This window comes from Pseudomonas sp. REP124, assembly GCF_020164475.1.
In the GTDB taxonomy this organism is placed as follows: Bacteria; Pseudomonadota; Gammaproteobacteria; order Pseudomonadales; family Pseudomonadaceae; genus Aquipseudomonas.
The window spans coordinates 1-41,705 of record NZ_JAIQWX010000044.1 but is presented as its reverse complement, the minus strand read 5'-3'; the positions used below and the strand labels follow the sequence as shown (position 1 = coordinate 41,705).

At 61.3% G+C, this 41,705-nt stretch carries 41 protein-coding genes; 24 read left to right on the top strand and 17 right to left on the bottom strand.

Going from position 1 to position 41,705, the window contains the following annotated elements:
- Window positions 1-109: 109 nt before the first annotated feature.
- Window positions 110-1,288, bottom strand: a complete 1,179-nt coding sequence (locus tag K9857_RS13370; protein ID WP_224536439.1) for a hypothetical protein — start codon at window positions 1,286-1,288, stop codon at window positions 110-112.
- 160 nt (window positions 1,289-1,448) lie between these two features.
- Here K9857_RS13370 and K9857_RS13365 point away from each other — a divergent pair, with 160 nt between their 5' ends.
- The 7 genes from K9857_RS13365 (at window position 1,449) to K9857_RS13335 (ending at window position 9,803) form a co-directional block, all read left to right on the top strand.
- Entirely contained in the window at window positions 1,449-2,381 is a 933-nt protein-coding gene (locus tag K9857_RS13365) for a LysR substrate-binding domain-containing protein (RefSeq protein ID WP_224536437.1), read from the top strand.
- A 216-nt stretch (window positions 2,382-2,597) separates the two neighbouring features.
- Window positions 2,598-4,022, top strand: coding sequence for an aldehyde dehydrogenase (aldA, locus tag K9857_RS13360; protein WP_224536434.1), 1,425 nt, complete (start codon window positions 2,598-2,600; stop codon window positions 4,020-4,022).
- Between the two features lie 81 nt (window positions 4,023-4,103).
- Window positions 4,104-5,423 carry an MFS transporter gene (locus K9857_RS13355; RefSeq protein ID WP_224536432.1) on the top strand — a complete coding sequence of 440 codons (1,320 nt, stop codon included), beginning with the start codon at window positions 4,104-4,106 and terminating at the stop codon, window positions 5,421-5,423.
- Between the two features lies 1 nt (window position 5,424).
- Window positions 5,425-6,642 carry a mandelate racemase/muconate lactonizing enzyme family protein gene (locus tag K9857_RS13350; protein WP_224536430.1) on the top strand — a complete coding sequence of 406 codons (1,218 nt, stop codon included), beginning with the start codon at window positions 5,425-5,427 and terminating at the stop codon, window positions 6,640-6,642.
- Between the two features lie 206 nt (window positions 6,643-6,848).
- Window positions 6,849-8,459 (top strand): GMC family oxidoreductase, encoded by a 1,611-nt coding sequence (locus K9857_RS13345; RefSeq protein WP_224536428.1) that lies wholly within the window; start codon window positions 6,849-6,851, stop codon window positions 8,457-8,459.
- Between the two features lie 113 nt (window positions 8,460-8,572).
- Window positions 8,573-8,983 (top strand): response regulator, encoded by a 411-nt coding sequence (locus K9857_RS13340; protein WP_224536425.1) that lies wholly within the window; start codon window positions 8,573-8,575, stop codon window positions 8,981-8,983.
- A gap of 148 nt (window positions 8,984-9,131) precedes the next feature.
- Window positions 9,132-9,803, top strand: a complete 672-nt coding sequence (locus K9857_RS13335; protein ID WP_411961566.1) for an HAD-IA family hydrolase — start codon at window positions 9,132-9,134, stop codon at window positions 9,801-9,803.
- 90 nt (window positions 9,804-9,893) lie between these two features.
- On the opposite strand, the gene K9857_RS13330 is transcribed toward K9857_RS13335, so the two are convergent.
- Complete coding sequence (locus tag K9857_RS13330) at window positions 9,894-10,841, bottom strand: GlxA family transcriptional regulator (RefSeq protein WP_224536423.1); 948 nt, start codon at window positions 10,839-10,841, stop codon at window positions 9,894-9,896.
- Between the two features lie 122 nt (window positions 10,842-10,963).
- Here K9857_RS13330 and K9857_RS13325 point away from each other — a divergent pair, with 122 nt between their 5' ends.
- Together K9857_RS13325 and K9857_RS13320 are read left to right on the top strand one after the other, a co-directional pair.
- The gene (locus tag K9857_RS13325; RefSeq protein WP_224536422.1) at window positions 10,964-11,755 is read left to right on the top strand and encodes an SDR family NAD(P)-dependent oxidoreductase; all 792 of its coding nucleotides are present in this window, start codon (window positions 10,964-10,966) and stop codon (window positions 11,753-11,755) included.
- Between the two features lie 332 nt (window positions 11,756-12,087).
- Entirely contained in the window at window positions 12,088-12,996 is a 909-nt protein-coding gene (locus K9857_RS13320) for a pyridoxal-phosphate dependent enzyme (RefSeq protein ID WP_224536420.1), read from the top strand.
- 119 nt (window positions 12,997-13,115) lie between these two features.
- On the opposite strand, the gene K9857_RS13315 is transcribed toward K9857_RS13320, so the two are convergent.
- On the bottom strand, window positions 13,116-13,436 hold the full coding sequence (locus K9857_RS13315) for a DUF2388 domain-containing protein (protein WP_224536419.1): 321 nt from the start codon (window positions 13,434-13,436) through the stop codon (window positions 13,116-13,118).
- 273 nt (window positions 13,437-13,709) lie between these two features.
- Entirely contained in the window at window positions 13,710-14,741 is a 1,032-nt protein-coding gene (locus K9857_RS13310) for a GlxA family transcriptional regulator (protein WP_224536418.1), read from the bottom strand.
- 234 nt (window positions 14,742-14,975) lie between these two features.
- On the opposite strand from K9857_RS13310, the gene K9857_RS13305 reads away from it, so the two are divergent.
- Window positions 14,976-15,914: a cyclase family protein gene (locus K9857_RS13305; protein ID WP_224536416.1), complete on the top strand. Its 939-nt coding sequence runs from the start codon at window positions 14,976-14,978 to the stop codon at window positions 15,912-15,914.
- A gap of 277 nt (window positions 15,915-16,191) precedes the next feature.
- Window positions 16,192-17,121 (top strand): LysR family transcriptional regulator, encoded by a 930-nt coding sequence (locus K9857_RS13300; protein WP_224536443.1) that lies wholly within the window; start codon window positions 16,192-16,194, stop codon window positions 17,119-17,121.
- On the opposite strand, the gene K9857_RS13295 is transcribed toward K9857_RS13300, so the two are convergent.
- The 3 genes from K9857_RS13295 to K9857_RS13285 all read right to left on the bottom strand — a co-directional run bounded on the left by K9857_RS13295 (window position 17,114) and on the right by K9857_RS13285 (window position 19,751).
- Window positions 17,114-18,094, bottom strand: coding sequence for a cyclase family protein (locus K9857_RS13295; RefSeq protein ID WP_224536415.1), 981 nt, complete (start codon window positions 18,092-18,094; stop codon window positions 17,114-17,116). The genes K9857_RS13300 and K9857_RS13295 overlap by 8 nt on opposite strands.
- 156 nt (window positions 18,095-18,250) lie before the next feature.
- Window positions 18,251-18,565: an NIPSNAP family protein gene (locus tag K9857_RS13290; protein WP_224536413.1), complete on the bottom strand. Its 315-nt coding sequence runs from the start codon at window positions 18,563-18,565 to the stop codon at window positions 18,251-18,253.
- A gap of 22 nt (window positions 18,566-18,587) precedes the next feature.
- Window positions 18,588-19,751, bottom strand: a complete 1,164-nt coding sequence (locus tag K9857_RS13285; protein ID WP_224536412.1) for an iron-containing alcohol dehydrogenase — start codon at window positions 19,749-19,751, stop codon at window positions 18,588-18,590.
- Between the two features lie 161 nt (window positions 19,752-19,912).
- On the opposite strand from K9857_RS13285, the gene K9857_RS13280 reads away from it, so the two are divergent.
- The 4 genes from K9857_RS13280 (at window position 19,913) to K9857_RS13265 (ending at window position 24,167) form a co-directional block, all read left to right on the top strand.
- Window positions 19,913-20,701, top strand: coding sequence for an SDR family oxidoreductase (locus K9857_RS13280; protein ID WP_224536410.1), 789 nt, complete (start codon window positions 19,913-19,915; stop codon window positions 20,699-20,701).
- Window positions 20,702-20,949: 248 nt separating this feature from the next.
- A complete protein-coding gene (locus K9857_RS13275) occupies window positions 20,950-22,263 on the top strand; it encodes an MFS transporter (protein WP_224536409.1) in 1,314 nt (437 codons plus the stop codon).
- On the top strand, window positions 22,263-23,378 hold the full coding sequence (locus tag K9857_RS13270; protein WP_224536408.1) for an NAD(P)/FAD-dependent oxidoreductase: 1,116 nt from the start codon (window positions 22,263-22,265) through the stop codon (window positions 23,376-23,378). The genes K9857_RS13275 and K9857_RS13270 overlap by 1 nt, the downstream gene beginning before the upstream one ends.
- Window positions 23,379-23,573: 195 nt before the next feature.
- A complete protein-coding gene (locus tag K9857_RS13265) occupies window positions 23,574-24,167 on the top strand; it encodes a DinB family protein (RefSeq protein WP_224536406.1) in 594 nt (197 codons plus the stop codon).
- Here the strand turns inward: K9857_RS13265 and K9857_RS13260 are convergent.
- The 5 genes from K9857_RS13260 to K9857_RS13240 form a co-directional block, all read right to left on the bottom strand.
- Complete coding sequence (locus tag K9857_RS13260) at window positions 24,079-25,008, bottom strand: LysR substrate-binding domain-containing protein (protein ID WP_224536404.1); 930 nt, start codon at window positions 25,006-25,008, stop codon at window positions 24,079-24,081. The genes K9857_RS13265 and K9857_RS13260 overlap by 89 nt on opposite strands.
- Window positions 25,009-25,194: 186 nt before the next feature.
- Complete coding sequence (locus K9857_RS13255) at window positions 25,195-25,485, bottom strand: DUF6124 family protein (RefSeq protein WP_224536403.1); 291 nt, start codon at window positions 25,483-25,485, stop codon at window positions 25,195-25,197.
- A 545-nt stretch (window positions 25,486-26,030) separates the two neighbouring features.
- Entirely contained in the window at window positions 26,031-27,353 is a 1,323-nt protein-coding gene (locus K9857_RS13250) for an MFS transporter (protein WP_224536402.1), read from the bottom strand.
- Window positions 27,354-27,397: 44 nt separating this feature from the next.
- On the bottom strand, window positions 27,398-28,336 hold the full coding sequence (locus K9857_RS13245; protein ID WP_224536400.1) for a LysR substrate-binding domain-containing protein: 939 nt from the start codon (window positions 28,334-28,336) through the stop codon (window positions 27,398-27,400).
- Between the two features lie 43 nt (window positions 28,337-28,379).
- Window positions 28,380-29,798, bottom strand: coding sequence for an FAD-binding oxidoreductase (locus K9857_RS13240; protein WP_224536399.1), 1,419 nt, complete (start codon window positions 29,796-29,798; stop codon window positions 28,380-28,382).
- 453 nt (window positions 29,799-30,251) lie between these two features.
- Between K9857_RS13240 and K9857_RS13235 the strand changes: the two genes are divergently transcribed.
- Both K9857_RS13235 and K9857_RS13230 read left to right on the top strand, forming a co-directional pair.
- The gene (locus tag K9857_RS13235) at window positions 30,252-31,049 is read left to right on the top strand and encodes an SDR family NAD(P)-dependent oxidoreductase (protein WP_224536397.1); all 798 of its coding nucleotides are present in this window, start codon (window positions 30,252-30,254) and stop codon (window positions 31,047-31,049) included.
- Window positions 31,050-31,077: 28 nt separating this feature from the next.
- Window positions 31,078-31,488 carry an SRPBCC family protein gene (locus K9857_RS13230; protein ID WP_224536396.1) on the top strand — a complete coding sequence of 137 codons (411 nt, stop codon included), beginning with the start codon at window positions 31,078-31,080 and terminating at the stop codon, window positions 31,486-31,488.
- A 162-nt stretch (window positions 31,489-31,650) separates the two neighbouring features.
- Here K9857_RS13230 and K9857_RS13225 read toward each other — a convergent pair whose 3' ends face one another.
- Together K9857_RS13225 and K9857_RS13220 are read right to left on the bottom strand one after the other, a co-directional pair.
- Window positions 31,651-33,045 (bottom strand): sensor histidine kinase, encoded by a 1,395-nt coding sequence (locus tag K9857_RS13225; protein WP_224536394.1) that lies wholly within the window; start codon window positions 33,043-33,045, stop codon window positions 31,651-31,653.
- A complete protein-coding gene (locus tag K9857_RS13220) occupies window positions 33,023-33,706 on the bottom strand; it encodes a response regulator transcription factor (RefSeq protein ID WP_224536393.1) in 684 nt (227 codons plus the stop codon). Before K9857_RS13220 ends, K9857_RS13225 begins: the two co-directional genes overlap by 23 nt.
- Window positions 33,707-33,989: 283 nt before the next feature.
- On the opposite strand from K9857_RS13220, the gene K9857_RS13215 reads away from it, so the two are divergent.
- On the top strand, window positions 33,990-34,922 hold the full coding sequence (locus tag K9857_RS13215; RefSeq protein ID WP_224536391.1) for a hypothetical protein: 933 nt from the start codon (window positions 33,990-33,992) through the stop codon (window positions 34,920-34,922).
- A 235-nt stretch (window positions 34,923-35,157) separates the two neighbouring features.
- On the opposite strand, the gene K9857_RS13210 is transcribed toward K9857_RS13215, so the two are convergent.
- On the bottom strand, window positions 35,158-35,769 hold the full coding sequence (locus tag K9857_RS13210) for a glutathione S-transferase (protein ID WP_224536390.1): 612 nt from the start codon (window positions 35,767-35,769) through the stop codon (window positions 35,158-35,160).
- Window positions 35,770-36,132: 363 nt separating this feature from the next.
- Here K9857_RS13210 and K9857_RS13205 point away from each other — a divergent pair, with 363 nt between their 5' ends.
- From K9857_RS13205 to K9857_RS13195, 3 genes are all read left to right on the top strand, one after another.
- A complete protein-coding gene (locus K9857_RS13205) occupies window positions 36,133-36,537 on the top strand; it encodes a TraR/DksA family transcriptional regulator (RefSeq protein ID WP_224536388.1) in 405 nt (134 codons plus the stop codon).
- Window positions 36,538-36,748: 211 nt separating this feature from the next.
- Window positions 36,749-38,380 carry a methyl-accepting chemotaxis protein gene (locus K9857_RS13200; RefSeq protein WP_411961565.1) on the top strand — a complete coding sequence of 544 codons (1,632 nt, stop codon included), beginning with the start codon at window positions 36,749-36,751 and terminating at the stop codon, window positions 38,378-38,380.
- Window positions 38,381-38,607: 227 nt separating this feature from the next.
- Entirely contained in the window at window positions 38,608-38,811 is a 204-nt protein-coding gene (locus K9857_RS13195) for a hypothetical protein (RefSeq protein WP_224536385.1), read from the top strand.
- Between the two features lie 2 nt (window positions 38,812-38,813).
- Here K9857_RS13195 and K9857_RS13190 read toward each other — a convergent pair whose 3' ends face one another.
- A complete protein-coding gene (locus tag K9857_RS13190; protein ID WP_175378983.1) occupies window positions 38,814-39,053 on the bottom strand; it encodes a DUF2789 domain-containing protein in 240 nt (79 codons plus the stop codon).
- Window positions 39,054-39,199: 146 nt separating this feature from the next.
- The gene (locus K9857_RS13185) at window positions 39,200-39,436 is read right to left on the bottom strand and encodes a hypothetical protein (RefSeq protein WP_224536383.1); all 237 of its coding nucleotides are present in this window, start codon (window positions 39,434-39,436) and stop codon (window positions 39,200-39,202) included.
- Window positions 39,437-39,868: 432 nt separating this feature from the next.
- On the opposite strand from K9857_RS13185, the gene K9857_RS13180 reads away from it, so the two are divergent.
- The 3 genes from K9857_RS13180 (at window position 39,869) to K9857_RS13170 (ending at window position 41,656) form a co-directional block, all read left to right on the top strand.
- On the top strand, window positions 39,869-40,318 hold the full coding sequence (locus K9857_RS13180) for a hypothetical protein (RefSeq protein ID WP_224536441.1): 450 nt from the start codon (window positions 39,869-39,871) through the stop codon (window positions 40,316-40,318).
- Window positions 40,318-40,521, top strand: coding sequence for a hypothetical protein (locus K9857_RS13175; protein WP_224536382.1), 204 nt, complete (start codon window positions 40,318-40,320; stop codon window positions 40,519-40,521). Before K9857_RS13180 ends, K9857_RS13175 begins: the two co-directional genes overlap by 1 nt.
- 118 nt (window positions 40,522-40,639) lie before the next feature.
- Window positions 40,640-41,656: an ABC transporter substrate-binding protein gene (locus tag K9857_RS13170; RefSeq protein ID WP_224536380.1), complete on the top strand. Its 1,017-nt coding sequence runs from the start codon at window positions 40,640-40,642 to the stop codon at window positions 41,654-41,656.
- The last annotated feature ends 49 nt before the right edge of the window (window positions 41,657-41,705 follow it).

Genomic DNA, 41,705 nt, shown 5'->3' with positions numbered 1-41,705 from the left:
CGAAGACGTCCTCAAAAACACCGCTGACCTGTAGGAACTGCTAAGGCTATGTTGTCTTTAAAAGATCGCAGCCTCGTTGCACTCGACAGCTCCTACAGGGGAGTGTCGGTTAGAAGTAGTACCCGAGGTTCACATACACCTGACTCTCCCAGTGATCCGTCCCGCCAGCCGCCAGGCTCTGGGTGTAGCTGCTGCCGCCAATGTACGGATCGTTCCTGCCGATCAGCCATTCGGTGGCCACCCACAGTTTGCTCAGAGCGAACGACGAACCGAGGATCAATCGTTCAGAGGTCTCAGAGCCCTTGGCCGATTTGTCGAATGCGCTGTAGTTGGCGTACAGCTTCGCTCCGCTGATCTGGTCGAACAGGTATTTACCGGCCAAGTCATAACTCAGGTCCGCGACGTACAGGTTACCGCGACTGGCGACGTTGTAGGTGCCGTCATAACCGCCGAAGGTCACCACTTCGTCGGTGCCGGGGTTGCGCGGTGACATTTGCTGGCGCGCTGCCTGCAACTGCACGCCCCACGGTCCGTTCTTGCCCAAGTAGTGCACGCCCACCACATTGCGTCGGCCGTCGTCGTTGGTATCGCGGTTTTCCAGGGTCGAGGTCAGGGCGGACACGCCGACTTCGGATTTCCATGGCCCCAGGTCCAGCGCTTTGGCGACGCGCAGGGCCAGGGTGTTGCGTTCCTGGTTATCGCTACCGTCGGTCACATAGCTGTCGGCTTCCGACACCACACTGGAAAAGGTCACGCCGTTGCTGGTGCCCTTGCCTTGCCAGGCCGGGCGCAGGTAATAGCCGGCTTGAATGTTCCAGTCGCCACTTTGCTGGATGTACTTGGCGCCGACCTGTTGCACATCTTCAAGGCCAATGACGTTGCCCAGAGTTTCGTAAAAGGTGCTGCCGAAGTACGGCTGCAGACCGAATGGCACGTTGTTCAGGCCCACTTGTACCTGCTGGTCGGGGTTGAACTTGTAACCCAGCCACGCCAGCTTTGCGAACTGGATGTCGCCGTAATTTTTCGTGTAGCGATAGGGATAGGAGCGACCGTAAAAACGGTACTGGGCTTCACCGATCCAGGTGTCGGAGTTGTATTTGGCGCTGAGGTACACGGTGTCCAGGCCAAAGTTCTGAATGTCGCGATCCGGGTCGTAATCCCAGCGTGCGCGAATGGCACCACCCAGATCGAGGTTGTCGGTGACCTGGACGGCCATGGCCGGGGCGGCAAAGGTGCAGAGTAGAGCGAGATACAAAGGGCATAGACGCAGTGGAGCAGGGAAGGACATGTGGCAGCTCTCGGTTATTTTTATGTGAGATGCCCGTAAGTCTTGCGATCCGCGCTGCGATGAACAAACGATTAAAAATCCGGGGAAACCTTCCTCGGATGCATGTTACTGAGAAAATCCAGTACGCTTGGCAACTGTCATCGGTCTTCGAGAGTTTTCCATGAAACGCAAAATGCCCGGCCTGAACGCGCTCAAAGCCTTTGAAGTGGCCGGTAGCACGGGCAGTTTCACCCGCGCGGCGGAGTTGTTGAACGTGACCCAGAGCGCGGTCAGCCGGCAGGTACGGCAGTTGGAGGAGCAACTGGACGAGAGCCTGTTGGTGCGCCGCCATCATCACCTGGAACTGACCGCCGCCGGCCGGGTGTTGCTGCGGGCGCTGCATCAGTCCTTCGACAAGATCGAACTGACGGTGCGCAGCATCCAGCAGAAAAGCCATGCCAACCGCCTGCACGTCAATGCACCGCCGACCTTTACCAGTCGCTGGCTGATGCCACGCCTGGGGCGTCTGCGAGAGCAACATCCGGACCTGGAGCTGAGCATCACCACGCGCCTGCAGGACAGCCTGGCGGAAACCGGTACCCTGGATTGCGCGATCCGTTTCGGGAACGGCGAATGGGATGGCCTGGACAGTTCCCTACTGTTTCAGGAACGGCACATCGCGGCGTGCGCGCCGTCGCTGTATGCGCGGGAGTGGAACGAGGAGGGCATCGACCTCAATCGCCTGACGCTGCTGCATGTGCTGGCCCGGGAAGACCAGCGCTACCTGACCTGGAAACACTGGCTGGACGCGGCACGCATCAGTGGCGTCGATACCCAGGGCGGTTATGAATTCGACCTGCTGGACCTGGCGATCCAGGCGGCCATCGACGGGCTGGGCATCACCATCGCCGACTGGCACATGGTCGCCCCGGATCTGGCCAGCGGACAGCTGACCCAGGTGCTCAACGTGCATGTCGACGGGCATCAGTCCTACTGGCTGGTGACCCGGCCGGAGCAGACCGAGATGCCGCAGTTGCAGGTGTTCAGCCAGTGGTTGCAAGAGGAGATCTGGTTGGCGCAGCGCCAGCTCGAGCCTTCAACCGCAGCCTCGTAACCCCACCCTGTAGGAGCGAGGCTTGCCCGCGAATGCGGAGGGTCAGGCAATACATTTTTTGTAGACAGACCGCCTTCGCGGGCAAGCCTCGCTCCTACAGGAAATACCGGTAACCTGCGTTTTTCGAATGTTACATCGCTCAATAAATCGTTTGTTCAATCCAGCCCGAATGCCAAGACTGCCCCGACTGGACAAAAACAACGATGGGCGATTCACATGCGACTCGAGCGAAACTTTGTTAACGGGCAATTTATCGAGCCGGCCAGCGCCGCGCTGATTGCCGTCTACAACCCGGCCACCGAGGCGCTGCTGGGCCAGGTCTCCGCCGCCACCGCCGATGAAGCCACCGCGGCGGTCGAAGCCGCCGCGAAGGCGCAGAAAACCTGGGGCAAGCTCACCAGCATCGAACGCGCCGAACACCTGCGCGCTTTCGCCGATGCCCTGGAAGCTCGCGCCGAAGACATCGGCCAAGCCCTAGCCGCCGAGTCGGGCAAGAGCGTCAGCGATGCCAGCAATGAAGCCCGTTATGCGGCGCAGATCACCCGTTATCACGCCGAATGGGCACGCCGTATCGAAGGCGAAATCATCCCGAGCGATTCGCCGAACGAAAACCTGTTCCTGCACCGCGAGCCGATCGGCGTGGTCGCCTGCCTGATTCCGTTCAACTACCCGGTCTACACCCTGCTGCGCAAAATCGCCCCGGCGCTGATTGCCGGCAACACCGTGGTGGTTCGCCCAAGCAACAACACCCCGACCTCGGCCTTCGAAATCGCCAAGGCCGTGCAGCAGTCCGGTTTGCCAGCCGGCGTGGTGAACATCCTGACCATGGATCACGCCACGGCCGCTGCCGTCTGCACCCACAAGGCCGTCGGCCTGATCACCCTGACCGGTAGCGTCAACGCCGGGCGCATCGTGCTCTACTACTGCAAGGCCAACATCGCCAAGCCATCCCTGGAACTGGGCGGCAAGACTCCGGCAATCATCGAGGCCGATGCTGACCTCGAAGCCGCCGCCACGGCCATCGTCGGTTCCAAGACCACTCATTGCGGCCAGCTGTGCACGGCGGTGGAGCGGGTCTATGTGCAGGAAAGCGTCTACGAAAAATTCCTCGGCCTGCTGAAAGCGAAAATCGGCGCCGTGAAATTCGGCGACCGCGCCACCGACGCCAGCCTGATGGGCCCGTTGGTCAACGCCAGCTCGCAAAAGAACATCCATGCCATGGTCGAGCGCGCCATCGCCGACGGTGCTGTACTGGAAACAGGTGGTTTCATCCCTGAAGGCAACGGCCATTTCTACCCGCCGACCCTGCTCAGCGGCTGCCGCCAGGACATGGAAATCATCCAGGAAGAAATCTTCGGCCCGGTGCTGCCGGTACTCAAATACCGCGACATCGATGAAGCCCTGGCCATGGCCAACGACCACCAGTTCGGCCTGTCGTCGGTGCTCTACACCGAGAACTACCGCACCGCGCAGAAAGTCGCCAACGCCATCGAAGCCGGCGAGCTGTACGTCAACCGCACACCGGCCGACCCGTACCAGGGCTATCACGCCGGCTGGAAACGCTCGGGCCTGGGCGGCGATGACGGCAAGCACGGCATGCTCGAATTCACCCAGACCCGTCTGGTGGTCATGAAGTACTGAGTCACCGCAACAGGCTTCACGCTGCACTTATAAAAACAATTATCAGAGCGCCCGGCACACCGGGCGCCAGAGGTCTACTCAATGTCCAAGCAAGCAACTTCTGCTGCCGCTGTTCAGGGTTCCAACGCCGGTTCACAAAGCCAGAGTGACAAGGGCAGTCGCTATTTCCAGCTGATGTTGCTGGTACTGGCCGCCGGTGCGATCTACCCGATTCTCTATTTGCGTCAGGTCTACCAGACCACCATGCTCGAAGTGTTCCAGATCAACCACAGCGAGCTGGGTTACCTGTACTCGATGCTGGGCACCATCTTCCTGTTGTCTTACCTGCCGAGCGGCTGGCTGGCCGACCGTATCGCCCCGCGTTTCCTGATTTTCTTCTCGTTGGTAGCCACCGGCGTCCTGGGCCTGTGGTACTCCACCGCGCCGTCGATGACCAGCCTGATGATCATCTTCGGCTGCTGGGGACTGACCACCGGCCTGACCTTCTGGGCCTCGGTGCTCAAGCGGGTGAAGATGATCGCCCATCACTCCGAGCAGGGCCGGTTCTTCGGCATCCTCGACGGTGGTCGCGGTCTGGTTGAAGCGCTGTTGGCCACCGTCGCTCTGGCGCTGTTTGCCTACGCCACCGAAACCCGTGGCGAATCGACTGCTGAAGGCTTCAAGCATGTGGTGTACATGTACGCCTTCACCTGTATCGCCATCGGCTGCGTGCTGGTGCTGATCAAGGATCCGAAGTCGATGGACGCCACCGCGCAGGTGGAGAAGGGCAAGTTCAACCTGCTGGCCGACCTCGCCATCCTGGTGAAGATCCCCGAGCTGTGGCTGGTCACTGCCATCGTGTTCTGCGGCTATCACATCTTCTGGGCCACCTACAGCTTCTCCGATTACCTGCAGGGCGGCGGCATGACCGCGGTCATGGCCGGCACCATCACCACCATCAAGCTGTGGATGCGTCCTATCGGCGGCATTGGCGGCGGCTGGCTGGGTGACAAGTTCTCGAACATTTCGGTGCTGGTGGTCGCGCTGTTTCTCGCGACCCTGGCAATGGTCGGCCTGATCGTGTTCCCGGCGCTGGGCAGCATGGGCCTGCTGATCGCCACGGTGATCTTCATCGGCCTGATGACCTACGCGATTCGCGGCCTGTACTGGGCGATCCTCGATACCTGCGACATTCCGCTGCGCATCACGGGCCTGGCCATCGGCATCGTCTCGGTGGTGGGTTACCTGCCGGACACCTTTATCCCGCTGATCAATGGCTACCTCACCGAACAGTACCCCGGTGCCGTCGGTTACAAACTCTACTTCGGCTACATCGCCAGCGTCGGTCTGATCGGGACCTTCGCGGCCCTGGCCCTGCGCGCTCGCGTCAATCGCAAATCTTTGAACAAGACTGGTGTTTGAGATGAAAATCGTCGCCCTTGAAACCCATATCGTTGCCGTTCCGCCACCGCACATCGGCGGCATGTACTGGCTGTTCGTCAAGCTCAAGACCGATTGCGGCATCGAAGGCGTGGGCGAAATCTACGCCGCGACCTTCGGCCCCAAAGCCATGCTGCCGATCATCGAAGACGTGTTCGAACGCTACCTGCTCAACCAGGATCCGCACCACATCGAGCGCTTCTTCCGCCAGGCCTATTCGAGCGGTTTCACCCAGCGCCCGGACCTGACCATGATGGGTGTGGTCAGCGGCCTGGAAATGGCCTGCTGGGACATCATCGGCAAGGCCGCGAACAAGCCGGTCTACGAGTTGCTCGGCGGCAAGGTCAACGAGCGCCTGCGTTCCTACACCTACCTGTACCCGGTCAACAGCAAGGGCGAGTACGACTACGACGACCCGGACCTGGCCGCCGAGTGCGCCATCGAGAACATGAACAAGGGCTTCACTGCGGTGAAGTTCGACCCGGCGGGTCCGTACACCGCGTACTCCGGGCATCAGATTTCGCTGGAAGTGCTGGAGCGCTGCGAAACCTTCTGCCGCAAGATCCGCGAAGCGGTGGGCGACAAGTGCGACCTGCTGTTCGGCACCCACGGGCAAATGGTGCCGTCCTCGGCGATCCGCCTGGCCAAGCGCCTGGAGAAGTACGACCCGCTGTGGTTCGAAGAGCCGGTACCGCCAGGCCAGGAAGACGCCATGGCGCAGGTTGCGGCCAAGACCAGCATCCCGATTGCCACCGGCGAGCGCCTGACCACCAAGTACGAATTCTTCAAGCTGCTGCAGGCCGGCGGTGCGTCGATCCTGCAAATGAATGTCGCCCGCTGCGGCGGCCTGCTGGAAGCCAAGAAGATCGCGAGTATGGCCGAGGCCTACTACGCGCAGATCGCCCCGCATCTGTACAACGGGCCGATCGGCGCCGCCGCCAGCTTCCAATTGGCGACCTGCACGCCGAACTTCCTGATCCAGGAAAGCATCATGACCTGGGGCGGTTTCCATGCCGAAGTCCTGACCAAACCGTTGCAGTGGGAAGACGGCTACATCATCCCGTCCACCGAACCGGGCCTGGGCGTGGAGCTGAACATGGACGTGGTGCGCAAGCATTCGCCGTACACCGGCGAGCGCCTGCACCTGCAAATGGCCCCGACCCCGGCGGACGTCAAGGACACATCGCCGGCCAAGGGCTGAGGCGAGTTTTTCACCGGAGAACGGGCAGCAACACAAAACCCCTGTAGGAGCGAGCTTGCTCGCGATGGCGGAATTTCAGCAACGAATGTGTCGACTGGCACTCCGCAATCGCGAGCAAGCCCGCTCCCACAAGGATTGTGTTCCCACATCGACTTGTGTGGGCCCATCCCGGTTTTTCAGTACAACGACTTACGCGGTAACCGTGCATGACATACGACTACATCATCGCTGGCGCTGGCGCCGCAGGCTGCGTCCTGGCCAATCGCCTGTCGGCATCCGGCAAATACACGGTGCTGCTGCTGGAAGCGGGCGGCAAGGACAGTTCGCCGTGGTTCAAGATCCCGGTCGGCTTCGCCAAAATGTATTACAACCCGACCTTCAACTGGATGTACTACAGCCAGCCACAGAAGCAGCTGGGCAACCGTGAAATCTACGCCCCGCGCGGCAAGGTGCAGGGTGGTTCGGGCTCGATCAACGCGATGATCTACGTGCGCGGCCAGGCCCATGACTTCGACGACTGGGCAGCCAACGGCAACGACGGCTGGGGTTTCAAGGACGTGCTGCCGTACTTCCGCAAACTGGAAAACCATCCGCTGGGCGAGAGCGAATACCACGGTGGCAGCGGCCCGATCAGCATCACCCCGATGAAGGGCCAGACTCACCCGATCTGCGATGTGTTCCTCAAGGGCTGCGACGAGTTGGGTTACCCGCTGAGCGAAGACTTCAACGGCCGCAACTTCGAAGGCGCCGGCATTTACGACGTCAACACCCGTAACGGTCAACGCTCTTCCAGCAGCTTTGCGCATCTGCATCCGGCGCTGAGCCGGCCGAACCTGAGCATCGAACATTACGCCCTGGTCGATCGCGTGCTGTTCGATGACCAGCAACGCGCCACCGGCGTGTCCATCACCCAACACGGCGTGGTCCGCACCTTCACCGCGAACAAGGAAGTGATCCTCTGCGCCGGCGCCGTGGATACACCGAAGATCCTGCAATTGTCCGGCGTCGCCGATCAGGCGCTGCTGGCCAAACACAACATCCCGCTGGTCAAACACCTGCCGGCGGTGGGGCAGAACCTGCAGGACCACCTGTGCGCCAGTTACTACTACAAGGCCAACATCCCGACGCTCAACGATGAGCTGAGTTCGCTGTTCGGCCAGTTCAAGCTGGGCCTAAAGTACCTGTTCACCCGCAAGGGCGCGCTGGCCATGAGCGTCAACCAGGCCGGCGGTTTCTTCCGTGGCGACGAGCAGCAGAGCAACCCGAACCTGCAGCTGTACTTCAACCCGCTGTCGTACCAGATCCCGAAAAACAACAAGGCCAGCCTCAAGCCCGAGCCGTACTCAGGCTTCCTGCTGTGCTTCAACCCGTGCCGGCCGACCAGCCGCGGGCACATCGAGATCGCCTCGAAAAACCCACGGGACGCGGCGCTGATCGACCCGAACTACCTGAGCACCCAGAAAGACATCGACGAGGTGATCCAGGGCAGCCGGCTGATGCGCAAGATCATGGGCGCACCGGCGCTCAAGGGCATCACCGTCGACGAAGTGCTGCCGGGGCCGGCGATTGAAACCGACGAGCAGATGCTGCAGTACTTCCGCGAGAACTGCGGTTCGATCTATCACCTGTGCGGCTCCTGCGCCATGGGCTCGGACGAGCAGAAATCGGTGGTGGACAAGCGCCTCAAGGTCCACGGCATGCACGGTTTGCGCATCGTCGACGCGTCGATTTTCCCCAACGTGACCTCCGGCAATACCCACGCCGCAGTGCTGATGGTGGCGGAGAAGGGCGCCGACCTGATCCTCGAGGAAGCCTGATTTAATCGTTTGCCTGTATCAAAAATGAATTTCCGCGGGCGCCGCTGCTCATACCTGTAGGTGGCGGATTAGAGCCCGCGAAATCATTGAGATATACAGGGAGCGGCAAGGTCATGAATCGTGAGCCGACTGCAGGTGGAGACCTTCCGGGCGGATTGATTCTGGTGGTGGAGGACGATCCGTTGATCCTGGAGTTTCTCTGCGAGATTCTTCAGGAGGAGGGGTATGTGGTGCAGTCTCAAGCCAGCGCGGATGCCGCGTCGGTCTACCTGCAGCAGCATGCGCAAGAAGTCGAGTTGTTGCTGACGGACATCACCATGCCGGGCACGCTCAACGGCGCCGATCTGGCTAATCTGTTCGGCGATCGCTGGCCCGAAAAGCCGATCATGATCATGTCCGGCTATGAAACGCCGGAGAGTTCAGGGGTGCGCCACGACGTGTCGTTCATCAAGAAACCCTGGGCGCTGGGGCAACTGCTCGATTGCGTCGAGGGTGCCTTGAAATCCCACAAAACCTCACTGTAGGAGCGAGCTTGCTCGCGATGGAGGCACAGGCACCGCCGGGTGTCAGGCTGCCAGCGTCATCGTTGACGACCATCGCGAGCAAGCTCGCTCCTACAGAGGGCGGGGATCGTGTAGATTTGCCTGACCCCCCCTGACAGGAACGTCTCCCTTGCCCGCGACTATTTTCGACACCCCTTACCGCGCCTTCCTGTTCGACATGGACGGCACCATCCTCACCTCCATCGCCGCCGCCGAGCGCGTCTGGGCCACCTGGGCCCGGCGTCACGGTGTCGATGTCGAGACCTTTTTGCCCACCATCCACGGCGCCCGCGCCATCGACACCATCCGCCGCCTGAACCTGCCCGGCGTCGATGCCGAGGTGGAAGCGGCGTGGGTGACCCAGGCGGAAATCGAGGATGTCGACGGCGTGGAAGAGGTCGCCGGTGCGGCGGCTTTTCTCAAGGCGTTGCCGGTTCATCAATGGGCTATCGTGACCTCGGCGCCGAGGACGCTGGCGTTAAGGCGGATGGCGGCGGCCGGGGTGCCTGAGCCACAGGTGATGATCACAGCCGAAGACGTCACCGTCGGCAAGCCTGACCCGTCCGGGTATCGACTGGCCGCGCGGCGGTTGGGTGTGGAGATTGGCGATTGTCTGGTGTTCGAGGATGCCACCGTGGGGATACAGGCAGCGGAAGCGGCGGGGGCGGATTTGTTGATCATCACGGCGGCGCATGAGCAGAAACTTGAGACGGAGCACGCGACGGTGGGGAGTTATGAGTCGATTACCGTACAGGTCGATGAAGCTGGCCTGATGCACCTCGGCCAACACCAAACCCTGTAGGAGCGAGCATGCTCGCGATGGTCGTCAACGATAACGCTGGCGGCCTGATGCCCCGCGGTGTTCTTGCGTGCATCGCGAGCATGCTCGCTCCTACAGGGGGATCTCGGTGCGGGCTGTGCGGCGGATGACTTGCGGTGGCTGGCCGAATGCTCGGAGAAAAGCCTCGCGCATGCGGCGGCGGTCGCTGAAGCCGGTTTCCAGGGCAATCTGATCCAGGCTCAGGCGTCCTCGTTCGAGCAGTTGTCTTGCCGCCTCCAGACGCAGGTTTTCCACGGCCTTGGCCGGTGATTGCCCGGTTTCTGCACGAAAGGCACGGCTGAACTGCCGTGGACTCAGGCTCGCCACCTCCGCCAACTGCTCCACCGACAGCGCCTCGGCCAGATGCTCCCGCGCATAACCAAGCACCGTCTGGATTCGGTCAGACTTCGGCTCCAACTCCAGCAACGCCGAGTGCTGCGACTGACCGCCGCCTCGACGGTGATACATCACCAGCTTCTGCGCCACCGAACGCGCCAGCTCCGCTCCGAAATCCTTTTCTACCATGGCCAGCGCCAGATCGATGCCGGCGGTCATTCCGGCAGAGGTCCAGATCGAACCGTCGATCACATAGATGCGGTCGGCCTCCACCTTGATCGAGGCAAAGCGCTCCTGTAGTTGCCGGGCATAGGCCCAATGGGTGGTGGCGCGACGTCCGTCGAGCAGGCCGGCCTGGGCCATGACAAAGGCGCCGGAGCAGATCGACGCGGTGCGCCGGGCCGTCGTGGCGCTGGATCGCAGGTAATCGAGCACTGCCTCCGGGGCCTGTTCGAGGACCGAATCGCCGCCCACCACGATCACCGTATCGAACACCCGCTCATCGAACGCCTCGGTGCCTACCGTCAGTCCACCTGAAGCCCGCAGGTTTCGCCCGTCCTCGGACAGCACGCGCACGTCGTAAAGGGTTTCGCCGGCGCTGAAATTGGCGTACTCGAACACCGGCATCGCCGCCAGCGCCATGGACTGGAACCTGTCGAAAACCACGAAGGCCACGCTGATCATGGGATGTCCTCAAAAGGTCATGTCCGAAAAACGTACTTTAAACGTCATTTGCGCCGCCGGCGAGCCCCCTTATAACTGCTCACACCGGCGAATATCTCGCCTCTTCGTGAAGGACATTGCACATGACGCTTTCATCCAAAGGCACCGCCCTGATCACCGGCGCATCTTCAGGCATCGGCGCGGTGTACGCCGACCGCCTGGCCCGTCAGGGTTACGACCTGATTCTGGTCGCCCGCAGCCAGGCAAAACTCGATGCCTTGGCCAACCGCTTGAGCGACGAAACCGGGCGCAGCGTGGAAGTGGTTGCGGCCGATTTGAAGGACAAGGCCGATTTGCTGAGGGTCGAGCAGATCCTGCGCAGCGACGCCAGCATCACCCTGTTGGTCAATAACGCCGGGGTGGGGGCGGTCATGCCGCTGCTCGGCAGCCCGGTGGATGACATGGAAGCGATGATCACCCTGAACATCACGGCGTTGACTCGCCTGGCGTACGCAGTGGCACCGGGGTTCGTCGCCCGTGGCGGCGGCACCGTGATCAACATCGGCTCGATCGTGGCCATCGCCCCGGAAATCCTCAACGGCGTGTACGGCGCCACCAAGGCGTTCGTTCTGGCCCTGAGTCAGTCGATGCACCATGAACTGGCCGACAAGGGCCTGCGCATCCAGGCCGTGCTGCCGGGCGCTACCGCTACGGACTTCTGGAGCGAAGCGGGCAACCCGGTGGAAAACCTGCCGCAGGAGATCGTGATGTCGGCCGGCGATATGGTCGATGCCGCCTTGGTGGGGCTGGCCAGCGGCGAGCTGGTGACCATTCCGGGGTTGCATGATGGTTCCCAGTGGGACCGCCATGAGGCACAGCGCCAGGTGCTGTCGGGGTTGTTCGGCAATTCCAAGGCGGCGCCGCGTTACCTCTGATTTTGCGGCGTTCTTGCGGACGAACACATACCTGTGGCGAGGGGGCTTGCCCCCGTTGGGCTGCGCAGCGGCCCCAAAATCATGGGAGCGCTACGCACTCCAACGGGGGCAAGCCCCCTCGCCACAATGTCCTCATCGCCAGTTGAATCTCTTAACTGACTGGCATTAGTGCAAGCCCGCTCCCACAAGGTTTGCGCCTGTACCTGTGGGAACGGGCTTGCCCGCGAAGGCGTCATCAGCAACACAACAGAACCATAGGGTGGACTAGACTTGTCTGAGCACCGTTCACCACCGGCCTCCCTCAGGCCCGTGGCCTGCAACAGGAGCCTGTCATGCTGCACATCAGAACACCCCTGATCCTCCATCCGGACCTCTCGACGCCGTCCCGCCGAATCTGGCTCAAGCTGGAAAACCTGCAACCCGGCGGTTCCTTCAAGGTGCGCGGCATCGGTTTGTTGTGCAGCCAGGCGGTGGCGCAGGGCAAGCGCAAGGTGATCTGTCCTTCCGGTGGCAACGCCGGTTTTGCGACCGCCGTGGCCGCCGCCCGCCTTGGGCTGAAAGCTTGCGTGGTGGTGCCGCACACCACCCCCGAATCCACCCGCGCGCGCATCCAGAAAACCGGCGCCGAAGTGATCGTCCACGGCAAGGTCTGGGACGAGGCCAATCAGAAGGCCAAGGAACTGGCGAAGGGTGCGGACACCGAATACGTACCAGCCTTCGACCACCCGGTGCTGTGGCAAGGGCACAGCACGATGATCGATGAAATCATCGAAGACTGTCCGCAGTTCGACGCCATCGTCACCTCGGTCGGCGGCGGTGGCTTGCTGGCGGGAATCCTCACCGGACTGATCCGTCACCAGCGCATGGACTGCCGGATCGTCGCCTGCGAAACCGAAGGCGCGGCGTCCTTCGCCGCTGCCGTCAGCGCCGGGCATCCGGTCAAGCTGCCGCGCATCGACACCGTCGCCCGGTCCCTTGGCGCATCATTGGTGGCCGAATGGCCGGTAAAACATATCCTCGACTTCGACCATCAGTGCGTGGTGCTCAGTGACGAGCAGGCAATCATGGGCGTGGTGCGCTACGCCAGCGACCTGCGCCAACTGGTCGAACCCGCCTGCGGCGTTTCACTGGCCATCGCCTATCTGGACCACCCGGCCATTGCCGGTGCCCATGACGTGGTGATTGTGGTGTGTGGCGGGGTGAGCATCAGCGCGCAATTGGTAAGCGGCTGGTCACGTTGAATGCAGCTCTACTGTAGGAGCGAGCATGCTCGCGATGGTCGCCAACGATAACGCTGGGCAACTGTTGCCCCGCGTCGTTCTTGAGGCCATCGCGAGCATGCTCGCTCCTACAGGGTTCTTTAGTGATTGGCGACTACATCGTCATGCACGAGGACGGCCTGGGCCAGTTCTTCATCGCTTGCGTTGACGAGGTTGGGATTGTCCTGCCGGAGTTTCTCGAACACCGATTCCAGATACGCGCCGCGAATGGCACCGCCACTGGCCACGAAGCTGGAGGCGTCATCCCGGGCAGGAACCACGAGTTTGTGATCCTTGAAAGTGGAATAAAGGGACGCGGAAACGCCAGCCGAAGTGGCGACATCACCCGCATCCACATCGGCCAATGCAGAGCCGACAGGTAAACACAGCAGCAGGGAAGAAACGATAATCAGACGGCGCATGATGGTGTCCTCTGAAGCGTGCAGCAAAAAGGAAGTACCTCATCTTTTCAGATGCGTGCGGCTCGCCGAGAGTTCCCTGGCAATTCAGATACGCCCGAACCCACCAGGTTATGTGTTGAGTACAGAATCCAGCAGTGCCACGGATTACTGTGGGAGCGAGCCTGCTCGCGAGACGCTGGATCAGACACATCAATGTTGCCTGACACACCGCCATCGCGAGCAGGCTCGCTCCCACAGGGGATTGGGTGATGGTTCAGGATTGTGACCTTCAGATCACCGCGAAAACCGGCTGCGGTATTCCCTTGGCGAGACCCCGAGATTGCGCTGGAAGGTCAGGCGCATCCGCTCTTCATCACCGAAGCCACAGAGCCTGGAGATCTGGTCGATGTTGCGTTCGGATTCTTCCAGCAAACGCCGGGCAGCCTCCACACGCAGCACTTCCACGGCTTTGGCAGGAGTCCGGCCGGTCTTGAGCTTGTAGACCCGGGCGAAGTTGCGCGGGCTCATTTGCACCTGCTGGGCAAGGGTTTCGACGGTGAGGTTTTCGGTGGCCAGGTTGTGCGAGATCCACAGGTGCAGTTCGTCGAACGCGGCACTTTCACTGGTTTGCGATTTGAGCAACTGACTGTACTGGGCCTGACCGCCGGGACGCTTGAGAAAAACCACCATCTCCCGCGCCACCAGCAGCGCCACTTCGCGCCCGCAATCCTCCTCCACCAGCGCCAGGGCAAGATCGATGCCAGCGCTGACGCCGGCGCTGGTCCAGATCGCATCCTGCTTGACGAAGATCGCATCGCTGTCGACTTCGATGGCCGGGTAGCGCTCCTTGAGCATGTCGCACATCAGCCAGTGGGTCGCGGCGCGGCGACCTTCCAGCAAACCGGCCTCGGCCAGCAGAAAGGTGCCGCTGCACACCGAGGCGGTGCGCTTGGCCTTGCCCGAGGCTTCAGCCAGCCAGGCCACCAGATCCAGAGAATGATTCATGGCCTGCAGAATGTTCGGCGCGCCAGGGGCGATCAGGGTATCGATGGTTCGAGCATCGAAATCGCTGAGCGCCACGGTGTTGACGGCCAGGCCCTCGGCGGTGTGCATCAGGCCGCCGGCCAGGCTCGCGGTGTGCAGCGTATAACCCGGCAGGTTGCGCGCGTTCATGTACTTGGACGCCGCCCAGAACACGGTCTGGGCACCGGTCAGGTCCAGCAGGCCCATTTCGGGATAGGCGAGAAACACAATCAAACGCGAGGGGTCGCACGCAAGCTTGGTGGATGACGCGGGGGAGGCGGGAGAGCTGGCGATTTCGTTCATGAGCTTCTGTTTTAGCGAGTTGGAATAATCTTAATTCGCAAACGGTATAAACGTAACGGCGCTTGATCGACTGGCAGGATTTACGGGTTTTATGTCAGTTCACCGTTGAAGTCCAGCGCTGTCTGTCCGGGCACTCGTGAAAATCCGGAACAATTGTATTGTCGATCCCTGTCTGTTTTCGCACAAAAGCGCTGGGTACCTTGGCGCGATCGAAATCAGACAAGGATTTGCCCCATGCTCAACCGATTGGTACTGCCTTTTGCCCTGCTGTTCACCCTCAACGCCGCCCACGCCGCCGATGCGCAAAATTGGTACCCGTCGCGTTACGGTGCCCAGGATGAAATCGGCGCGGCGAACCTGATCACCGCCGACTCGGTGCTCAACGCCGCCAAGCTGATCAAGACCGGCAAGACCTACCCGTTGGCAGTGGCCATCGACAAGAACCTGCCCGCCTTCCGCCATCGCAGTTTCCACCTGACCAACGTCCAGCCGGGCGAGGCGGGCGGCACCACCATGGGGCCGAACAAATTCACCTTCAACGATGAACTGGTAGTGGGCTGGACCGGGGTTGGCACGCAGCTCAATGGCATCGGCCACATTGGCATCGACAACGTCTACTACAACGGCAATCGCGCCGCCGACTTCGTGACCGTCGAGGGCGTGAAGAAGCTCGGCATCGAAAAGGTCCCGCCGATCGTGACCCGTGGCGTGGTCCTGGACATGACCGCGGTGTATGGCAAGGCCATCGTGCCGGAGAAAACCGAGTTCACCGTCGCCGATATCCAGAAGGCTCTGGACCTGCAGGGCATCAGCATCGAGAAGGGCGACGTGGTGCTGTTCAACACCGGTTGGCTTGAGCTTTTGGGCAAGGACAACGAGAAATTCCTCGCCGTGGAACCGGGCATCGGCATGGAGGCAGCCAAGTGGCTGGCGGACAAGCAGATCGTCGCGTTCGGCGGCGACACCTGGGCCTCGGAAATCTACCCCGGCACCGATGGTCAGGAATTCCCGGTCAACCAGTTCATGCTGGCCAAGAACGGCATCTATAACCTGGAGCTGATCGACAGCCGCGCACTGGTCAAGGACAAGGCCTGGACCTTCATGTTCGTGCTCGGCCAGCCGCTCTACAAGGGCTCGACCCAGGTCAACATCAACCCGGTGGCGATTCGCTGAGAGATACCGTTTCTCAACAACGGGCCAGGGGATGACGAACGCTCATCCCCTGGCCCGTTGTTGTCATTTGTCCGGCCCCGAGACCGCGCCCCAAAATAATGCGCGAGACAGGGGCCAACGCAATCCCCTGTAGGAGCGAGCACGCTCGCGATGAACGCCAGAGCACCGCTGGGTGTCAGGCACCCCGCGTCATCGTTGACGACCATCGCGAGCGTGCTCGCTCCTACACTGTCTTAGGTCCCGATGGATTCGCAACTTGAACAGAGCACCCGACGATATGGTCCCTTCACTTGGCAGCATCGCATCACGTCTGCGCCTCAAACAGCTGAGGTTGCTGATCGCCCTCGATGATCGCGGCTCGCTGCACAAGGCCGCCGAGCAGATCTCGATATCCCAGTCCGGCGCCACCAAGGCGCTGCACGAGGTCGAGTCGTTGCTCGGCATGCCGCTGTTCGAACGCCAGCCCAAGGGCCTGGTGGCCAATGAAATGGGGCGCTGCATGATCCGTTATGCGCGGCTGATCTACAGCGATGTGGAGCACCTGCGCGAGGAAATGCTCAGCATCATGCGCGGCCAGGGCGGGCGGCTGTCGGTGGGGGTGATCATGGGCGCGGTGCCGTTGCTGACCCGGGCGCTGACCGAACTGCGCCTCAAGCAGCCGGAGCTGTCGGTGGAGCTGGTGGAAAACACCAGTGCCACGCTGCTCGGTCTGCTGGATCAGGGACGGCTGGACCTGGCGATCTGTCGCACCAGCGTCGGCCAGCGTTCGGACGCCTATGACTGCATTGAGTTGAGCGAAGAGCCCCTGGCGGTAGTCGCCAGCAAGGACCATCCGCTGGCCAGGGTCGAGTCATTGCAGCTGTCGCAACTGAGCGATTACCGCTGGGTGGTCTATCCCAAGGACATGCCGATGCGCCAGGCGCTGGAGCGGGAACTGAACGAGGCGGGGCTGGAGATTCCGCGTTATCCGCTGGAAACCTCGTCGACCTTCGCCACCATGATGCTGGTGCAGCAGGACCCGACCCTGCTGGCGGTGATCCCGGTGGAAGTGGCCGAGTTCTGCGAGCAGCATGACTTGCTGGTGAAGCTGCCGGTGTCGCTGCGCGCCTTGATCGAGCCCTATGGCGTGATCAGCCGGGTCGGCGCCGATCTGTCTCCGGCGGCGACCCTGCTGATCAACGAATTGCAGCGCGACCTGACTACTTGATCACGATGGGGTTCACCGGCGCGCCGGTGCCGCCGACGATCTTCAAGGGCGCGGCGGTGTAGAGGAACTGCCACTGGCCGTCTTCGGCGCAGTCTGCGGCCAGTTCATCGAGCAACGCCACTTCGGTGAAGGTCACGCCGAGGTTGCGCATCAGTGCGTTGTGCAGCGGAATCAGCACGCCCGACTGCGGATCGACCGCGACTTCGTTGGCCATGGTGTCGGTGACCAGGTTGGGGATTTCCATCTGGTGAAACCACTCCACCAGTTCGCGGCTGAAGGTCAGGCCCGGCTCGGCGAAATCCTTGTAGAACTCATCGGGTTCGCGCTCGTAGAACGAGCCGATCCAGCCGGTGCGGATGATCAAAATGTCACGCTTTTGGATCTCGATGCCCTGGGCTTTCGCGGCGGCCAGCAGGTCGTGGTGATTGAAGGTCTCGCCCTTGTCCAGCACCGCCTTGTCGCGATGACGGGCCATGTCGATCAGCACCGCGCGCCCGACGATCCCGCGCTCGGCAATCGGCAGGATACTGGCCTTGTCCATGCCGCCGATGGTGCTCATGGCGTCGTAGCCGTTCCACAGTTTGTTGTCGTGCCAGACGTGGCCCAGGGCGTCGTACTGGGTCGAGCCTTGCAGGTGCATGAAGATCACGTCGTCAGCGTATTCGACGTGGCCGTCGAAGTGGGTCTTGCCGGCCAGGAAGTGGCCCTTGTCCAGCACGTTGACCCGCATCGACGGACGACGGCCTGGCCACAGCGGCTCGCCCTTGGGATGGCCGATCTGCACTTGCAGGGTGAACGTCTTGCCCTGACGCACGGCGCTGATGCCGCGCAGCACTTCGGCGTTTTGCAGGTAGTTAAGGGCACCGACTTCATCGTCAGGCCCCCATTTTCCCCAGTTGGTGGGCAGGCCTTCGAGCAGGGCCTTGGCATCGGGAGAAGGGTGGGCGGCGGTATTGTTGTTGTGTTCGCACATGGGGTTTTCCTTGGTTTACACGGATTCCGATGCACGCACATTCCCCTGTGGGAGCGGGCTTGCTCGCGAAAGCGGTGTGTCAGCCACATCAACGTTGACTGACACGGCCTCTTCGCGAGCAAGCCCGCTCCCACAGGGAAATGCGGTGTGTGGGGGTTATTTGATCGGGGAAAACTGCGCCGGCATCAGCAGTTTCGATTCCATTTTTTCCAGCATCGGGAAGGCGACCGGGACGAAGCCTTCGAGCCAGTCCGGGTCCTGGTAGAGGGCGGCGCGTTTCTTGATGCGATCGTCCAGGCTCTCGTAGGCCCAGATGTGGATCACTTGGTTCAGCTCGCCGATTTCGGTGTACCACCAGCCCACCAGCGTGGTGTAGCGGGAGATCACGAGCAGGCCGTTTTCCTCGAAGTGCTTGAGGTAGGTCTGCATCTTGCCGATCTGAATGGTGTAGGTGCGCATTTCATAAAACATGGGGTTGTCTCTCTTGCAGTGATCAGTGAGTGCCGTGGTAGGCGTTGCGGATGATTCGCTCGACGTCGGCGGCAGTGGTCAGGCGCGGGTTGACCAGCACGTTGCCGCTGCGCATCGAGTCGCTGACCATCTGCGGCATGTACTCCAGGTCCACGCCCAGGTCCTTGATGTTGTCGGGGATGCCGATGGCCTTGTTCAGCGCCTGCACGTGCTCCACCACTTTGTGCCCGGCTTGAGCCACGCTCAGGCCATCGACGTTCTCACCCATGGCCAGGGCGATTTCGCGGAACAGTTCAGGGCAGGCGGGCAGGTTGAATTCGATGACGTAGGGCAACAGCGTGGCGTTGGCGATGCCATGGGGAATGTTGAACACGCCGCCGAAGGTGTGGGAGATCGCATGCACGTTGCCCAGTTTCGATTGGGCGAAGGCGACGCCGGCGAGGAACGAGGCAAGCAGCATCTGCTCCCGGGCGTGTAGATCGGAACCGGTGAAAAAGGCTTTCGGCAGGTGGGTGCAGATCATCTTGATCGCATGCAGCGCCAGGGCCTGGCTGATCGGGTTGGCCTGTTTGGACACGTAGGATTCGATGGCGTGGGTCAGGGCGTCCATGCCGGTGGCGGCGGTGATCGACGGCGGCAGCTTGAGGGTCAGCTCGGCGTCGAGAATCGCCAGCTTCGGAAACAGCGCCGGGCTGATGATCACCGTCTTGAACAGCGTCTTGGTGTTGGTGAACACCGTGGACGCGGTGCACTCGCTGCCGGTGCCGGACGTGGTCGGGATGGCGAAGATCGGCAGCGGCGGCTGCTTGAGTTTGTCGTAGCCCTCGTAGTCGAGAATGTTGCCGGGGTTGGTGGCCATGGCCGCGACACCCTTGGCGGTGTCGATGCTGCTGCCACCGCCGACGCCGATCACCGAATCGCAATCGTGGCTTTTGAGGAACGCCACGGCGCGCTCCAGCACGTCGGTGGTGGGGTTGGGCTCGACTCCGGCGAACACTTCGTAGGCAATCTCGCTTTCAGCCAGCGAGGCGAAAAAGGCTTCCATCACCCCCGACGCCATCAGGCCTTCGTCGGTGACCACCAGCAGCTTTTTCTGCACATGGGGCTTGAGCAGCGCGCCGGCCTGACGCACCAGGCCGTTGCCGCTCTTGAGGGTGGTGGGGAAGTAAAACTGAAATGGGTTCATGGGTGTCTCCCGCTTGTGGTTCTTGTTCGTGGGGCAACAGTAATCAGCGCTCGGGAGCGCCGATAATGAAAAGGTCTGATCCTGCGATCACCCTTTGTCATCCCCTGTGAAGGGGGTGTGCGGTGTTAACGTGGGCGCTTTCACTCGACGGGAGCAGGGTCATGGATTTGGGAATTTCGGGGCGCTGGGCGATTGTCTGCGCCGCCAGCAAGGGCTTGGGCCTGGCCTGTGCGCGGGCGCTGGCGAAGGAGGGCGTGAACCTGGTGATCAACGCCCGGGGCGATGAGACCCTGCAGGCGGCTGCCGCAGAACTGCGTCAGGTGGCACCCACCATCGAGGTGCGCACCGTGGCCGGGGACATCAGCGAAGCGGCGGTGCGGGCGCAGGTGCTGGCGGCCTGTCCGCAGGTCGACATTCTGGTGAACAACGCCGGCGGGCCGCCGCCGGGGGACTTCCGCGACTGGCAGCGCGAAGACTGGCTCAAGGCGCTGGACGCCAACATGCTCACGCCGATCGAGCTGATCAAGGCCTGTGTCGACGGCATGGCCGAGCGTGGGTTCGGGCGTATCGTGAACATCACGTCCGGCGCGGTGAAGGCGCCGATCGACGTGCTGGGCCTGTCCAACGGCGCGCGCAGCGGGCTGACCGGATTCATCGCGGGGCTGGCGCGCCAGGCGCGGTTGGCGGGGAACAATGTCACGGTGAACAACCTGTTGCCGGGCCCATTCGAGACCGAGCGCTTGCACAAGACCCTGAACGCGGCGGCCGAGGCCAATGGTGCGAGCGTGGAGAGCATTGCCGAGCAGCGGCGCAAGCATGTGCCGGCGCAGCGCTTTGGCCGGCCGGATGAGTTTGGTGCGTATTGCGCGTTCATCTGTGGAGCGCAGTCGGGGTTCCTGACCGGGCAGAACCTGTTGCTCGATGGCGGGAGTTATCCCGGGACTTTCTGATTGCCTGTTGGTTTGTTGTTGAATCAACCGGCCTCTTCGCGGGCAAGCCTCGCTCCTACAGTGGGTAATGGAATACGCCATCGCCCCCTGTAGGAGCGAGGCTTGCCCGCGAAGAGGCCCTTGAATTCAACACAAATCCCGGGGGATGACTGCCAGTAATCCCCCAATCAGATCCCATCATTATTCAGCACCCGGAGCCGTGATTAGAGTGGGGCCGCTTGTTTCCACAACAATAAGAGCGCCCCTCCATGAACAATCCGAGTGCCGAAAGCCTGGCCATCCCAGCCGCGTCCGCAACCGAACGAGCCACCACCGTACGCTGGCGGATCTTCCTCATCATGCTGATGCTGACCGCCATCAACTACATCGACCGCGCCTCGCTGTCGGTGGCGTTGCCGATGATCTCCACAGAGTTCCAGATCCCCCCAGCCCTCGAAGGCCTGATGCTCAGCGCGTTTTTCTGGTCCTACGCGTTGATGCAAATCCCCGGCGGCATGCTGCTGGACCGTTTCCACACCCGCCGCGTGATCGTGGTGGCGACCGTGGCCTGGGGCGCGTTCCAGGCGCTGGCCGCCGGTGCGCACAACTGGATCACCCTTTTGATCACCCGCATGGGCCTGGGCGTTGCCGAATCGCCGATCATGCCGGCCGGCGCCAAGCTCAACGGCGCCTGGCTGACGCCGAACGAGCGCGGACGCGGCGCGGTGCTGGTCGACGGCGGTGCGCCGCTGGGCAGTGCCTTCGGCGCGATCATCATTGCCGGGCTGATCGCCTGGTTCGATTCCTGGCGCATCGCCTTCGTAATCGCCGGCGTCGGCACCATGCTCGCCGGGGTGCTGGCCTGGAAATACATCCGCAACCATCCCAGCGAACACCCGGGCGTCAACGCCGCCGAGCTTGCGCACATCACCGCCGGCAACGCCACGGTCAGCAAGGCCGGCGCGGTCACCAGCATCCCGTTCAAGGAGCTGCTGCGGGACCGTTCGGTACTGGCGATGTTCGCCGGCTACTGCTGCATCCTCAGCGTGTTCTACGGCCTGCTGACCTGGATGCCGAGCTACCTGCACCAGACCCACGGCCTGAACATTTCCGGCATGGGCGGCGCGACCTTCCTGATCTTCATGTGCGGTTTCGTCGGTGAATTGGTCGGCGGCTACCTGGGTGACAAATGGAAATCCACCGGTGCCTCGCCGAACCTGGTGATGCGCAGCATGTTCAGCGGCTCCGCCCTGGTGGCGGCACTCTGCATGCTCGGCACCGCCTACACCTCGCAGGCCAGCCAGGCCATCGGTCTGCTGTGCGTGGCGATGTTCTTCATTCGCTGGTGCGGCATGTACTGGTGCATTCCGTCGATCCTCGGCGGCACCTCGAAGACCGGCGTGCTGGCCGGCACCATGAACTTCTGCGGCAACATGGCCGGCGTCATCGTGCCGATCCTGATCGGCCTGATCGTGCAGTTCACCGGTTCGTATTTCCTGGTGCTGATCTTCTTCGTGGTCATGGCCTTCCTGTTGGCGATATTCTCAAGCCTGATCGACTATCGGGAGCGGGGACTGGTTTGATGGCAGCGGGGACGGTCAGCGTCGACATCGACGCCGTGGTAGTGGGTGCCGGGGTGGTCGGGTTGGCGGTGGCCAGAGCCCTGGCCATGAGCGGGCGCGAAGTGATCGTGGTCGAGGCCGGGGAAGGCATCGGTGTCGGGGTCAGTTCGCGCAACTCCGAAGTGATCCACGCCGGTATCTACTACCCCGGCGGCAGCCTCAAGGCACAGTTGTGCGTGGAGGGCAAGCAACGCCTCTACGCCTATTGCGAGGAGCGCGGCGTGAGTTATCAGCGCCTGGGCAAGTTGATTGTCGCCACCGATGAAGCGCAAAAGCTGTCCCTGGGAAAGCTGTTGGAGCAGGGGCGGCAGAACGGCGTGGAGGATCTGCAATGGCTGGATGCCGAGCAGGCGAGGGCGCTTGAGCCAAAGCTGTCTTGTGTCGCCGCGCTGTGGTCGCCGTCCACCGGCATCGTCGATTCCCATGGGCTGATGCTGGCGCTGCAAGGCGATGCCGAGGCCCATGGCGCGTCGCTGGTTTTTCATACGCCGCTGGTGTCGGGGCGCTGCATCGAGCAGGGGTTTGAACTGCAGATGGGCGGCGCCGAGCCGATGACCCTGACCTGTCGCGAACTGATCAATTGTGCGGGGTTGTCGGCGCCTGAGGTGGCCGGGCGCATTGAAGGCCTTCCCGCTCGGCATGTGCCTACCGCGTATTTGTGCAAGGGCAGCTATTTCAGCTTCAGTGGCCGGGCGCCGTTTCGCCATCTGGTGTATCCGGCACCGGAAAGCGCCGGGCTCGGCGTGCACATGACCCTCGACCTTGGCGGGCAGGCGCGGTTCGGGCCGGATGTGGAGTGGGTCTCGGGTATCGATTACCGCGTGGACCCGGCACGGGCCGACGGTTTTTACGCGGCGATCCGGCGCTACTGGCCGGGGTTGCCGGATAACAGTCTGCAACCGGCCTACAGCGGTATCCGCCCGAAAATCAGCGGCCCGGGCGAGCCGGCTGCCGATTTCCGTATCGATGGACCGGCGGAGCACGGAGTGCCGGGGCTGATCAACCTGTTCGGCATCGAATCGCCGGGGCTGACCAGCTGCCTGGCTCTGGCCGACCGAGTAACACGGACCCTGTAGGAGCGAGCACGCTCGCGATGGTCGTCAACGATGACGTTGGCTGTCTGACACCCCGCGTTGTCCGTACTTCCATCGCGAGCATGCTCGCTCCTACAGGAGGCGGGGTGAACTGATGACCGGTAATCAGCCCCCGCACCGCCTGTCTCTGTTAGCGCTATCCTTGGGAAATGCGCTCTTCGCCATCGGAGACATCTGATGATCAACGTACGCACTGCCCACATGCTCGCCGACTACCGAACATGGGCCAATCGGCGCCTGTTCGACAACCTGGCGCAGTTACCCGCGGGGGAGGTCGAGAAACAACGCGCCGGCGTTTTCGGCACCATCATTGGCACCCTGAACCACATCTACGTCGTCGACCGCATCTGGCAGGCCCATCTCGAAGGGCGGGGCCACAACTTCAAAACCTCCCATGACCTGATCCATCCCGTGCTTTCGGACCTGCGTGAGGCGCAAAAGGCCGTCGATCGCTGGTACGTCGACTGGGCGGAGCGACAGACCGACGCCTCGCTGGACAAGCCTCTGCGGTTCACCTTTGTTTCCGGGGAAAGCGGCACCATGAGCGCCGGCGCGATGTTCCTGCACGTGGTCAACCACGCCAGCTATCACCGTGGCTGGATCGTGCAGATCTACTTCGAGATCCCGGCCATGCCGCCGATGACCGACCTGCCGATCTACATGCGCGAGACCGACCCGCATTTCAATTCGCTGAACGCCCCGACGGTGGAGCCGACATGTGCTCCGCAATTCGCGAGCGCAACCAACGTTCTGCCGGATCGTTATCGTTGACGCCGTTCCAGACCATGGACAGTTCGGACAGGTTTATCTCGAATGGCGCATCGTCGGCACGCAGCAGAGGGCTGCCGTCGATCAACGCTTCGGCCGCGTAGTCCGGCACGGTGGCGAGCATGTCGGTGCCGGCGATCAGCGAGCGCAGGCCGGCGAACTGCGGAACTGCCAGCACCACCCGGCGCGAGCGGCCGATACGGGCCAGGTCGGTGTCGATGGCCCCGGTCAAATCCCCGGAAAACGACACCAGCGCGTGGGGCCGATCGCAGTAGTCGTCCAGAGTCAGCGTGCCTGGGCGTTTATCCCCGCGCAGAATCTTCACGCTCAAATCCCGCAGCTTCTTGCGCTTGGCATTGGCCGGCAGTTCAGTGGTGTAGCTGATACCGACGGAAATCTCCCCGGTGCCGAGCATCGACGACATCGACAGAAAGTTCACCCGCCGCACCACGATCACCACGTTCTGCGCCTCTTCGCGCAATTGTTTGAGCAGGGGCGGAAACAGGCCGAATTCGGCATCGTCGGACAACCCGATGCGAAACACATCGCGGCTGGTGGACGGGTCGAAATCCTTGGCCCGGCTGACCGCACCGGAAATCGTGTCCATCGCCGGCTGCAGTTCCTTGAGAATCGCCAGCGCCCGCTGCGTCGGCTCCAGCACGCGACCGTTACGTACCAGCAGCGGGTCATCGAACAGATCCCGCAACCGCGCCAGCGCCGCACTGACCGCGGGCTGGCCGAGAAACAACTTCTCCCCGGCCCGGGTCAGGTTCTTCTCGAACATCAATGTCTCGAAAATCACCAACAGATTCATGTCCACGCGGCGCAGGTCGTTGCGGTTCATGGTGGCGGGCTCGCTGGGGGGTGGAATGCATTGAGTAAAGCACCAAACCCTGTTCCGGTCTCGGTACATGGCCTGTAGGAGCGAGGCTTGCTCGCGAAGGCGGTGTGTCAGCCAACATCATCGGCACTGACACTCCTTCTTCGCGAGCAAGCCCGCTCCCACAGGGATTTGCGGTGTGGCGAAAATTTATGGTGGGTCCAGTCGATCCAGCGCCCGGTTCACCGCCAATTCACCCAGCATGATCACCTGCGCAATTCCCAGCAAAGTGTTGAGCCCCGGACCCTCGGTAAGGTCCGCCAGATCCATGGTCATGACATGGGCCGAGGCCAGCGATTCGCAGGCATGGGCGAGCAGGGTTTCGGCATCGAGTTCGGGATCGACGATGAACATGGTGGAGGGTTTGCGAGGGGTGGAGCGGATGTTGGCAGCGGCGGGAATTGATTTGGATTCGGGTGGGTTGGGTGTTGGTTTTTTCATTGATAAAGCTCCTGGGGTTATTAGCATTTGGAGCCGTCATCCTTCGCTACCAAACGAAGGGTGGCAGCCATACGCAGGTTGGTAGACCGGTCAATCCCAGAAACCCGGCGCATCCGAAGATGCCCTACGCATGACCGCCATTTTGAGCAGAGAAAAACTGTTCTGCTTAACGTGGCGCTATGCGTCTGGGAATACTGGGCTACCAAACCCGATCGCCAATTTCTCAGCGACCGCCAAACGATAAAACCCACCCCCAAGGCGCACAAGCCGGCGGATTCTGGCGTACCCGTAGGCAATGACGCAAGGCGCTGTAGCTTTCATCAAGTAACGACTGACAGTCGTTAAACATGCATTAAACACAGGCACCGCCATCGCGAGCAGGCTCACTCCCACAGGGGATGTTCGGTGAACACAAATACTGCGCAAGACACACACCCAATGTGGGAGCGGGCTTGCTCGCGAAAGCGGTGTGTCAGCCAACATCATCGGCACTGACACTCCCTCTTCGCGAGCAAGCCCGCTCCCACCCGGGATTTGTATGAAGATTATGGAATTCGAACGGGATCAGACACCGTCGATGCCGGGCGCTTGCCGGGGCGGGAGACGCTCAAACCCAACACACCCCCCAACACCAGCGCTCCAGCCATGAAGTACATAGCCACCTGCGTACTGCCCGTCATCTGCGTCAACCAGCCCACAACGATGGTGCTGAAAAAACCCGCCACATTCCCCAGCGAATTGATCAAGGCAATCCCCGCCGCAGCCGCAGCGCCGCCGACCACGGCGGTGGGCATGCCCCAGAACACCGGCAGGCTGCTGATCATCGCGGCGGTGCCGACCGTCAGGCCGATCATGGCCAGCAGCAGACTGTTGCCGAACAGGGTGCCAAAGATCGCGCCGCCCGCGCCGATGCAGGCGCAGATTGCCAGGTGCCAGCGGTACTCGCGATGGCGATCGGAGCTACGGCCGACCAGGACCATGCTGATTGCCGCGAGCGAATAGGGAATCGCGGTCAACACGCCGATGGCCCAAGGCTCGGCGACGCCGCTGTTACGGATGATGGTCGGCATCCAGAAGCTGATCACGTATTGCCCCAGCACCAGACAGAAATACACCGCGCCCAGCAGCCAGATCTTCGGATTGAGCAAACCGTCGCGTAGCGAGTGCTGTGGCTTGTCCCTGGCTTCGCGGTCCAGCGCCGCCTGCATGCCGCGTTTCTCTTCGGCGCTCAGCCATTGCGCATCGGCGATCCGGTCGCGCAGCAGGAAAAACACCGCGGCCCCCAGGAACACCGCGGGCAAGCCTTCGATCACGAACAGCCACTGCCAGCCGGCATAACCGGCGACGCCGTCGAGGCTTTGCATGATCCACCCGGAAATCAGCGAGCCGAGCATGCTGGAAATCGGCAGGGCGGCGATAAACAGGGAAATCATCACCCCGCGCCGGTGACTGGGAAACCAGGTGGTGAGGTAGAAGATGATCCCCGGAAAGAACCCCGCTTCGGCGATGCCAATCAGAAAGCGCAGCACATAGAAACTCATCGGCGTCTGGATGAACATCATCGCCGCCGACAACAGGCCCCAGGTCATCATGATCCGGGCGATCCAGCGGCGAGCTCCGAACCGGTGCAGGGCGATGTTGCTTGGGATCTCGAACATCAGGTAGCCGACGAAGAACACTCCGGCGCCGAGCCCGTAGACGGCGTCGCTGAATTTCAGGTCATCGAGCATCTGCAGTTTGGCGAAGCCGACGTTGACCCGATCCAGATAAGCGACCAGGTAGCAGACGATCAGCAGCGGAATGATCCGCCAGGCGGTTTTGCAATAGGCAGAGTGCAGGGCCTTGTCGTCGATCTCAGGTGAATTCATCTCAAGCCTCTTTCTTGTTGTTGTCGGGGCGGTCATGAAACGTGTCAGAGCGGTCGACCTCCGGGCCAGTCGCCGTTTTCGCAGAGCTCGTTGACCACGTCGCGGATCAGCTCGCAGATCAGGTTTTTCAGGTGACTGGCGGGCATTGTGGTGCAGCTGCAAATGCCCAGGGTTCGGGTCAGGCCATCGGCGGCGATGCGATGGGCCACCAGGCGGCCGTCCTCGATTTCGCGCATGGCCAGGTTCAACGGCATGATGGTGTGGCCGATACCTGCCTCGACCGCACTCTTGAGGATGTGCACCGAATTGACCTCCATCGCGATCTCGGCCACAGACAGGCCATGGCGTTTCACCGCCTGCTCCACCAGGGTGCGGGTGCTGTGGCTGTGAGCCTGGCTGGGAAACACCAATGGCCGTGCCAGTGCCTGTTCCAGCGATACCTCTCCCGCTGGCGGCGCATCGGGGTCGTTGGCCATGTGGATCAGGTAGAAGTCCTCTTCCACCAACGGGCTGAACTGCACCTGCGGCGGCAGGCCCTCGGAGGTGAACAGCGCAAGATCGACCCGGCCATGGACCAGTTGATCCATGACGTTGCCGGTCAGCTCTTCATTGAAGTTGAACGCCACCAGCGGATAGCGCGCCTTGACCGCACGCATCAGCGGCATGGCGAGGATGCTCGCCACCGATTGCGGCAAGGCCACGACAATTGAACCGCTGACCGCGTCCGGGCTGCTGTTGACCGCCGCGCGGGCATCGCTGAGGTGTTTGAGCATGCCTTGGGCATACTCGTAGAACACCTTGCCGGCCTCGCTGGCGATCACTCCGTTGTGACTGCGATAGAGCAACTGCGCACCCAGTTCGGCTTCCAGTGCGGACATCTGTTTGCTCAGCGCCGATTGCGCGACGTGCACCTGACGCGCCGCCTGGGACAGGCTGCCGCAATCGATGATGGCGACGAAATATTTGATCTGACGGATTTCCATGATGACTCCCTCGGTTTCCTTCCGGCCGCCATGCTATCGCGCCTCAGCGCAACGCACGGCCTCGGGGGAAGATCTTGCCGGGGTTCATCAGCTGTTTCGGGTCCAGCGCGGCCTTGATCGCGGCCATCACGTCCACCGCATTGGCGCCGTGTTCCAGGGCCATGAAATGTTGTTTGGTCAGGCCGACGCCGTGTTCGCCGGTGCAGCTGCCATCCATGGCGATCGCCCGCTCGGCCAGGCGATGGGCCACGGCTTCGGCGCGCTGCACTTCGTCCGGGTCATTGGGGTCAACGAGGATCAGCGCATGGAAATTGCCATCGCCGACATGCCCGAAGATCGGTGCCACCAAGCCGTTTTCCGCCAGGTCCGCGGCGGTGGCTTCGATGCATTCGGCCAGGCGTGAGATCGGCACCACGGCGTCGGTGGTCAGCGAGCGACAGCCCGGGCGCAGGGCGAGGGCAGCGAAATAGGCCTCGTGCCGCGCCTGCCACAACCGGCTGCGATCCTCGGGGTGCACGGCCCATTCGAAGTCTTGACCCTCGTGTTCGTCGGCGACCATGCGCACGGTCTCGACCTGTTCCTTGACCCCGGCCTCGGAGCCATGCAGTTCGAAAAACAGCGACGGCGCCTGGGGCAGTTGCGTCTTGCTGTAGGCATTGAGGGCGCGAACGGTCAGGGCGTCGATCAGTTCTATACGCGCAATCGGCACGCCCAGCTGAATGGTCTGGATCACCGTGCGCACGGCGTGATCGACGCTGGGGAAGCGACACACCGCAGCGGAGATCGCCTCGGGAATCGGATGCAGTTTGACGGTCAGTTCGGCGATGGTCGCCAGGGTGCCGCCGGAGCCCACCAGCAGGTGAGTCAGGTCGTAGCCAGCGGAAGATTTGCGCGCGCGGCCGCCGGTATTGATCACCCGACCATCGGCCAGCACCGCGGTCATGCCCAGCACGTTCTCGCGCATGGTGCCGTAACGCACGGCGTTGGTGCCCGATGCGCGAGTCGCGGCCATACCACCAAGCGAGGCATCCGCACCAGGGTCGATGGGGAAGAACAGGCCGGTGCCGTGCAGGGCGGCGTTCAGCTGTTTGCGGGTCACGCCCGGCTGCACGGTGGCGTCCATGTCGTCGACGCGGATCTCGAGAATCTTGTCCATGCCCGACACATCGATGCTCACCCCGCCATGGGACGCCTGCAGCCAGCCCTCGAGCGAGGTGCCGCTTGCGTAGACGATCATCGGTACGTCATGGCGGTGGCAGGCGGTGCTGATGGCGACGATGTCTTCCAGGCTGTTGGCAAAAGCCACGGCATCGGGCGGCACCGGATCGAGAGCGGAAATGTCGGTGCCATGGTGCTCGCGCACACTGGCCGAAGTGGAGAACCGGGTGCCGAGCAACTGGCTCAACTCGTCGCGCAAGGCATCGGGCAGGGGCGGGTGTTCACAGGCGACAGCAATGTTCATCGAGCGATCTCCAGTTTCTTGTACGCCGCGGGCAACGTCGCGGCTTGTGTTGGGAGGTGTGGCTCATCTTAGTCAGCGTTTGGCCAACACTCGTAGTGCTGAATTCAGATGGAGCCATCTCTTCCAGATATGTCCGCATCCCCTGTAGGAGCGAGCTTGCTCGCGATGAACGCCAGAACACCGCGGGGTGTCAGGCCGCCCGCGTTATCGTTGACGACCATCGCGAGCAAGCTCGCTCCTCAGGAACCAGTAAATCGGGCTCCAGCTTCTACACTGGATGGGCTGAGGTAAATCAGGTCAGACCTTTCGGGGCACAACTCCTGCTTATTATGTCTTGGACGGTCGGATCGCCACGCTCTAGGATTCGCTCAACGGTCACTCCTGACCACGCAATCAAACGTTATCGCGGCAGTTCACGGTGTCAGCACCTCTGTCGAACATTGGAGCTTGAACATGAAAATCGATCTGACTGGAAAACTGGCCATCGTCAGCGGCAGCACCGCCGGCATTGGTCTGGGCATCAGCAAGGCACTGGCCGAATCCGGAGCCACGGTAGTAGTGATCGGCCGCGACTCGGCCAAGGTGGAGCAGGCGCTGGCGACCATTCGCGAGCAGGTGCCGGGCGCTCAACTGCGCGGGCTGACCGCCGACCTGGGCACAGCAGAAGGCGCACAGAAGCTGTTCGCCGCCGAACCTCGCGCCGACGTTCTGGTGAACAACCTCGGGATCTACAACGCCGAGGACTTCTTCGAGACCCCGGACAGCGAGTGGGAGCGCTTCTACGAAATCAACGTGATTTCCGGGGTGCGCCTGTCGCGGCATTACGTGCCGGACATGGTCAAGCAGGGCTGGGGCCGGGTTATTTTTCTGTCTTCGGAATCCGGCCTGGCGATCCCTGCCGAGATGATCAACTACGGCGTGACCAAAAGCGCCAACCTGGCGGTGTCCCATGGCCTGGCCAAGCGTCTGGCGGGCACCGGGGTGACGGTCAACTCGATCCTGCCGGGCCCGACCCTCACCGACGGTGTGGAAGAGATGCTCAAGGACGCCATCGCCGCTTCCGGGCGCAGTGTCCAGGAAGAAGCCGACGCCTTCGTGCGCAAGGCCCGTCCGAGTTCGATCATCCAGCGTGTGGCGCAGGTCGAGGAAGTGGCCAATCTGGTCGCCTACATCGCTTCGCCGCTGTCCTCTGCAACCACCGGCGCGGCCCTGCGGGTCGACGGCGGTGTTGTCGACAGCATGGCCGTCTGAATTTCATTTATCTGGAGAGCATTGACTCATGGCAACGACCTCAGCATTCATTGACATCCCGGCTTCGGCCGACCAGGTCTGGCAATTGATCGGCGGCTTCGACTCGCTGCCCGACTGGCTGCCCTTCATCCCGAAAAGCGAACTGAGCGAAGGCGGCCGTGTGCGCAGTCTGCAAACGGCGGATGGCGGTGTGGTGATCGAACGCCTGCAAGCGTTCGACAATGTTGCGAAGAGCTACAGTTACTCGATTCTGCAGGCGCCGTTTCCGGCCACTGCATACCTGGCGACCATCAAGGTGGAAGCCCTGGGGCAGGGTGCACGGGTTACCTGGTCTGGGCAGTTTGAGCCGGTGGGTGTGAGTGACGAGGAAGTGGTGGCGTTGTTTACCGGGATTTATCAGGGTGGGTTGGAGGCGTTGCGGGCTAACTACCCGGCTTGAAAAGACACCACCAGTTTCCTGTAGAAGCACAGCCTTTGTGGGAGCGAGCCTGCTCGCGATAGCGGTCTGACTGGCGAAGAGTGTGTCGCCTGACATGCCGCCATCGCGAGCAGGCTCGCTCCCACAGGGTTATCTTTCAGGCCTGACATTTGTCAGAAGTCATCAAGTCTGTGGAATCAGGCTCTCTTCACAATCCAGCACCAGCCGCGCACCACCCATTTCACTGCTGCCCACTTCCAGCTTGAAACCATGCAAGCTGACAATCGCCGCGACGATCGACAGCCCCAGACCAAAACCGCTTTTCAGGTTGCCCGCTTCGGCACGGTAGAAACGCTGGAACACCGCCACCCGCTCAGCCTCGGGAATCCCCGGGCCCGAGTCCAGGACTTCGATGCGGGTATGTCCGTTGTCATTGCGCCCGCGCAGAATCACCTGACCGCCCGGCGGGGTGAATTTGATCGAGTTGCTCAACAGGTTCGCCACCGCCTCGAACAGCAGTGCCCGGTCACCATTGAGCGATGGCAGTGTTTCCGGCAGTTGCAGCGTGAACGTCAGGCCATCGTCCTCCGCCAGCGGCAGATAGAACTCGTGCAACTCCTGCAGCAACGACACCGGATCGAGCTGCACGAAACCGGAGCGACGCTGGCGATCCTCCAGTTCGGAAATCCGCAACAGCCCGCGAAACCGCGCCATCAAGGTGTCGGCCTCGGCCAGCACCAGATCAAGCTGCGCCGCCTCGCTGGAGCCTTCGCCAGCCTGTTGTTGCATGCGATACAACTGCGCGCGCAATCGGGTCAGCGGGGTGCGCAGGTCATGGGCGATGTTGTCGCACACGCCCTTGACCTCGTTCATCAGGCGCTCGATGCGTTCGAGCATGGCGTTGACGATGGCGGCGAGCATGTCCAGTTCGTCGCGGCGGTTGGACAGCGGCAGGCGTCGGGTCAGGTCGCCGGCGACGATGGCCTCGGCGCTGGCCTGAATCCCGCGGATGCGCCGCAGTGGCCGGCGCCGCAGCAGGTGCCAGCCGACGATGCCCGGGAGGATGGTCAGGGTCATGCCCCACAGCAACGCGTGGAGGATGATCCGGGTCACCGCAAACAGCGAACCGTTGTCGCGCACCAGCACCAGCCAGCGCCCGTCGTGGGTCTGGGTGGCCACGGCGTCGCAGCTGTCGGAGGGCAGGGTCGGGTCGTCCGAGTCGGCGCATTCGCTGAGCATGTGGATCTTGCCGTCCAGCGGCAGACCTTCGGGAATACTGCGCAGGGCGCCGTTGAGGTAGCGGTGCTCGCGATCGAACAGGCCATAGGCGTCGATGCCGCGAATGTCGAACGTCATGCTGACGGCGAGGGCGTCCACCAGTTGCTCGCCCTGGAAACGTGAGAACAGATGCTGACGTTGCATCAGCGAATGCTTGGCCAGGTTGTCCAGGTACGCGGACACCTCGTAGTACATGACCCCCATGAGGATGCCGCTCCAGGCCACGAACAACGCACTGTACAGCGCCAGCAGACGACTGCTGGAAGAACGCCAGCCTTTAGACGGGTTCGGCAATGACATAACCCGAGCCTCGCACGGTTCGAATCAATGGGGCATTGCCAGGTGGGTCGATCTTCTTGCGCAGACGGCCGATGTGCACGTCGATCAGGTTGGTGCCCGGATCGAAGTGATAACCCCAGACCTCCTCGAAAATCATCATCCGCGAGAGGATTTGCCCGGTGTTGCGCATCAGGAATTCCAGCAGTTTGTACTCGGTGGGCAGCAGCGTGAGCATCTGCCCATCGCGGCTGGCTTCGTGGCTGATCAGGTTCAGCTCCAGATCGGCGACCCGCAGGGTGGTGGCCTGGGCGGTGCGGGTGTTCTGCCGACGCAACAGGACTTCGACCCGGGCGGCCATTTCATCGGTGGCGAAAGGCTTGGTCAGGTAATCGTCGCCGCCGGCACGCAAGCCGCGCACACGCTCATCGACATCGGACAGGGCGCTGATCATCAGGATCGGCGTGGCCACGCCCTTGCTGCGCAAGGTGGTGACGATCGCCAGGCCATCGAGCTCGGGCAGCATGCGGTCGAGGGTGATCAGGTCATAGTCGCCGCTGATCGCCCGCTCCAGACCTTCGCGTCCATTGTCGACCCAGTCGACGTCAAGGCCGTGGCTGCTCAATTCGGCGACAATTTCCCGGGCGGTCACGGCGTCGTCTTCGATGGTCAAGATGCGGGTCATGGGTTGGCCTGATAATCGGTTCGATACAAAGTGAACGGCATTTTGCCAAGAATTGCCTGTCGGCTTACTAAATAAAAGTTCATGAGCGGTAAAAGGTCTCTGCGCTAATGCATAAATCCCGTCGACCTGGGCTCTTCATTGCATATTGCATGAGGATTGGAAGTTCAATATTTATAACTAGCTGAAATATAAGGATTTAATCAATAGTCGGGACTGGCACGGTGACTGCAACGGCTGATTCGAGAGTTGTAACACCATATTTACTGCCTGGAGCGACATAACAATGAATAGATCCAATGATGGCTTCTATGCCGCCGGCCTGGAGGAATCGACCGCCGTGTCTGGCGTGTCGTGGGGCGCGATTTTCGCCGGGGCCGCGGCCGCGGCGGCGCTGTCGCTTATATTGGTGATGCTGGGATTTGGCCTGGGTTTTTCCGCAGTGTCGCCTTGGGCCAATGAGGGCATGAGCGCCAAGAGCCTGGGGATCACGACGATCGTCTGGCTGGCGTTTACGCAAATTGTAGCGTCCGGGCTCGGTGGCTACATTGCCGGGCGTCTTCGGGTGAAGTGGTCTTACATGCATGGCGACGAAGTTTACTTTCGCGACACGGCTCACGGCTTTCTTGCCTGGTGCGTGGCGACGCTGGTGACCGCGACGCTGGTAGCGGGGTCGGTCAGTAGTGTAGTCAGCGGTGGCGTTCAGGCCGGGGCGCAAGTTGCCGGTGGCGCAGCCTCTGCGATGACGCAGGCGGCAGGCACTGCGGCTGCCAATACTGACAGTGATCAGTACGACTATTACATCGACAGTCTGTTCCGCGATGATCGCCCGGTCGCCGTCAGTGACGACGCAGCCCGGGGCACTGTGACCCGCATCTTCGTACGCTCGATCGCCGACGGCCAGCTGTCTGCCGAGGACCGCACCTACCTAGCACAGCTTGTAGCCCAGCGAACCAACCTGTCCCAGGCCGATGCCGAGCGTCGTGTGGATGAAGTCTATGCCCGCACGCAGAAAGCCGTGGCCGATGCCAAACAGACCGCCAAGGAGGCCGCCGACACCGCCGCTAAAGTCGCTGCCTGGACGACCTTGTGGATGTTCGTTGCACTGTTGATCGGCGCCTTCTTTGCCAGCCTCGCCGCAACCTTCGGCGGCCGTCGCCGGGATGCCGTGGTGTATGTGGAAACCGACACCTACGTTACCAACACGCCAGTTCGCTAAATCAGGAGAATCATCATGCGCTCATTACTGCTGTTCTTTCTCGGTGTACCGATCCCGATCATTATTCTGATTGCGTTGTTCATGCATTAATATCGGTGCAAGCCGCTTCTTTAGTAGAGGCGGCTTTTTCGTATTGCGTTCGGCCTTTTGATTTTTATCGCGAGCAGGCTCGCTCCCACAGGGGGGGGCGGTTAATTGTGGGAGCGAGCCTGCTCGCGATGACGTCGGGTCAATCTCATTCAATCGGCGTACTAATGAACACCTCAAGCCCCTCGGCATATTCGGTGTACGCCGCGATCTTCGGGAAGGCTTCGCGCGAGACCTGGTCCGGTACAACCAGATTGGTGAAGCTCCAGGCCACGGCCAGGGTGATGCCGGCCTGGTCGATCGGGGCGTCGGTGTCCAGTGGCTGCTTTTCCAATTCCCTTTCCAGTGCGTTGTAGGCTGCGGCCAATTGTCCCTCCACCCGTTCCGACCAGGCCTGGAATTGAATCTCGGCCGGTCGCAGGTTGCGTTCGTAATATAGCTGCACGGATTTTTCGCACGCGGCCAATGCCAGGCCGATCAGGCGCAACGAGCGCAGGCGTTGATCGATTGCCTTCGGCATCAGGCTGCGGTCGGGGCCGGCGAGGGTTTCGAGGTAGTCGATGATCAGTGTCGAATCCATCAGCACCTCGCCGTCGTCCAGCACCAGGGTCGGGGCCTTGACCACGGGATTGATCTGCTGGAACTGCTCGAACGTGCGGAATACCGACACCGAGTGCTGTTCCAGGTCGATGCCCAGGCGTTTGGCGGAGATGGCAACGCGTCGTACGAAAGGCGAATCCAGCATGCCGATCAGCTTCATTTAATCGCTCCTTGAGTCAGCCATAACGGGAAGGTCAACCTTAGCCGAGCCGGCGCGACCTGCAAACGGCTTCCCTCCGCCCAGCCGTTTGTCTTCCATATAGGCCCGCTGAATTGAATTTCTTGCTATAAACGCACTCCGATATCCGCCTGAATGCCTGCCATAGCGCATTTTCGAGGCCTTGTCGGACAAATTCGCTGTCTTTTCAGTTGCTGAGGCCTCAAGTCGGCCTTAGACTGCCGCCCCTCGTAAATTGAGTGCCGGGTGGCGCTTGGAACAAACGGCGCCTTCGCGATGGCCTGAACAGGTTTGTCGCAATGCTCCCTAATTCGCCTTAATGCACGTTTTTTTATAGAGATATCAATGACAAAGGACAAGTTGCTGGCCATGCCGGCGGATGACTACATGAATGCCGAGCAACATGCTTTTTTCTCCGAGCTGTTGCAGAACATGAAAGTCGAAACCCATGAGCGCATTGAGCAGAATCGCATCGCCATCGAGAGCCTGGACAGCCCGGCCGATCCGGCTGACGCGGCTTCGGTCGAAGAAGAGCGCACCTGGCTGGTAAACGCGATCGATCGCGACCAGCGCATGCTGCCTCAGTTGGAACAAGCTCTGGAACGCATCAAAGAAGACAGCTTTGGCTGGTGCGACGACAGTGGCGAGGCTATTGGCCTCAAGCGCCTGCTGATCAGCCCGACCACCAAGTACTGCATCGAAGCTCAAGAACGTCACGAGCAGATCGACAAGCACCAGCGTCAAGCCTGATTTCGTACGGCAATCGGTGTCCTGCCGGTTGTCCTGAAAAGATCGCAGCCTTCGGCAGCTCCAACATGGGAGCGCTGACGAAGGCTGCGATCTTTTTTCTGTTGCCCCCGATTTTCCCGTTTCTTCCGTTGATCTGCTGCAACGCCCTCGACTAAAGCACCATAGATAATGGCTTTTTAGTGGCGCTTAATGCGACGACAACAATTAGAAAATGTCTGGGGTGACAAAGATGACGAAAGACGAGACTCGGGCTATCGAAGCTTTGGCTGTCGCGGCCCCGTTGCTGCTGCCGAAAAATCGCTGGCTGACACCAACATTGCAAAGTATCGCCCTGATGCTGTTGCTGTGTGGCATGAGCCTTCAAAGCTGGCCGCTGTATGTTGGCCTGCCAATGGCTGTGCTGATTGTCTGGCTGCCACGCCTGCGCTCGCGCGCGACTCCCCAAACCGCCGCTGTCGATACCGGCGACGCCATCGCCGCGTTGACCCGCGATCTTTCCCGCACCACCAGCCATAACGCGCTGTCCGCCGCGGGCGTGGCCTTTTCCGTCAGGCAACTGGCTGACCGGTTGCAGTCGCAACTGGGCGCCGCGGCACAAATCGTCAGCAACGCCGAAGTGATGATCGCCACCGAACAGGCTACATCGACCTTGAGTCGAGAGGCGCTGAGTGCGGCGAGTGAAGCGCATCGCAGTGGCGCGGCTGGGCGAGCTGAGCTGGTCGAGTCGATTACGCGGATGCATCAACTCAGCGAACGGGCCAGTGGCAGCCGTCAGTTGATCGAAGCCTTGAGTCTGCGCAGCGACGATATCCAGCGCGTGACCCTGGTGATCCAGTCCATCGCCAGCCAGACCAATCTGCTGGCCTTGAACGCGGCGATCGAAGCGGCGCGGGCCGGTGAACATGGTCGGGGTTTTGCGGTGGTGGCCGATGAGGTTCGCGGGCTCGCCGCGCGTACGGCTACTGCGACTGGGGAAGTAGGCGAGATGGTGGCGGATATCCAGCAGCGCACCGCGCAGGTGGTGGAGCAGATCCGTCAGTTGTCCAGCGACCTGGACACTGGCGTCGAGCAGGTCGAGCACACCGGTCAGCACCTGGAAAACATCGCCCGCCTGGCGGCCGGCGTCGAGGGTCAGGTCGGGGAGATCGCTCGGGGTGCCGAGACCAATCGCGAGCAATTGGACAGCCTGTTCCACGCCATTGAGCAGATGCGTAGCGACCTGTCCGTCAGTGATCAGCAGACCCGGCGCCTGTCCGAGGCGGCGGTGCAGATGGAAGGGCAGGCCGAGAGCATCAGCGAGCGGTTGGCGGAAGTCGGGCTGGATGACTATCACCAACGGATCTACGACCTGGCGCGGGAGGGCGCAAACCTGATCGCCGAGCGTTTCGAGGCGGACATCGATGCGGGTCGGGTCAGTCTTGATGATTTGTTCGACCGTAACTACCAGGCGATTGCCGGCACTCAGCCGGTCAAATACCAGACGCGGTTCGATGGCTATACCGACCAGGTCTTGCCGGCGATTCAGGAACCGCTGCTGCTGCGTCATGAAGGACTGGTGTTTGCCATCGCCTGCACGCAGCAGGGTTACGTGCCGACTCACAACAAGGTGTTCAGCCAGCCGCTGACCGGTGATGTACAGGCAGACACCGTGCATAACCGTACCAAACGCAAGTTCGCCGACCGCACCGGGATTCGGTGTGGCAGCCATCAGCAGCCGGTGCTGTTGCAAACCTATACGCGCGATACGGGGGAGCTGATGCATGATCTGTCGGTGCCGATCATGCTCAAGGGGCGGCATTGGGGTGGGTTGCGGTTGGGGTACAAACCGCAAAATACACTGTAAGAGCGAGCAAGCACGCGATGGTCGTCAACGATAACGTTGGCGGCCTGATGTCCGCGGTGTTCCGAGTTCCATCGCGAGCAGGCTCGCTCCCACAGGGGGAATGGATTTTATCTGGCGATTGTTACGACTTTGGAAAGAAAGCTCTACAAACCCAATATTGTTTCCGCACCTGAAGACTTCGTACCATAACGATATAGTTAGGTTGCTAACGGAGTTCGAAGAGCAACATGCAAAGCAAAGTCGATGTGGCAGTAATGATTGGCAGCGGCGTACCCGCCAGTCTGCGGGCCCTGGGACAAAGTGTGTGCTGGGTGGTACTGCTGAATGGCGAACGCCGGGGCACGGCGTTTTCGAGCCGGGATGAGGCGGAGGAGTGCAAGGCTGCCTGGATCGCGCAACTGAAGGTCGAGACGCCGGACAGCCTGCATTGAGGTCAGTGGACCTGGTGCATGCGCAGGTTCAGATCGTCCACCACCCGCGCCCAGTCGGCGTCTTCGCGCAGTTGCTCCTTGAGAAAGCCCGCCTGTTGCGGCGTCCAGAATTCCGCGTCGATGAGTTTCTTGTCCTCTGGCAGCGGTGAATGACTGGCAATGAAATCGTCGATAGCTTTCTGGGTGGAGTCCAGGCCGAGCTGGTCGAACAAACCTTTCAAGTCGTGGGTCGGTGATTCCATTTTCATCTCCTGGCAGGGTGAATCGGATTCTGAAGTTCGTTGTCTCTATTTCTGATGAAGGCGAGCTTCAAGAGTTCGAAATCGATATTCAATCCAATGTTCAAACGCAGCAGTGAGCATAGACCGCAAAGCTGATCTTCAGGCTTTCAATGCGTTGCCTCCAGCGCTCGGGCGAGGGCGCAGGCTTCGTTGTGATCGACGCGGAAACCTCTTACATGCCCGGTGGAAATTTCCTTGATATGAAAGAACGAATTCCCGGCCAATATCACTTGGAAGCGCGGGATTTCGGGGGAACGTGAGTGAAGTTCAGCTTGTCGTATAGTCGGCGAACCTGAAACCTGCAATGGTGCAAAGGGTTGGGCAAAGTGTGTAAGCGTGCACATATGAAGTCCTTTTCGTTGTTTTTACCGACGTATGTACGTCCGTATGGGTAGTCTCGGCGAGCATGGCTGCTCTAGAATCACCGTCACTGGTGGGGTGAGTGATCGTATCTAAAGCAATTTTCGGCTTGCGATATGTCAGAAAAGTGCTTTTTTTTAAGAGTTTTTTCCCTGAAGTCGATAGTCCGTATTCTTCTGGCTGTAGGAAGGGCGTTTTCCTTCAACCTTTGACGAAAGCCAGGCAAGACGAGGCGAGCATCGTCCAGTAGTCTGCTCAGGCCTCGGGATGGGGGAGTGCATAGCTCATCCGCCACACGATTGGGGTTTATCAAGTTTCACTTTCGGCATTGCCGCTTTTTTCGGCTGTGCGCCTTTTATGCGTGCGGCGTCATTTTCAGATGTGGGGATGGTTCCTTGGCAGTAAGTAATCTCGATATGCATGCGTTGTTCGTGCTGGGTGATTTGCGCGCGAAGCTGGTCAAACTGTTTCAATCTCGTTTCGTCTACATCACTGAGCAGAGCGCCGAAGGCATTTATGTGGCGGAGCTCGACACTGAGTCAGCACTGGTGGTCGACGACAAGCCAGGGCTCAAGCTCAAGGTCGGCGATCATTTCAGCGCCTCGGTCCTGCCCAGTCGCGAAGGCGGCAAGCTGGAAATCAGATTCCGCGACATCAAAATGACGGTCTACGGCCTTGGTGACTACGCCTTCGTGACCACCGCCGACGGCGAAGCCATCGTGTTCAAGGAAGGCCACAGTGCGGTAACGGTTTTCGCCGCTCACCAGCAGTTGCAGGAAGGCCTGACCAAAACCCTCAAGGCCGTAACCGCCAAGGCCGCCAAATGGCGCAAGGGCGAGTTGGTGACCTTCAAGGCCAGCGAGTGATGAGCCAGCCCCGCGCCGAATTCCATGAACAGAACCAGGCCCGCGCCGAGGCCGAAGCCCGGAGACTGTTCGCGCAGAAGACCGTTCTGCAGGGCGCATGGCTCAATTGGGTGGCCTCTGAACTCTACGGTTTGCGCCCGCCTGAATACGCCAACATGGTCAGACGAGAGCTGACGCGGATGCAGGAAATTTCCGAAAATTGATCTGAATCCCTCGAAAGCAGGAACCTCTACTACAGTCAGTTGACTGAAGTTTCAGAGGCTTTGCGGTCTTCTGCCAGGCCATCCTGCTATTGCTGCGAACAGCACGAGGTGCAAAAGCATGAAAGGTTTTCGACGCTTGCTGGCTGCGAGCCTGACCACTTTCGCTGTGTTGGCATCACCCGCTCCGGTGCTCGCGGCCCAGACGCCGGTGCATTTCGCCGACCTCAATTGGGAAAGCGGCAGTCTGATCACCGATATCCTGAGAATCATCGTCGAGAAGGGCTACGGCCTGTCGACCGATACCTTGCCCGGCACCACTATCACCCTGGAAACCGCCCTGGCCAACAATGACATTCAGGTCATTGGCGAAGAGTGGGCCGGGCGCAGTCCGGTGTGGGTCAAGGCGGAGGCCGAAGGCAAGGTGGTGAGCCTGGGCGATACGGTCAAGGGGGCGACCGAAGGCTGGTGGGTGCCGGAATACGTGATCAAGGGCGATCCGGCCAAGGGCATCAAGGCCATGGCGCCAGACCTGCGCAGTGTCACTGACCTGCCCAAATACAAAGACGTCTTCAAGGATCCGGAGGCGCCGAGCAAAGGGCGTTTCCTCAACAGCCCGATTGGCTGGACCTCGGAAGTGGTCAACAAGCAGAAGTTGAAAGCGTATGGTCTGGACGACAGTTACGTGAACTTCCGTAGCGGCTCCGGCGCGGCGCTGGATGCCGAGATCAGTTCATCGATCCGCCGCGGCAAGCCGGTGCTGTTCTACTACTGGTCGCCCACGCCGTTACTCGGTCGCTTCAAACTGGTCCAGCTTGAGGAACCGCCATTCGACGCCGAAGCCTGGAAGACCCTGACCGACGCCGACAACCCCAACCCAAAACCCACCCGCTCGCTGCCTTCGAAGCTGTCCATTGGCGTGTCCACGCCGTTCCAGAAGCAATATCCGCAGATCGCCGAGTTCTTCAGCAAGGTCGATTTCCCCATCGATCCGCTGAACAAGGCCCTGGCCGACATGAGCGAAAAACACACCCCACCGCGCCAGGCGGCGGAGGATTTCATGAAGAAGCATCCGGATGTTTGGAAGGCGTGGTTGCCGAAGGATGTGGCGGAGAAGGTGTCTGCCGAGCTGAAATAATTTGGTGATTCCGGATACGTCTTCGCGGGCAAGCCTCGCTCCTACAGGG

Bases quoted from the DNA above. Each gene is read 5' to 3' on its own strand.
- K9857_RS13370 (WP_224536439.1), bottom strand. From the start codon at position 1,288: ATGTCCTTCCCTGCTCCACTGCGTCTATGCCCTTTGTATCTCGCTCTA.
- K9857_RS13365 (WP_224536437.1), top strand. From the start codon at position 1,449: ATGAAACGCAAAATGCCCGGCCTGAACGCGCTCAAAGCCTTTGAAGTG.
- aldA (WP_224536434.1), top strand. From the start codon at position 2,598: ATGCGACTCGAGCGAAACTTTGTTAACGGGCAATTTATCGAGCCGGCC.
- K9857_RS13355 (WP_224536432.1), top strand. From the start codon at position 4,104: ATGTCCAAGCAAGCAACTTCTGCTGCCGCTGTTCAGGGTTCCAACGCC.
- K9857_RS13350 (WP_224536430.1), top strand. From the start codon at position 5,425: ATGAAAATCGTCGCCCTTGAAACCCATATCGTTGCCGTTCCGCCACCG.
- K9857_RS13345 (WP_224536428.1), top strand. From the start codon at position 6,849: ATGACATACGACTACATCATCGCTGGCGCTGGCGCCGCAGGCTGCGTC.
- K9857_RS13340 (WP_224536425.1), top strand. From the start codon at position 8,573: ATGAATCGTGAGCCGACTGCAGGTGGAGACCTTCCGGGCGGATTGATT.
- K9857_RS13330 (WP_224536423.1), bottom strand. From the start codon at position 10,841: ATGATCAGCGTGGCCTTCGTGGTTTTCGACAGGTTCCAGTCCATGGCG.
- K9857_RS13325 (WP_224536422.1), top strand. From the start codon at position 10,964: ATGACGCTTTCATCCAAAGGCACCGCCCTGATCACCGGCGCATCTTCA.
- K9857_RS13320 (WP_224536420.1), top strand. From the start codon at position 12,088: ATGCTGCACATCAGAACACCCCTGATCCTCCATCCGGACCTCTCGACG.
- K9857_RS13315 (WP_224536419.1), bottom strand. From the start codon at position 13,436: ATGCGCCGTCTGATTATCGTTTCTTCCCTGCTGCTGTGTTTACCTGTC.
- K9857_RS13310 (WP_224536418.1), bottom strand. From the start codon at position 14,741: ATGAACGAAATCGCCAGCTCTCCCGCCTCCCCCGCGTCATCCACCAAG.
- K9857_RS13305 (WP_224536416.1), top strand. From the start codon at position 14,976: ATGCTCAACCGATTGGTACTGCCTTTTGCCCTGCTGTTCACCCTCAAC.
- K9857_RS13300 (WP_224536443.1), top strand. From the start codon at position 16,192: ATGGTCCCTTCACTTGGCAGCATCGCATCACGTCTGCGCCTCAAACAG.
- K9857_RS13295 (WP_224536415.1), bottom strand. From the start codon at position 18,094: ATGTGCGAACACAACAACAATACCGCCGCCCACCCTTCTCCCGATGCC.
- K9857_RS13290 (WP_224536413.1), bottom strand. From the start codon at position 18,565: ATGTTTTATGAAATGCGCACCTACACCATTCAGATCGGCAAGATGCAG.
- K9857_RS13285 (WP_224536412.1), bottom strand. From the start codon at position 19,751: ATGAACCCATTTCAGTTTTACTTCCCCACCACCCTCAAGAGCGGCAAC.
- K9857_RS13280 (WP_224536410.1), top strand. From the start codon at position 19,913: ATGGATTTGGGAATTTCGGGGCGCTGGGCGATTGTCTGCGCCGCCAGC.
- K9857_RS13275 (WP_224536409.1), top strand. From the start codon at position 20,950: ATGAACAATCCGAGTGCCGAAAGCCTGGCCATCCCAGCCGCGTCCGCA.
- K9857_RS13270 (WP_224536408.1), top strand. From the start codon at position 22,263: ATGGCAGCGGGGACGGTCAGCGTCGACATCGACGCCGTGGTAGTGGGT.
- K9857_RS13265 (WP_224536406.1), top strand. From the start codon at position 23,574: ATGATCAACGTACGCACTGCCCACATGCTCGCCGACTACCGAACATGG.
- K9857_RS13260 (WP_224536404.1), bottom strand. From the start codon at position 25,008: ATGAACCGCAACGACCTGCGCCGCGTGGACATGAATCTGTTGGTGATT.
- K9857_RS13255 (WP_224536403.1), bottom strand. From the start codon at position 25,485: ATGAAAAAACCAACACCCAACCCACCCGAATCCAAATCAATTCCCGCC.
- K9857_RS13250 (WP_224536402.1), bottom strand. From the start codon at position 27,353: ATGAATTCACCTGAGATCGACGACAAGGCCCTGCACTCTGCCTATTGC.
- K9857_RS13245 (WP_224536400.1), bottom strand. From the start codon at position 28,336: ATGGAAATCCGTCAGATCAAATATTTCGTCGCCATCATCGATTGCGGC.
- K9857_RS13240 (WP_224536399.1), bottom strand. From the start codon at position 29,798: ATGAACATTGCTGTCGCCTGTGAACACCCGCCCCTGCCCGATGCCTTG.
- K9857_RS13235 (WP_224536397.1), top strand. From the start codon at position 30,252: ATGAAAATCGATCTGACTGGAAAACTGGCCATCGTCAGCGGCAGCACC.
- K9857_RS13230 (WP_224536396.1), top strand. From the start codon at position 31,078: ATGGCAACGACCTCAGCATTCATTGACATCCCGGCTTCGGCCGACCAG.
- K9857_RS13225 (WP_224536394.1), bottom strand. From the start codon at position 33,045: ATGTCATTGCCGAACCCGTCTAAAGGCTGGCGTTCTTCCAGCAGTCGT.
- K9857_RS13220 (WP_224536393.1), bottom strand. From the start codon at position 33,706: ATGACCCGCATCTTGACCATCGAAGACGACGCCGTGACCGCCCGGGAA.
- K9857_RS13215 (WP_224536391.1), top strand. From the start codon at position 33,990: ATGAATAGATCCAATGATGGCTTCTATGCCGCCGGCCTGGAGGAATCG.
- K9857_RS13210 (WP_224536390.1), bottom strand. From the start codon at position 35,769: ATGAAGCTGATCGGCATGCTGGATTCGCCTTTCGTACGACGCGTTGCC.
- K9857_RS13205 (WP_224536388.1), top strand. From the start codon at position 36,133: ATGACAAAGGACAAGTTGCTGGCCATGCCGGCGGATGACTACATGAAT.
- K9857_RS13200 (WP_411961565.1), top strand. From the start codon at position 36,749: ATGTCTGGGGTGACAAAGATGACGAAAGACGAGACTCGGGCTATCGAA.
- K9857_RS13195 (WP_224536385.1), top strand. From the start codon at position 38,608: ATGCAAAGCAAAGTCGATGTGGCAGTAATGATTGGCAGCGGCGTACCC.
- K9857_RS13190 (WP_175378983.1), bottom strand. From the start codon at position 39,053: ATGGAATCACCGACCCACGACTTGAAAGGTTTGTTCGACCAGCTCGGC.
- K9857_RS13185 (WP_224536383.1), bottom strand. From the start codon at position 39,436: ATGTGCACGCTTACACACTTTGCCCAACCCTTTGCACCATTGCAGGTT.
- K9857_RS13180 (WP_224536441.1), top strand. From the start codon at position 39,869: ATGCATGCGTTGTTCGTGCTGGGTGATTTGCGCGCGAAGCTGGTCAAA.
- K9857_RS13175 (WP_224536382.1), top strand. From the start codon at position 40,318: ATGAGCCAGCCCCGCGCCGAATTCCATGAACAGAACCAGGCCCGCGCC.
- K9857_RS13170 (WP_224536380.1), top strand. From the start codon at position 40,640: ATGAAAGGTTTTCGACGCTTGCTGGCTGCGAGCCTGACCACTTTCGCT.